This is a genomic window from Vibrio sp. Y29_XK_CS5 (genome assembly GCF_024181835.1).
GTDB lineage: Bacteria > Pseudomonadota > Gammaproteobacteria > Enterobacterales > Vibrionaceae > Vibrio > Vibrio harveyi.
On sequence record NZ_JAMZAM010000001.1, the window covers coordinates 1,494,910 to 1,552,580 of the forward strand.

A 57,671-nucleotide genomic window follows, 5' to 3' on the forward strand; every position below is an offset into this window, starting at 1 on the left:
GATAGTTTCTCATCGTCACCAAAGCTTCCGTATTAAAGCTAGAAAACAGAATCATGTCCGTATCCACATCCAAGCGCTCAATTACCTGTGCCACCTTTTCACACAACAAATCAATTTCATCGCCTGAGTAGATCTTCAATTCAATATTGAGCTTCACGCCAGCCTTTGCGGTGAGTTCAAGCGTCTCTTCTAAGCTCGGGATATGCTCGCCAGCGAAGTCATCACCGAACCATAAGCCAGCATCAAGTAACCTTAGCTCGTGCCAAGTCAGCTCTTTCACTTTACCGCGACCATTTGTGCAGCGGTTTACGGTTTTGTCATGGATAACCACAGGGATGTTGTCTGCGCAGAGTTGAACGTCAATTTCAATCCATTCACAGCCAAACTCAATAGCGCGTTGCATTGCCGATAAGGTGTTTTCTGGAGCCAAACTGGATAAGCCACGGTGTGCCGTTATTGTCATTTTTTATTCCGTCTTTTTCATTTGTTTTCAAATGAACTATCTCAGCCCTCAATGACGGTTTAATTACAAAATCGTGACGAAAATAATGCTCAAATAAGTTCATTTTTCTGTAACTAGAACGTCATTTGGCTCATTTAATGTTCATTTGAATTTTTTGAAGCGGATTCATTATCAAAATGAAAACCTGCAAGGGAACAACCTGTTCAAATCATCTATGAAAAGGAATCATTATGGCTATTAAACACCTCGCCGGACTTGCAATTGCAGCGGCATTCATCAGCACGCAAGCACAAGCAAAAACAGAGGTTGAGTGGTGGCACGCAATGGGTGGCGCACTAGGTAAAAAGGTCAACGAAATTGCCGCAGACTTTAACGCAAGCCAATCAGAATACGAGATCAAGCCAGTTTACAAAGGCAGCTACGCAGAAACCATGACCAGTGCAATCGCCGCATTCAGAGCGAAAGAGCAACCAGCTATCGTGCAAGTGTTCGAAGTGGGCACGGCGACCATGATGGGGGCAGATAAAGCGATTTATCCCGTTTATCAATTGATGAAAGACACCAAAGAGTCGTTTAATCCAGATGATTATCTTGCGGCAGTAACGGGTTACTACACCACCAATGAAGGCAACATGCTTTCACTGCCATTCAACAGCTCCACTCCTGTGCTTTATTACAACAAAGACATGTTTAAGAAGGCAGGCGTAGCAAATCCACCTAAGACGTGGAAAGAGATGGAAGAAGTGTCTCGTAAACTACTGGCGTCTGGTGCGAAATGTGGTTTCAGCACAACCTGGCAATCATGGACTCAAATCGAAAACTTTGGTGCGCGTAGCAACGTTCCTGTTGCCAATAACAACAACGGCTTTGCTGGCTTAGACACAAAATTCAAGTTCAATGACTCAGCGTTCGTACATCATATCGAACAGATGGGTAAATGGTCGAAAGAAGGCATCTTTAAGTACGGTGGTCGTCAGTCTGATGGTATGCCACTGTTTTACACCCAAGAGTGTGCAATGACCATGGGCTCTTCCGCAGGTCTGGCGGGCATCAAAGAGAACATGAAAGGCATTGATATCGGCGTAGCACAATTGCCATACAATTCAGAGCTAGTATCTAAGCCACAAAACACCATTATCGGAGGAGCCTCTCTTTGGGTGCTTCGTGGTCACTCAAGCGAAGAATACAAAGGCGTGGCGAAGTTTTTCTCTTACCTTTCAAGCCCTGAAGTTCAAGCAGATTGGCACCAATTCACTGGTTACTTACCAATCACTAAAGCGGCTTATGAGCTAACGAAAGAGCAAGGCTTCTACACTAAGAACCCAGGCACCGACACAGCCGTTCTGCAAATGACATCGACAAAGCCAACGGAAAACTCGAAAGGTATTCGCTTTGGTAACTTCCTGCAAACTCGCGGCATCATCAACGAAGAACTGGAAGCGGTTTGGGCAGGTAAAGCAACGGCACAAGCTGCGCTAAATAATGCGGTTCGTCGTGGTGACGAGCAGCTACGTCGCTTTGAGCGCACACAGAAATAACGAACCTTAATAACGAACAATGATGCACCGAGTCTTATTCCAGTAGGTACTCAGAGAAGCACTCTCCCCGCCCATCATGGGTGGGGAATTCGTTTACACACCTTGCCTGTTTTATTTTGGTATTTGTATGTCCTCACCTGTTGTTTTTAAACACAAATGGCTTCCGGTTGCGCTGATTGCGCCTCAGTTGGTGATCACCTTGGTGTTCTTCATCTGGCCGGCAGGACAAGCCATTTTCCAATCTTCACAACTTGAAGATGCTTTCGGTATGAGCCGTGAGTTTGTGGGTTTAGAGAACTTTGAAACGCTCTTCCATGATCCACTTTACCTAGATTCGTTAATGACCACGCTGCAATTTAGCATCAGTGTTGCGGTGCTTGCTCTGGTCAGTGCGCTGATCCTTTCCGCTTTTGCCGAGCAAATCATCCGTGGCGCGACCATGTATCGCACTTTCTTGATTTGGCCTTATGCGGTGGCTCCGGTTGCCGCAGGTTCACTATGGCTATTTCTATTCGATCCAACCATCGGTGTGATGACCGAACTGTTGAATCTGTTTGGCGTAGACTGGAATCCAACGCTCAATGGCACCCATGCTATGTGGATGGTGATCATCACCTCGACATGGAAGCAAATCAGCTACAACTTTCTGTTCTTCCTTGCGGCGCTTCAATCAGTACCCAAGTCTCTGCACGAAGCCGCGGCCATTGACGGCAGTGGTCCAATCAAACGCTTTATCACCATTAGCTTCCCGCTGATTTCACCAACCAGTTTCTTTTTGTTGGTCGTGAACTTCGTTTACGCGTTCTTCGATACCTTCGCCATCATCCATGCGATGACACAAGGCGGTCCGAGTAACAGCACTTCCACCTTGGTTTATAAAGTCTATAACGATGGTTTTATTGGTCTGGACTTAGGCTCATCAGCAGCGCAATCCGTCATCCTGATGATCTTGGTGGCTTCCCTAACCGTGATTCAATTTAAGTATGTTGAGAAGAAGGTGGCGTACTAATGGTAGAAAGAAGACCGTTTTTTAATCTGTTTTGTCATGTCATTTTAATTCTTGGCATTATTTCGATTGCGCTTCCCGTTTGGATTGCGATCGTAGCAACCACACATGAGAACAGCGCGTTCGCTACTGGTACACCGTTGTGGTTTGGCGATTTGGGCTTTAGCGTTTTCACTGACTTGTTGAGTAACGACACCCAATACAACAACAATACATTGCCGATTGGTAGCATGTTGCTGAACTCATTCATCATGGCAATGTGCATTACCATCGGCAAGTTAAGCATTTCCATCCTGTCAGCGTATGCAGTGGTGTTCTTCCGTTTTCCGGGACGAATGCTGGCGTTCTGGATGATCTTCTTCACGCTGATGTTACCAGTAGAAGTGCGCATCATGCCGACATTTGAGGTGATTACGAACCTCAACATGCTGAACTCATTTTACGGCTTAACCATTCCATTGATCGCCAGTGCAACGGCTACTTTCTTGTTCCGTCAGTTCTTCTTAACGGTGCCGAATGAGTTAGTGGAAGCAGCACGAATTGATGGCGCAGGACCAATCAAGTTCTTCTTCGATATCTTGTTGCCTCTATCGCGCACCAACATCGCTGCACTATTCGTCATCACCTTCATTTACGGCTGGAACCAATATTTGTGGCCGCTTTTGATCACCACAGACGTGCAGTACTACACCATCGTGATGGGCATTAAGCAGATGCTTGGAGTGGTTGATGGCGTGATCGAATGGAACAAAATTATGGCCACCACTATTATCGCCATGTTGCCACCCGTGATTGTGGTAATTGCAATGCAAAAAGCCTTTGTTAAAGGTCTGGTAGATTCGGAGAAATAAATGTCCACATTAACTCTTTCTAATATCGCTAAATGTTATCCGAACGGCTATCAGGCGATCCAAAAACTTAATCTCAATATCTGCGACGGCGAAATGGTCGTGTTGGTTGGCCCGAGTGGCTGCGGTAAATCCACCTTACTTCGTATGGTTGCAGGGCTAGAGGAAATCAGCTCAGGAGAGCTTAAGATCGACACCACAACCGTCAACGATCTCGAACCTGGCGAGCGAGACATTGCCATGGTATTCCAGAACTACGCCTTGTACCCACACATGACGGTGTACAACAACATGGCTTACGGTCTGCGCAACCGCAGAACACCGAAAGCGGAAATCGAACGATTGGTTCACGAAGCGGCAAAGATGCTGGAGTTGGATCACCTACTCGACCGCAAACCAGGGCAGCTTTCTGGAGGACAACGTCAACGTGTGGCGATGGGGCGCGCAATTGTACGTGAACCAAAGGTGTTTCTGTTCGACGAGCCACTGTCCAATCTAGACGCCAAACTGCGCGTTCAAATGCGTTTAGAAATCAAGAAGCTTCAGCGTCGCCTCGGGACGACATCGGTTTACGTTACCCACGACCAAGTTGAAGCAATGACGCTGGCGGACAAACTTGTTGTTTTGAACAAAGGTAACGTCGAACAAGTTGGCACACCGCTAGAGATATACGACAACCCTGCATCTTTGTTCGTCGCGACCTTTATTGGTTCACCATCCATGAACATCTTAGATGGCAATGTTAGCGTTGACGGCATCACTATCGGTGACGCGCTGCTTCCTGTCTCCACAACAAACTTGGATCTTGGCGAAATAAAGCTAGGACTTCGTCCAGAGCATTTACAAATCAGCCAAGATAACCCATGGTTGCAAGTAGAAGTCGAATTGATTGAATCGCTCGGTGCCGATCTGTTGCTTTACTGCCGCACAGAAGGTGGTGACTCACAAAAGCTTGTTGTTCGTGTTGAGGGACATACGCCAATTCAAATTGGCGACAAGCTTGGTCTAGACATAAAGCCAAAACATGTCCACCTATTTGATGCCAACACAGAAAAGCGTATCGAGAGTACACTGGCTTCCGCGGTATCACTGCAAGGCGTCAGTGACGAAGCACAAGCAATCAACCCTAGAGTAAACAAGCAAGGAGTGGTGAATGCCTAACCCGTTATCAGAGCTCAAGTTAAAGAGCCTGAAACAGATCGAATGGCTGCTAACCGACGTGGATGACACGTTGACTTGGCAAGGCAAACTGCCACCTGAAACACTCATTGCGTTAGCCGAGCTAGAGCGTGTGGGCGTAAAAGTGGTCGCAGTAACAGGCGCATGTGCCGGTTGGTGTGACCAAATGGCAAAGATGTGGTCACTGCATGGGGTGATTGGTGAAAATGGCGCGTTTTGGATGAGAAAAGACGCGGCAGGATTCCACACCACCTTTGCTCGCCCAGCCGAAGCAATGCGAAAAGAACAACGCGCATTACAAGAAAGTATTACCGGCATTTTGGCAGGCTATCCCAATGTCGAGTTCAGCCAAGATCAGAGTTTTCGCTACTGTGACGTTGCGGTGAACATAGCGCAAGATAGAGCGCCTGTTTCCCCTTCCACGACAATGGAAATTCTTAACCATATTATGAATTTGAATGTGGAGTCTAATCCCGTCAATGCAACATTGAGTTCGATTCACATCAATGCTTGGGTCGGTAGTCACAACAAGCGTACAAGTGGTGAAGCGTACATTAGGCAGTTCAATAACGGCGAATTACCGAGCTTAGAGCGCATCACGTATGTGGGAGATTCACTCAATGATGAAGGCATGTTTGAGTGGTTGCCAATGACCTTTGGCGTGAACAACATTCGCCCTTTATTGGCGAAACTGAACCATCAACCTAACTATGTCACACAAGAGAACGGCGGCTACGGGTTTGCTCAATTGGCAAGCTTGATCGTTCAAGCAAAAAGCCTGTAATTCAACAGCATGTCCATTCGCCCTTCCGCTTTTCTTAAGTCGGTGAATGGACATTATTTTTGTCTCTGATACATAAAATCTCTATTTATCATTCGCAATTATCGTTTTGTTATCTACCAAAAACGCTCAAAAAACTCTCGTTACTAATTTGCTCTCAATCCCTTGCTATATATGGCGTTTTTTCATTTCGTACTACTTACCATGCTCAGAACGAAGCAATCCGCAACAAAAATTGATTGTTGTCCTAACTAATTATTTTTGTTTGTCGCATTCAAAAGCAGCCCATATTATCCGCAGCACAAGGGATGACATTCCTTACGCTCTTTAACAATCAAATGCCGTACTTCTTCATCTGACAACTTTCCTACTGATGTAAAAATTCCCTTTTGATTCCCATTTTCAAATTTTTACAACCACTGCGCAGAGCATTTAAAGCTGTGTTCTGCATTACAGTCTATTCATGTAGGAAATCATCGTGGATAAATATCAAGCTGCATACGCTAAGCGCCTAGAAAAACTGAAGGGCAATCGTTCGCCAAAAACTATTGCACGTATTTCGGCGTGGGATGCATTTTTTAACAAAGAATACGAGATGCAAGATCTAGAGTCTCAAATGGCAGACTCTGCTCGTCATCACTATGAGCAATCTGACGTTAAAAATGAAATCAGCTTTGGTTCATTCAAACGCGCATTCTATAAAGAATCGATCGTGATTTATGACCTAACCGATGGCGCTTCAATTCAGAAAGTGTTCACACCGTTACTTGTGCTAACAACAGCATGGGTACTGTTCGTGTGTTTTACCCAGTAATTGAATAACCGAATTAAATAAGCAATAGATAAACTATTGGCAGAGTGTTTATTACCTTTGTTCAATACAAACAGTTGAGAGTTTAAGGATGAAAGGAAGAAACATTGCGGCATTTGCCATTGTGGTGGCAGCATTTGCGTTTGGTTATGGCTTTAAATCCTATCAAGAAGCAAATGGTGTCATTTACCCTACCTTTAAGAAGGAGTTTAATCTCTGATGCCTAAGATTACCCTTCTGCTACTCGCAACGACTGTCGGTATTGGCGTTACCGGTGCTGCATTCTGTGTTGGCATTACGTATGCGTTCACACAACTGCCAATCGAACAAATTCTATCGAGCTTATAAAAAAGTAGAGCATTTCGGTGCTCTACTTTTTTGCTGTTTGAGACTCAATATTTGAGTTGAGAAACGAAAAGCGTAATCAGAACTCTTTATTCATCTTCTGTAAGCAAGCAAACAAGATCGCTTGATGTTCAGGCTCGATATTGCGCGTTAAGTCTTGAACCAAATCTAAATGCAGCTGATTGTGATGACGGTGAATCTCTTCACCCGCTGGCGTAAGCTTTACTACGATAGCGCGACGATCTTCTGGATGCGGACAGCGCTCAATAAGCTCCGCTTTCACCAGTTTCTCAATTTGAACCGTTAACGTGCCTGTCGTAATCCCAAGCTTTTCCGCCAGTTCTTTCATACGCAACGCACCATGCCCACCCAGTACTTCAATCGTGTGGATTTGAGCTAGTGAGTAACCCGTGCCTTTTACTACAGATTGCTCCCAAGAAGACATTTTGTCATAGAACTCGGTAAGCGTTTGATTCAGCTTTTCTAATTCGCGCATCACTCAGTCGTTTGAACTTCCAAAGTTAGGTGGTGAATCTTATCAAATTTACTCAATAATTGCTTAAATTCATCCAGCGTTTTGTTGCTATGATTTTTAAGCGCGATAGCCGCAGAATAATGATGACCACTCACCTTCCAGATGTGTAAATCAACAATCTCGGCATAAGGAGTAAGTGTTTCAGTAATCTCATCTCGGTATGACTTGTTGATGCTCTCATCCAACAAGACTGGTGCGGTTTGTTTCATTAAACCCAAGGTCCACTTACCAATCACAACAGCACCAACAATCCCCATCATGGCATCTAACCAAACCCAGCCGTAAAACTTACCGACAATCAACGCGACAATCGCAAGTAGAGAGGTCAGCGTATCCGCTAACACGTGGAAGTACGCAGCAGTTAGGTTGTGGTCGTGATGATGTTCGTGCTCATGATCGTGAGAATGGTGATCATGATGGTCATGCCCATGATGATGGTGATCTTGCAGAAGCAGCATGCTCGCAAGGTTCACCACTAAACCAATCACCGCCACCATAATAGCTTCGTTAAACTGAATGCTTTCTGGGTTGAAGAGACGATGAATCGACTCGACCATCATCATCAATGCCACAATCCCCAACGCAATGGCACTGGTAAAACCGCCGAGCACACTCACCTTACCCGTACCAAATGAGAAGCGGTCATTATGGGCATTTTGTTTCGCGTAGCGGTAAGCAAACAAGGTGATACAAAATGCCGCTGCGTGTGTACCCATATGCCAACCATCCGCTAACAATGCCATTGAACCAAACATGGTCCCGGCAGCAATCTCCACCACCATGGTGGTCACGGTTAGGATCAATACGTAGAGCGTGCGTTTTTCACCCTTTTGGTTGTGAGAAACGAAATCATGTGAATGTTGCGATACAGCCATTGCGACACTTACCTTCCAATTTTAGTTTGATTATCAAATTATTTGATTTCAATTTAGTTTGACCATCAAACAATGTCAACCTAGGAAGGGAATTTGATCAAAGGGAAGTTTTAAAAAGAGTCTTACTCAGTATAAAAAACACAAACGAGCTAAAGCACTTAGGTTCACTAGAGAAGCCTAAGTGCTTTTGCTGAAAGTGATGTTTTTAAGTTGAGAAAGAGAACTAGCGTTCAGCTAATCGACGGGTATCTTCATCGATGATCGCTCGAAGCGCTTTGGTCAGATCATCAAAGTCCGTCTGCTTTTTGCCGTATTCCAGATTAAAGGCGTAATTGAAATCGGTAGGGTTATCGCCTTGAGTGTGCTGCAGAATGGTTTCCAATTTATCCAACGCTTTGGTGAGTCGAGCTTCTGCGGTAGTAGCACTGTCGTATTCCAACCATAGCTCCAGCAGATCCTTTTGCAGAGAAGCGTCTAACGGAGCGATGAGTTGCTTCAAATCCGCCAGTTCTAGTGCGCTTTTATCCAGCCCATCGTGTTGCGCCAACGCCGAAATGTCACCGCTGACCGCTTCTGCCAAGTCATGAACAACACAGAGTTTTAGCACTTTCAAGCTATCCAAATGTGGATAATGTTCTGCTACCAGCATGGCAAGTAAGCATAATCGCCACGTGTGCTCAGCAGTACTTTCATGGCGACCAGAAGACGTCCACGCGGTGCGTAAAGTGTTTTTGAGCTGCTCAGCCTCGCGCAAAAAAGTAAGAATGCCAGGTAGCTTGTCGATCATATCAGTGCTCATGTTTCAATGTTTTCAAGAAGAGTAACGGATCGGGCTGAATCGGAAAAGCACAAACGACAGGGAGAAAACAGGAAGTGATTAGAAACATAGAAGAAGACTCAGACACTCATATTGAGAATGCCTGAGCCTATAGATCACGCCAATTCGCAAGAAAGCAGTTTGGCTTCAAAGTGCTCATCAATGCAGTCTGCAATCAGTTCAATTCGGCTTTCAGCACAGTCATCCAACTCCACTTCCTGTAGCCCATCTGGCGTTAGGTTGTAGCCATAAATGCCATCACCAGTAATAAACACCGCTTTCATGCGCTCCACTTCCAGCTCAACCAACAGAGGAATCAGCTTGCGGCGATCGAACACTTTCTCAGGTGAAAAGCGCCAACCGACACTCTGGAAACCTTCGCCTGAATTGGTCGCTTTGAGCATACCACTCTCAGGCATTGGCATGTCTGAAGCCAAAGGCTTGTCACTCGCATGATGGTGGGGATGCGGGGGATGTTCATGAATGGTGGTCTCACCTTCAAATTCGGTAAACGGAATCACACCATGCTGAGCAAAAACCACTTTGGTATTTGGGCGCCCAACTTGCGCCACGTAAGCTTCTAGCTTCTGGGTGTCTCCCTCTTGATACAAATCGAGCTTGTTACCCACCACTGTATCGGCAATCGCAATTTGTTGGTTGAACGTGTCATGTTGTGTATAGCGCTCATCCGCAAGCTTACGCGCGTCGACCAAAGTGATGTTCTTTTGTAGCGAAAGCACTTGGCGATAATGATCTGTCGACAACACTTGCAGCACTTCTTTCGGGTGGCCAAGCCCAGTAGGCTCAATCAGCAGACGGTCTGGCTTTGCTTCATTAAGCAGTTGGTTTAAGGCGATTTGCATTGGCAACCCCGCCGCGCAGCACATGCAGCCGCCGGGTACTTCGCGAATAAACACTTGTTGCTCTTCGCTTTGTTGCCCCTGAACCAAGCTACCATCAACGCCGATTTCACCAAACTCATTCACTAATACCGCCCAGCGCTCGTTCTCTGGCTTATTCGCCATTAAATTCAAAATCGCTGAGGTCTTTCCTACACCAAGAAACCCCGTAATGATGTTGGTAGGAACACCAAGTATGGGTTGGCTCTCAGAGCTCATTGGCAATTCTCCTGTAACCTTGCACCAGTTCGTGGTTTGCTGAAACCACAGACTCTGAAAACGCCGAGTACTCAGGTGGCACTTTCGAGATGCTATTCAAATCAAAGTCAGCACCAATATTCGTCATTGGCGGAACATGGAAATTCTCTGGCAAGTCTAGACCATCTACCACACAGTTATGGCGAATAACACAACCCTTCCCAATCACAGCATTAAACACCACCGAGTTAAAACCAATGAACACATCATCGCTAACTTCACACGGACCATGAATAATTGATCGGTGTGCAATGGAAGAGCGCTCACCAATGGTCACGGCAGCGCCTGCCTTTGAGTGAATGACCACGCCATCTTGAATGTTGGTATCGCGCTTGATGACAATGGCTTCCATATCGCCTTGCTCGTTCACCTCATCAGCACGAATCACCGCGTAAGGACCAATAAAAACGTTATCTTCAATGATCACTTTGCCACAGATGATTGCTGTCGGGTCGATGAAGGCTGTTTCCGACACTTCGGGCATGTGACCTGTGGGATTTCTTCTTAACATATTGATTTCTCTTTATTTGGTGCCTCAAAGACACTCAAGCTACGACAACTATACTTCTACAAATAAAGCTCGAGGAAAGCGGATAAATGTAAGCTTTCGAAAATAAACTGAGCTTTCAAATAATCTAAGTTTTTGAAAAACGCGAGTCTTAGCGATCAAATACCAATCGCATAGCATGTGCTGCCTGCTCATTGACTTGTTGGTCGACATACACCAACCCACCGTTGACCCAAGTTTTCTTGATTTGTGAGGAGAACTGATGGCCAGCAAAAGGCGACCAACCACAGTGGTACAAGCTATTGTCATTGGTGACTAAGGTCGGCATTTTTGTATCCACCAGCACCAAATCAGCGAAATACCCTTCACGGATAAAGCCACGTTGCTCAATACCGTAGCGGATGGCTGGGTTATGTGCCGTCTTTTGAACCACTTGCTCCATCGTCATATGTCCGCGAGCGACTTGATCAAATAAAGACAATAGTGCGTGCTGTACCAAAGGTAACCCCGCTGGCGCTTGTTCGTAAGGCACCTGTTTTTCTTCCCATGTGTGGGGGGCGTGGTCTGTCGCGATAATGTCAATTTGACCTGTATTAAGTGCTTTTAGAATAGCCTCACGGTCACTTGGGTATTTCACCGCTGGGTTACATTTGATTTGGTTACCACGCTCTGCGTAATCTTCATTACTAAACCACAGGTGATGAACGCAAGCTTCAGCGGTAATGTTTTTGTTCTCGATTGGACCTGCATCAAACAGTGCTAACTCTTTTGCCGTTGTAATGTGCAGAACATGCAACTGACTGTTGTACTTCTTAGCCAGTTCTACCGCATAAGAAGAGGACGCATAGCACGCTTCGTCATCACGCAGTATCGGATGATCTTCAATGGTGAATTCCGACTTCTCTTTGAGTAGTCGCTGTTTGTTTTGCGCAATCACAGGTCCACTTTCACAGTGCGTTACGATGAGCACTGGTGAATCACGGAAAATTTCCTCCAAGGCTTGAGGTGCTTCCACCAACAAATCCCCCGTCGAAGCCCCCATAAACACTTTCACGCCACAATGTCTCTTTGGATCAAGCTGTTTGATTTGCTCAAGGTTGTCTTCGGTCGCACCAAGATAGAAAGAGTAGTTCGCGAGGGAACTCTGCTCGGCAATGGAGAATTTGCTTTCTAACGCTTCGATGGTCGTCGTGGCAGGGTTTACGTTCGGCATTTCCATATAGCTTGTGATACCACCTGCAACCGCTGCACGGGATTCTGTTGCAATCGAACCTTTGTGCGTTAAACCCGGCTCACGAAAGTGTACTTGGTCGTCTATCATACCGGGGATTAGATAACACCCTTTAGCATCAATCACCGTGTCTTCCGGTTTTGAGGCGATATCGGTCGAGATAGCTTCAATTCGCTGATCGACAATTCGTAAATCGGTCTCGGTAATGGTTCCTTCGTTGACGACAAGGGCGTTTTTAATCAGTGTTGCAGGCATAGCGGTTCAGAACTCCTTGCTGATGATGCTAATAATGGGAAAGGATAAACGTCGTAAAGTGGCAGTGATAAAGACGACAATAAGTGGACATTCAAAAACACTTACTGGGATTTCGCACAGTCATCACAAACACAATTGATCTCTAGTTGAGGGCTGACAACGGTGAAGCCTTCTTCTTTTGCATGGGATTGCAGACCGTGAATCAAGCTTGGGTCGATGGCTTGCTCGCTAATTTTGTTGCATTTGGAGCAGATGAGAAATTGAGGAACGCCATGTTCGTGCTCGCAGAGGATATGGGAGCAGACGATGTATTTATTAGAAACTTTAAGCTTGTGAGCCAAGTGCTCACCTTCAAGAAAATCCAAGATTCGATACACCGACATTGCCTGAATATTTTGTTCAAAATGGGCTTTGCAATAATCCACCAACTCATAAGCTGACAAGGCTCTATCGGCATGGACCAACGCTTTCAACACCAGTTTTCTCTTGGAAGTTAATTGCTTTCCTTGAGCGTTAAAGCTCACCTCTACATGCTTAATAATGGCGTCAATATCGCTCATTTTCACCTCACACAAGACACACGCTACCTTATAATAATTTTGATTATTGTTATGTTATAACATAAAAAACAGATTCATCAAGGTAAGGTCAAAGTGAACGCGACTTGGGTATACGCATTAGATCCGTTACTCTAATTAGTTCGTATCCAAATCAGAATAATCGAAACGGATGGCTAGGATGGAACATGTTGGTTCTCGAGCGTTGATTGTAGAAGGCGGCGCGATGCGTGGGGTGTTCTCCTGCGGCATACTCGATCACTTTATGGCACAAGATTTCTCCCCTTTTGACAGCTTTTGGGGTGTCTCGGCGGGCGCAAGTAACTTAGCGGCTTACCTTGCTAAAATGCCGGGCAGAAACCTCAAAATCTATCTCGACTACAGTCTACGAAAAGAATTTATCTCCCCCACTCAACTCGTACGTGGTGGCGATATGATGGATTTAGATTGGATGTGGGACGTCACGCTTAAAGAGTTGGGCATTGATCGAGCCGTACTTTCTGCCGATCCTCGACCATTCTTTTTAGGTGTCACACGACAAGACAACGGACAACCAGAATACCTAACACCTTCCGTAGAAATGTTGGCGGAAACCATGAAAGCCAGCAGCGCCTTACCAATCATGTACCGCAATGGTGTGCCATTAGATGGCGTAAGGTATGTGGATGGTGGTGTAGCGGATGCAATCCCTATTGCCGAAGCCATCAAACGCGGTGCAACCAAAATCATGGTGCTACGAAGCCGCCCTGCCAGCTATCGCAAATCCAAGCCTAAGTTTGAGAAGCTAACTTCACGTTTACTGAAAGATCATCCAGCGTTAATCGAGCCAATGCTCACGCGCCATATTCGTTACAACCAGAGTCTGGAACTGATAGAGAACCCGCCAGTTGGCGTTGAGATCATCCAAATCTGTCCACCAGAAGGCTTTAAGTTAAAGCGTTTAAGCCGCTCGCCAGAACCTTTACGTCAAGCTTATGAGCTGGGTGTGGAATGTGGTCCACAAGCCATTGAACGCTGGGAGCAAAGCTAAACAGAGCACAAAAAAGCTCACTGCCCTCGTGAAAGACAAAAAAAGCCACACCCAGTTGGTGTGGCTGATGCAAATTCGATGGCAGTGGATATCGTCTTTGCTTGCGTATGAGCCCAATAAACGGACTCCAAATCACTTAGTGTTTTTCTCTCGAACTGTAACTCCAAGAGTTGGCGTCAAGACTTGGTGCCAAGCAACGGTATTGGGTGCCTTAATAAGTTTCAAATACACCAGAATTGTAGTCTTGAATCGCTTGTTCAATTTCGTCGATGCTGTTCATCACAAATGGACCATAATGCACAACAGGTTCATTAATCGGTTCGCCAATAAAGAGCAGTACTCCGCTAGCGTCATTGGCTTGCAGCTCTACCCACTCACCTTGCGAAAGCAGTGCCATCTCACCTTGCATGACCACGCGCTCGCCCACCTTAATACTTCCTTTATAAGCATAGGTCATCATATTGTGATGTTTCGGTGTCATTAATGTCATTGTCGCACCTGGATGCGATTGCCAATCAGCAACCGTCACTGGTACACCCGTTTTACTTAGCGGTCCTTTGACAACCTCATCGCCGATGCTTAACTCGCCAGAAATAACACGAACCAAACCATGGGACTCTGCGCGATGTTCGGTAATAGTTTCCGGTTGGAAGTCGTGATATTGCGCCGGAGACATCTTGTCTCGTGCAGGTTGGTTAATCCAAATTTGGAAACCGTGCAGCTCGCCGTCTTCCATGATTGGCATTTCACTGTGAATCACACCACGACCAGCAGCCATCCATTGCGCACCGCCAGAACGAAGCTCACCAATGTTGTCCATATGGTCCCGATGTTGGAAATGACCGGTGAGCATATAAGTTAGTGTTTCAATGCCCCGATGTGGATGTGGAGGGAAACCACCCACATAATCTGCACGTTGGTCTGATTTAAGCTCATCGACCATCAAGAATGGTGAAAAGCTTGTGTTATTGAATCCGGCTACGCGACGAATTTTAACCCCATCACCATCTGCGGTTGCATGCGATGGAATGATCTGACGAATCTCTCTCACTGTGCTCATAATATTGCCTCCCTTATTGGTATGGACTCATTGTAGGAAGGGGGATGCCAAATCATGAGGGGATGAAATTGTTCTACTCCATCAGTTTTTTCGAACGAAAAGAATTTGAAAAATAAATGTAGCTATTTTTTAAACACCCTGTATAGTGGCGGCTGGCTCTAGAAAAGAGCTGTTAATGCTACATTTAGTTTAAGTTCCCTCTCAGTAACACCCTGAATCCTTGATTCAGACTCCTGCGTAAAACTTCCTCTTGATTGCACATTCAATAGCTTAAAAAAGATCCATCACAATTCGTATATTATTGTTTAATTTCAGAGGTTTTTATGTCTGGTAAAGTAACTGGTTCAGTAAAATGGTTTAACGAAACTAAAGGCTTTGGTTTCCTAACTCAAGACAACGGCGGTCAAGATGTATTCGTACACTTCAACGCAATCGTTGCTGACGGTTTCAAAACTTTGACTGAAGGTCAGAAAGTAAGCTTCAATGTAGAAGAAGGTAAAAAAGGTCCTCAAGCGACTGAAGTTACTCCTCTATAAGATAGCTTTTCTTGGTGCAGCATTTCCTCGCTGCACCAAACTCTCTCCCCCTTCAAAAAATTCCTCAAACTTAATATTTAGCAATTAAATTTTGCTTGGTTTTCTGCTGCCTAAAATATACCCAAGTAACCTCGAGATGCTAAGTTCAGCGAGAATGACTTGGTTTGTAGACGCGGCGGATACGATAGCCATCGTTGGTATTTCACTTACTTAAAATTAGGAAAAATTATGTCTAGAAGAACAGGTCGTCAAAGACACTGGTACCAATTATTGAATAAAGAAAAGATCACCAAAAAACAGGAGAATAAATGATAGAGATTGAATTCCGTTTAAAACAACCCGACATCTCTTGGAACGCCAAAATTCATCAACTCAATAGTGATATTTTAAGGCGCCATATATTACCAAAACTCCAATCTGCTTGTTATCTCATTGATTTTAAATACTGTGAGAAAACCTACTCCGGAGACATTCTGTGTGACTCAGGTTCAAAGCTAGGAAGTTTTATTATTAAATAAATCAATTTTCGTGCATTAATGAATAATGCGGATATTTAGGAAGAATTTCCAAAGGAAAAATCATGGCAAAGAAAAGCAAGAAGCAAATTGAGCAAGAAAAGAAAGAGTCCGAACAAAACGCCGCAGCGATTAAACAACAAACGCGCCGCCGAATTGAGGACATCATGGAGCAAAGAGAATTTGATAAAATGTTCGAACTATAAATACATTCCATTTCCTTTTCTCTACTCTTCTCAATCTAAAATATCGACGTGCAAGGTATCGCCACCCCTCTTCTCAGTTCACAATGAGCAACGCACATTAAACTCGATATGACTCCCAATGTTTCTCGCATGGTGTGGTTCAGTATTAGCCACTGAATATTCGACGCTCAGCAAGGTGTGTGCTGACAACGAAGCCATCATGCGATGAATCACAGCCTCGATACAGATCTCCATCGCTCAATTAAACCAACACTTTTTTGCCTTTCCGTTCTCCGTTCTCCGTTCTCCGTTCTCCACAAATAACAATTTCATCAACGACTCTAGCCAAGCTTCAATTTTTGCGTATAATCGCAACCGTTTGCTTCGTATAACCCCAATGATATGGTTTGGGGGTCTCTACCAGCTCCCGCAAAGTGCTGATTACGAAGAGTCGAGATCACTGTGGATCTTACTCTTTGTAATGGCGTTCGATTTTTCTCAATCTATACCTATCCTTAGAGTAATTGCATCCACAACAACCATAAGAAAAAGTGGGAGTTTATTATGAACGCATTTATTCAAGGTCTTCCAAAGGTAGAGTTACACTTACATATCGAAGGTTCGCTAGAGCCAGAACTGTTGTTTGAACTGGCACAACGTAACAACATAGACATTCCATACGAATCGCCACAGGCACTGCGCAAAGCGTACGAATTCGAAGATTTACAGTCTTTCCTAGATATCTATTATCAAGGTGCTAACGCGCTGCGTACAGAACAAGATTTCTATGATTTGACTTGGGCATACTTAGAGCGCTGCAAAACCGACAACGTCATCCATACTGAGATCTTCTTTGACCCACAAACCCACACCGACCGTGGCATTGAGTTTGAAACGGTCATCAACGGTATTCACCGAGCAATGCAAGATGGTAACGAGCAGCTAGGTATTACGTCTCAAATTATCGCATGCTTCTTGCGTCACCTATCGGAAGAAAGCGCCATTGAAACGCTGCAATCAATCATCAAACATCAAGACAAAATCATCGGTGTAGGTTTGGACTCTTCAGAACTCGGTCACCCGCCAGAGAAATTCAAACGCGCTTTCCAACAAGCAAAAGCAGCAGGTTTACTCACCGTGGCACACGCAGGAGAGGAAGGTCCAGCACAAAACATCATCGATTCTGTCGAGATGCTGGGCGTTAGCCGCGTTGACCATGGTGTTCGCTGTGTTGAAGATGCTTCATTGGTAGACGCGCTTATCGAAAGTAAAATGCCACTCACGGTGTGCCCGCTGTCGAACATTAAGCTTTGCGTGTTTGATGAAATGGAGCAGCACAACATTGTCGATTTGCTGCGTAAAGGTGTCGCGGTAACCATTAACTCGGATGATCCGGCGTACTTTGGTGGTTACATGACGGATAACTTTATGGCGGTCAGTAATGCACACCCGATGACGAAGGCAGAGTTGGCTCAGTTTACGATCAATGCGATTAATGCGAGCTTCATCAGCGAAGCACTTAAAGCCAAATACCGTGCTCAAGTCGCTGATTACTTAGCGAATCACTGATTATAAATACAAACCAATAAGGGCTAGATTGCTAGCCCTTATTTTGTTGTTTGCTATACCTATTTCGCTACGCACCTCATGATGCGTCTCGCTCGGTTTTAATACAGTTTCTTCCCGCATTTTTCGCAACATAGAGCGCCTTGTCTGCTCTTGCGACCAGTTCATCAAAACTGTCTTCTAACTCTAATGTCGCAATACCTGCACTGAAAGTCACTTTCGAAACGGGGCTGAAATCCTCATCCTTAAGCGCCTCTAACCGGCTTTGCGCCCATTGCTGTGCCTTCTCTAAAGATACCTTTGAAGCGACGATGACAAACTCCTCCCCACCCCAGCGTGCCAACATCCCTTCTTCCAAAGGGTCTTGAGCGAGAAAGTCAGCAATATGCTTTAGTACATCATCTCCAACATCATGTCCAAAGGTGTCGTTGACCTCTTTAAAATGGTCGAGGTCGAGTAAAATCAATGACACAGGCCAACTGTGCGCTCTGGCCTTCTGAAGCTGCTCGTGGACTTTGGTGATCAGTGCACGGCGGTTAAATAAGTTGGTGAGCGGATCATGCATCGCCAACCATGTAAGCTTGTGGTTGTTTGCATTGAGCAGATTGACCGAATACGCCAACTCTTGGTTCGCTGTGTTGAGCTCTTGCGTTCTGAGTGCGACCACTTCTTCTAGCTTTCTATTGTGCTGATGGATTTCATCAAAGGTGTTTTTAAAGACATTGGAAAGCTGGCCGATTTCATCTTTCGAATCGTAGCCAGAAAACGTGGTGTAATGGTTGTTGACCGCGTTTTCAACGTCGTACGTCAACTCCAAAATCGGTCTTGTGATGGAATTGGTGAGATAAAACACGATCGGCATAAAGACAACAATCACCACCGATGAAGTAATCGCAACGTCTTCCAGTAGCTCATTGATATCGAGGAAAATATCGGACTCTTCCGTAGTCACGAAGAGCGTCCAATTAGGTAAGGTGTCGATTTTAGCAAAGGTCACGATCTTGGCTTCATTCACCTTTCTGTCGTAGTAGTGGCCGTGTCCGACATTTTCCCAATTGGTTTGCACTGCAATGTCCGCAAAACCTTCAAACCCAACTCGCTCACCTTCAAATATATTGGCGTGCAAAATCAGAGAGCTGTCGGGGTGAGAAACCACCGTTCCACTGCTATCAGAGATCCAAGCATAACTGCTGTTGCCTAACTTCACTTTCGACAAACGCTGTGCGAGGTAGTCTACGGAGATAGAAACACCGACAATCCCTTTCCAGTTATCCGCTTCGTCATACACGGGCACACCAAGGGCCACAACGGGCGTTTTGACCAGTAAGCCAACGTGCGGTGCCGTGATGTGATAGTCCGCGCTCTTCCATCGAGCGTCTTCTACAAATTCTGGCCACTCAATTTTGATGGTTCTGCTTTTGTGATCAATTAGATTCCAATGCTCATCGACGAAAAGCGTATTAATCACGGACTTCTTAGACATGCTTTTGAGCCATTTAAGCTCTTCGACAATAAAGTCGATATCCCCTTCTTGCACACGTTGATGGCCACTGATGGTTTGCAATGACGCCACATGTCGTTGCAGTTCTTGACTGATGACGTCTGAATGAAGGTTGGATAATTGGATGGAGTTTTCTAGGGCGACACTAAAGATCCGTTGCCGCTCTTTAAAGTACAACACGGCGAAAAGAATCAGGACGAAACAAATCGTCATTACTGAGTACGTAACGACAAACTTGGTTCTCACACTTCGGAAAGCAAACCCCGCGATATACACAAATGTCCTTATCAAGTGTATGGATATGCATATAGTCTAGTTTGTTAATAAAGAGTCTGCTATGTGGTTTAGCGCAAAAATTGGCTTAAATTGAATGATTTATTACGAATTTCTCAGCAGCTAATAAACACTGCTCACGTAACCATTGATGGCTTGGGTCATTAGTGCGAGAGGGGTGCCAATACATCGCTACATCGATCGGATCTTTCATGAACTCAGCTTCAAGTTCTCTGAGGTGATACAAATCTCGATATTGCTCCAGTAAGGTTTGTGGCATCAAAGCAAGATAATCACAGCGTTGTACCACTGGCAGTATCTCGATAATACTTCCCGCCTGCCATGCCACTTGGCGCTTCCCTAGGATCTGCTCATTCTTGATGCCACGGCCAATCAAATAACCGTTTTGTTGGTCAAACTGAGAAAGCGTCACATGCTTCTCGTTAAGGTACTCTTCTACGCTGATGGTGTTGCCTTGTAACCGAGGATGATCCTCTCGGCACACCACAGTGAGTTTATCGGACATCAAAATCTGTGAACGCAAATGTGGGTGTAAGTTCGTCTGAGCTTCAATCACCAAATCGCACTGCTGTGACCTCAGCAAGCTAGTTAAGTCCATAGTGAAAAGCGGCTCAATCCGCGTGTTTGCTTTCGGTGCTTTTTCGTTAAGTAAGGCTGAAAGCTCTGGCAGCAAAGTAAAACTGAACACACTAAGGGAAGAGATCACAAAACGCTTATCGCACTCAGCAGGATCAAACCGAGTATGTTCTGGCAGCATATATGCGATGCTCTCTACTGCACTCGCTAATGTCGGGTAGATATCAACTGCAAACGCCGTTGGTGCAACGCCGTGGCTTTCACGAATGAATAACGCATCCTTAAACACCTCACGAAGCCTGACTACCGCTTGGCTGACCGCAGATTGACTCACACCCAGACGTTGCGCCGCTTTGGTGTAACTCTTCTCTTCCACAATCGCCACAAAGGTCGGGATAAGACTGTAATCTGAGTGCTTCATAGATTATGTGTTCTCTAATATTTTCATGCTGACATGAGCTCAACTTATATCATATATCACTCAACTTATGGCGTTTTTTCATACAATTCCGCGCATGTGATTACAAAAGACAAAACAATAATCACGCGCTCAACGTTTTACCCTCACACATTGACAAAAGGTATAACTATGAACGTCATAAAAGCCATAGGTCGTGTCATTTTTGCGATTTTTATGGTGCTATTAAAGTTCTCACTTTTCATGGCTCTAATGCTCGGTGGAGCTTACTTGCTTGCGCCTATGGGTACGATCAATTCGAAAGATATTGATATGAGCTTGTTTACCAATACCCCTAACGACACCATGATGGTGATCTTCAACTCCGAGTACTTCAGCGGTTATCTATTTTCCGTCACCATAGCGCTTGCCCTTTTTGTCATCTATTTGCTATGGCAGATCCACGAAGTTGCGGTACATCGAGCTCAAGAGAAGAAAAGCTCTCATATCCAATTGGTATTTGCGCTTTCTCTATGCGGTTTGTTCATCCATAAAGCGTGGTGGGTGCTGGCGTTAATCATTGCGTTCGCCAACTGGGAACACATCGGCAGCTCACTGAGCAACATCATTCGCAATAGTCGATTGGCTTCACAGCAACAAACAACGACCAAAACAGCAGGGGAATAATCCATGAAAGAGGTAATGATTCCGTACATTCTGATCATGTGGATTTTGGTTTCGACAGGTGCGATAAAATGGACGTTCAAAAGCGCATTTTGGATTATCTCTGGTGGTGCATTTATTCTGGTGGTATTAGGGATACTCTCACGCCTTTGGGCTCCGGTTGATTTGACCTACTCATCCACCGTAAAAGCACCTCATTCGGTTCTTTCTCCCCTATTTAGAGAACAGATTGACCACATCTATGTCGACCACAACCAAGAAGTGAAGAAAGGCGATGTGATTTATACCCTTGTCGATACCACCTCCTTGGCAGATGTAGAAAAAATTAAAGCAGGCATTGTTCAGCAAGAAGAAAATGTGGCGCAGTTGAAGCGCGACATCATTCGCGGCAAAACATCACCAGAGATCTTTAAAGGTCGAGACATCGAATACTACGAGTCTCAACTGCGCGTTGCAGAAGCCTCGTTAAAATCCCTGCATGCCGACCTGCAAAAGACCCAATTTGAGCAAGAGCGTAAGACAGTTCGAGCGCCTTATGATGGGCAAGTTGCGGTAGTGAATGTCGCGGATGGGAGTCGTGTCGGCAATATGCACATCTACGATACGTCACGTAAGTTCTTAGAAATGCGTATTCCAGACCAAACCTACCGCTATGTTGAAAAAGGACAGTTTGCCGAATTTTACGTCGATGCTTACCCAGGCGAAGTATTCCGCGCTCGCGTACACAGCATTACGGCAGGCACTGGGGAATCCTCTGTCTCACCATTGCAAGGACCACAAAGCGTCCGTCAGCATGTCGGCGCAAATACCAGTAGCCATGGTCGTACCGTGATTCTAGAGATCTTCGAACCGGAAGGCAAAACCATCCCGATCGGAGCCACTGGTTCAGCATGGATTGCAGCGAATAAGCCACACAGTTTGTTCGGTTTCATTGACGTTATCGGCGCAGCAACCGTCCGACTTCATTCTTACAAGTCTTATCTAAACGCAATGTAAAAATAAACAAACCGTCCACTGAGGCGGTTTGTTTTTATGATGCCAATTAAGACCTTACATTTCTTCCGTGGTTAGCCCGTGGTTTTAGCGCTAGACTGAGTGGGCTAAATAAAGCTACCCAAAAGGAAGAAAATCATGATTCAACAAGGTCAAGCACTGCCAGCGGCAACGCTAAGCGAACTGACTGCCGATGGTATGGTTAACCACCAAGTGACAGAACTGTTTGCGGATAAGAAAGTGGTTCTGTTTGCGGTTCCTGGAGCATTTACGCCAACGTGTTCAGAAGCGCACTTGCCAGGTTATGTCGTATTGGCTGACCAACTTAAAGCGAAAGGTGTGGACCTGATTGCTTGTGTTTCTGTTAACGATGCATTCGTGATGCAAGCTTGGGGTGAAGCGCAAAACGCGTCTGAGTTATTAATGCTTGGCGATGGCGACGCAAGCTTTACCAAAACACTGGGCCTAGAAATGGACACCGGCGCTTTTGGTGGCGTTCGTTCACAGCGTTACGCGATGATCATCGACAATGGTGTGATCACCACATTAAACGTTGAAGAGCCAAAAACATTTGAAGCAAGCAAAGCGGAAACCATTCTCGCAGCACTTTAAGCTCAGCGCTAAGATCACAAAACGGAAGCCTCTGCGCTTCCGTTTTTTCTATCTTAACTCACTGATTTTACTAGCTCAGCGCCACACATTTAATGAAGATGAAGTTCGGGAATGTCGCCAAGCGTTGGTAATGTTCTTCTGAGATTTCACGAATCTTCTCATTCACCTTACCTTCTGAGATCGCCAACATCGCCATGCCAGCCCCACTGATCGCATCGGTAATGTCTTGCAAAGAGCGACGATAGAATGCCACAGGAACTGGCTCACCAACGGTGTTCCACATATCTTCTACGAGCTCTTTGTCGTAATAATTGCCTGAAGCAGAACACTCAAAATCCGCAAATGGATGATGAGTCGAAAATACGAACTGACCACCTGCTGTTAACACACGTTGGATATCATTAAACAAAGGGCGAAGATCTTCGATGTAATGAACCATGAGCGGACAAATAACAAGATCATATTGCGCATCTCGCTCTTCTGGTAAGCCTAACGCCAAGTTTTGCGTATAAGCTGTAACTGAATCACCCAACTTACCCTTAACGATATCAATCATCTCTTGCGCAGCATCAATACAAGTCACAGAGCTTGCGCCTCGCGCCAATAGAAGCTGTGCGTAAATACCCGAACCGCAGCCTAAATCCAGCACCCTTTTACCTGTAACATCACCGATAAGTTCAAAGGTATTTGGACGCTCAAAGTGCGCGTTGTACAGGTTATCTTGTGCTGCCACATCGTATTGCTTTGCGTAGGTGGTGTACATTTCTTGCTTCATGGTGACTCCAACAGAAAAAGTGGGATGCGAAGACTAAAAAATACCCGATAACAAGTAAAGTCAAAAGCGCGTTAGAAGCGTGATCTTGCGTGTACATTGGAGAAGATCGGTGACTGATGGTTCTATTGAGCCTTTCCAACCAATTGCAAAGGCTCTATATGTAACAACAAAGCGCTTATTGGGATGACGAGAACAGTACTAGCGCATACGTACTACACTGGTTTCTTGCTTGCGTTGCATTTCAGCAAACGTCATGACGAAAGGAGAAGATTGCTTAACTCGGCTTGGTAAAGAAGAGAGTGCACTGTAGGCATCTTGCTTGGTCTTGAAGTCACCCACCGTCACTGTGTACCAACGAGTGCCGCGGCTGTTTTTCCAGTTCACCCATACCGGATGTTTCGGGTCAATGTAACGAATGTACTCTTTGACATCTTTTTCTTTCTTCAATGCCAACACTTGCATGGTGTAATGGTTTGGGTTGAGGTAGCCGTAAGCATCTTGTGATGACATTACCCCCACACATTGCCCCGTTTCTACAGGTTGATGCTGAGGCATAACACAGCCAGTAAGTGACATAGCCAAGGTCAAAGATAGAATCTTGCGCACGCGTAACTCCGTTTTTGTTCTGAATGGTTCTCTTTAAGAGTGCTCTACGCTGAGTAGGCGACCGCAACGACAGAAAAATGAAGCACAAAACAAAAACGGCAGATTGAACGCTTCAATCTGCCGATTCGTTTACAAGCAATGTTGCCAATCTTCTTTATCGTCCGTCAGGAAATACCACCTGATTCTTACCGTTTTGCTTCGCTTCATAGAGGCTTTTATCTGCGCGGCGGAAATATTCGTCGTTGTACGTGAAGGTATCAATCTGCCCACCATGACTTACCCCAACTGAGGTAGTGATGTGCAAACTTCCCTCTTCGGTTTCGAACAACGCGTCATCAATGTGCTGACGAATTTCTTCGAGACGTTTCGCTAGGTCATCGGTTGCTCTTAATAGCATCAAGAACTCTTCACCGCCCCAACGAATCAACAACTCTTGGGCATGAACATGAAGCCTCAATCGTTCTGCAAAACCCTCCAAAACGCGGTCGCCCGCCTCATGTCCGTGAATATCGTTAACGTCTTTGAAATTATCAATATCAAACAACACAACGCGATACTCTGTTTTTGCATCTAACTGCGCAGGGTGATCAATCTGATCATAGTAAAAGCGTCGGTTATGCAATTGAGTCAGTGGGTCAAGCAAAGAAAGCTGATGAAGCTCTTGGTTTTTGCGCTGCGTCGCTAAGACTTTAGACACCGTAAGCGCCAGTACGACAGCACAAACCGCTATCCAGATAATCGCAATCTGAAAGCGCAGCTTCTCTTGATCCAGCTCCGATTCCGCCAAACGTTTTTCTACTTCCAATACGTCTCTTTCACGCTGGATGTGCTCTGTCGCAAACGCCTGTTCTAAATCATACACTTTGCCGAGTAACTGCTTCTTACTGTTAGCAGAAAAATGCTTAAAGGAATTCAAAGCGTTCTCATACTCGCCAAGTTGTTCGAAGATCTTTGCCTTCTGTTCTTCAACTCGAATCAGCCAACGTTGATGCTCTATCGAACGAAACGCAGCCGCACTCAATGCCGCACTTTGCATCGCCTTATCTAAGTCTCCGAGCGCCAATTGAGACTTCGACATAATCAAATAACACTGTCCATATTCAATTGGAAAATCAGCAGCAGAAGGCAACATAACACACTGCTGCGTAGTTTCGAGCGCTTTAGTAAACTGCTTTTCCAACAACAGCATGTCAGCTTTGCCTTTCAGCTGGATTAGATGATGGCGAAGGTTCGTTGAGGTTGCCTTATAGAACTCTTGAGATTTCTCATAAGCAGCACGAGCGAGCTCAACGTTACCCTGTCGGTTATAAACATGCGCTTCGTTGAGATACAGAATCTGTAGCCCTCGCGCTTTATGCCCTTGAGCGTGACGCTTTAGATAAATCTGCTGCGCTTTTTGGATGAACTCTAACGCCCTATCCCAGCTTTCAATATGCAGATAAAGCAGCCCTAGGTTGTTATAGATTGTCCCTTTGTACGCCTCTTGCCCCACTTTATTGGCGATATCTATTGCATCAAGGAAATAGCGCTGGGCATCGACTAATTGATTGGTCGCATTATTTAGCGCCCCCGCGATATTGTAGAACCGTGGCAATAGAGAGTTAATTTGCTCTTTTTTAGCGATATCAATGGCAAGTTTTATCTCAGTCAATCCAACATCATTACGCCCGTGCAAGGTGTGCTGCATGGCACTGTCTGCCAAAAGTACTGCATCAAGCCAAGGTTGTTCAGTTTCACGAGCGATGGTCTGGAGCTGCCCACGATACTCTGCCGCCAGTTGTGGCTCATCGTTCGCACGAGCAACACGATATTGCTGATACAAGGCGTAGGATTTTTCAAGCTCAGTCGAAAAGGTGTTGCCGATTGCAGCCAGTGCTTGTTGTGCGCGTTCCGGATCACTGTACGCCAATGCACTGACATCCAGCAATGCCTCACCTTGAGCTGATTTAGCAAGCAAAACCTGAGGATCTTGGCTGATGATTTGTTGAATATTTTCACTTGGCGAATCCTTACGCCAGTAATCGTGTAAAGCAAAAGCGACCACTACCCAAAGCAGTGCCGCTAGCAAAGTGACAACATAGCTTTTTCTCACGAAGTATTACGTTCCATCTCGATTGTATTAAGAATTTTCTTTTTAGAAGCATCTGATTTATAAGCGAACAATAACATCAATCCGATACATTCCCAAGTGCGCATAAGAATCGATTTTTATATAAATGTCACGGTCATATAAATGTTGCTCTAATGGCAAGATTTCCTGTCATCCTTGTATTGGCGTTGTGGGAAACCATTGGGAGAAAAAACTGAGCTTTAAATAAACAAAAAGCCGCAACTTAAAACTAAGATGCGGCTTCAAATAAAATCAGAGAAAAAAGAAGGTTAGAACCAGCTTGCAACCAAACGCTTGAACCAATCCACTAGGCGCTTAAAGATACCGCCTTCTTCTACTGGCTCAAGTGCGACGAGATCCGCTTCTTTCACTACATCACCATCCACTTTATATAGGACTTTGCCAACAATTTGATCTTGTTGAATCGGAGCCATTAGGTCGCCGTTGTATTCCACTTCTGCTTCCAACTTGTTCACGTCACCTTTCGGTAGCGTTAGGTAAATATCGCGTTCAACGCCAACTTTAAGTTCGTCTTGGTTACCCATCCAAACACGTGCTGTTGCGACTTCTTTACCCGCTTGCGTTGGCACAACAGTATCGAAGAAACGGAAACCGTAACTCAGAAGCTGTTTGCTCTCTGATTCACGTACACTTGGGCTTTTTGCTCCCATAACAACCGCGACTAAGCGCATGTCGCCATTGGTAGCAGACGTTGCAAGGCTGTAACCGGCACCGCTGGTGTAACCCGTCTTCATACCGTCAACGCTCATACTACGGTCACGCAGCAAGCCATTACGGTTGTATTGAGTAATGCCGTTGTAGGTAAACGACGTTTCACTGTACAGCGGGTAGATATCAGGAAGATCACGGATGATGGCACGACCCAGCGTTGCGATATCACGCGGGGTTGAGTACAAACCGTCACTGTCTAGACCATGTGGGTTGGTAAAGGCAGAGTTCGATAAACCAAGCTGGTTCGCCCAGCTATTCATCAAACCAACAAAGCCAGCTTCACTTCCGGCGACGTGCTCAGCAATCGCGACACTGGCGTCGTTACCTGATTGCACAATCAAACCGCGGTAAAGATCGGAAAGCGAAACCGAGGTACCAACTTCGATAAACATTTTTGAAGAATCAGGGAAGTTCTTCGCCCACGCATTGCGGCTGATCACCACTTCATCGTCTAGGCTAATGTTGCCTGACTTCACCTCTTGCCCCGCGACATAAGCGGTCATCAGCTTAGTCAAACTCGCCGGGTTTAGGCGTTTGTCGGCATCACGTTCCACCAGCACAGTGCCAGTGTGGTAATCCATTAAAACATAGCCTCGAGAGCTTAACTCTGGGGCATTAGGAACAACGGTAGGAGCAGCAAAACTAAACGCAGAAACAGCGGTCAAGGTGGTCGCTAACGTAGCATTGATTAAAGTGTTTTTTCTCATAGCAGCATTCTGTGGCTTACAAATTAAGTCGAGTATATGGAAACGCTGTTCAGTTACAGCAGCTCTGTTACGATTGGTTACGTTTACTCGATATTTGTCGAAAAGAATGCGAAGTCGGTTGGAGTTTGTGCTTATAAGTTAGCCAAACGTGTCTATCGAGAATCACGCGAATTTGTTACCACTCACGTGCTTTGCCCCTCCCTTTTGAACAAACCTTCCTCTACAACAAAAAGCAAATATTTACACATCAAAACATTACACCTCATTGCATTTTCAACCAAATATCACATTAAAACGTAGTTAATGCCTTTAAATAAACCATCAATTTGCATTGTTTTACACAAAACATTATGATTGCGTCGCATTTTTTAATTTGAACTCAAAACAATTGGAGGGCGGTTTTAGTGTTTTTCTTACTCAAGAAGGGCACATTTAATAAAGCGTACATGTTGTATTTATGGATAATGCACTAAAAAAATATAGTATCGACACTACCGACTATCAGGTTGGTCAAGATAACGTTCAAAAATGGGGATTTGATATCCACAATCCAGTATTTGGGATTAGTGCTGGTCTTGTTCTTCTCTGTCTTGCTTCTCTATTAATCGTTGATCCTTCAACAGCCCGTGATGCCTTAAATGGCGTAAAGAACAGCATCATTTCTGACTTCGATGTGTTCTTCATGTGGTCAACAAACTTCTTCATCGTATTTGCTATCGCAGTCTTACTGTCACCACTAGGTAAAATCCGCATTGGTGGTAAAGATGCACAAGCAGAACACTCAACCGTTTCTTGGTTATCAATGCTCTTTGCCGCAGGTATGGGTATCGGTCTTCTGTTTTGGAGTGTCTCTGAGCCAACGGCTTATTTCACTGACTGGTATGGCACGCCCCTGAATGTTGAGCCTTACACAGAGGAAGCGAAATCCCTGGCTATGGGTGCAACCATGTTCCACTGGGGTATTCACGGTTGGGCAATTTACGCCATCGTGGCACTTTCGCTGGCTTTCTTCGCCTTCAACAAAGGCTTACCACTTTCATTACGCTCTGCGTTCTACCCGCTATTTGGTGATAGAGCTTGGGGCTGGTTAGGTCATGTCATTGATATTCTTGCGGTACTTTCAACCCTGTTTGGTCTTGCGACTTCGCTTGGTCTGGGTGCACAGCAAGCAACGAGCGGCATCAACCATGTATTTGGTCTGGATGGCGGCATTGGCATGCAAATGATCGTTATCGCATTCGTAACCTTTATTGCCGTACTTTCTGTTGTTCGAGGCATCGACGGTGGCGTTAAGCTACTGAGTAACATCAACATGGCGGTGGCATTTGCTCTACTGGCTTTTGTGCTATTCATCAGCTTTGATGTAGCAACAACGTCGATCTGGGATACCACAGTCGCATACGCAAAAGACATCTTCGCGCTGAGTAACCCTCACGGTCGAGATGATACCGAATGGATGCATGGTTGGACGGTCTTCTACTGGGCGTGGTGGGTATCTTGGTCACCATTCGTCGGTATGTTTATCGCTCGAGTTTCGAAAGGTCGTACGGTTCGCGAATTCCTATTCGCTGTTATCGTTATTCCAACCACAGTAACACTGATTTGGATGGCAGTATTCGGCGGTATCGCACTTGATCAAGTGGTCAACAAAGTCGGCGAGCTGGGTGCGAATGGTCTTACAGATATCTCACTAACCCTTTTCCACGTTTACGATGCAATGCCGTTTAGCTCGGTCATCTCGGTATTATCTATTGTTCTGATTTTAGTGTTCTTTATCACTTCTTCAGACTCTGGTTCACTGGTTATCGATAGCATCACTGCTGGTGGTAAAATTGATGCGCCGGTACCACAACGCATTTTCTGGGCATGTATCGAAGGCTCTATCGCTGCGGTAATGCTGTGGATTGGTGGTAAAGAGGCCTTGCAAGCGCTTCAATCCGGGGTGGTGGCAACAGGTTTACCTTTCACTTTTGTTCTATTGCTGATGTGTGTCAGCTTGATCAAAGGCTTGAGATCGGAACTACCTGCCTATCAGAACACCGCGCGGGAACAATCTGTTGCTTAATTTAAGCCGCACATAATCTAGAGAAAACGAGCGTCAATATGGCGCTCGTTTTTTAGATATTAAACAAATAAAAAAAAGCCCTAAGCATCTGGGCTTAGGGCGAAAGCAATGAATTGCTAGCTAAGGGCCGTTAACTCACCACTGGAACAACGCTGTATTCATGAATGATGACTCGTCCACTCTCATCAATCGACACTTGCCATGTCTCATTAACGTTTAAGTTGACTGCTTCACCTTTCATCATCGAATCATCATAACTGTCTGCTGTTAATCGAATACGCAGTTCCACTTGAAAACGATCACCATTAGGTTTCACTTCGATCTGCTGAACGTCGTGGTCACAGTTTGGTTTAAAAGTCGAACGGGCAATCGCATACCAATCACGAAAGCCATCATGACCTAAAAATTCACCTTCTGGCATCGACCATTTCACGTCTTGCGCTAACTTGTCTGTGAAGAACTCCGTCCCTTCTTCTAAAACATCAAATTTGGCGAACCACTCAGCAACAAATGTCTGCATACGGCTCTCTGGTGAAGCGGTGATTTCTTCAATCTGTGCAGCTAAGCGGCTCGCATGATCTTTTGCACGTGCTTGCACTTCTTCCAACTTGTTATACACATTTGGAATGTACACCATACGATGGGTATAAACTGGCTTACGATAGTTCATACCCGCCAAATAAGCCGTTTGTTGGAATGGGTAAACAAACTGCTCGATAGTAAAGTGGTTGTAACCAAGTGGATCGTAAGACTCTGCAGGTCCACCAATCGTAAATGACAGAATGAAGTCTTTGCCTTTTAGCTTGTCGCCTTCAGGACCGTAAGCGAAGTTAAAACTGAATACATCATCTACCCACTTTTTCAACAACGCCGGTGCTGAGTACCAGTAAAATGGGAATTGCAACACAACCACATCAGCACTCATAAGCGCAGTTTGCTCTGCCTCAACATCAATTTGGTAGTTCGGATACAGAGTGTCTAAACGACGAACTTCAATATCACTAAGCCCTGCTTTTAGCTCGTCTAGGATAACTGTGTTGGTGTATGACTCATCTAGGTTTGGGTGACCTGAAATTACCAGTACTTTGCTCATCGTGATTCCTCTGTTTCGAAGCGTTAACCGATGGAGAGAATACGCTGGAGTAACCTTTAGTTTTAGATGCTCTTTACTTAAATTATTATTAGGTAGAAACTAACAATAAACGCAACACTAGGATGAAACATGAACGGCACCACCTACAATCAATTAATGATGTTCCATACTATTGCACAAGAAGGCAGCATCACCGCCGCAGCGCGTAAGTTAGAAATCGCACCACCATCGGTGAGTCAGGCACTAAAAATGCTGGAAGAACAACTCGGCTTGCCATTATTTACCCGCACCACTCGTCGCATTGAGCTGACAGAAGCAGGGCAACGCTTATACGATCGAACACTGACTACCATGTCTGATCTTAACCTCGCAGTCGAGAGTGTAAGTGATTTGAGCCGAGTGCCATCGGGCAAAGTTCGTATCACGGTGCCACGCTTTGTTTATCAATCTTTGCTCAAACCTATCTACATTGAGTTTTGCCAACGTTATCCCGATATCCAGTTGGAAATTTCTGTTTCCGATAAAACTGTCGATATCATTCGTGAAGGGTTTGATATGGGTATCCGCTTTGGCGATAAAGTGGAAGAAGGAATGATTGCACGTCAGCTCACTCACCCAGTGAAAGAAGCGTTATTTGCATCACCAAGCTATGTCGCGCAGTTCGGCTTACCCAATACGCCAGAAGACTTAAAAAAGCATAAGTTGATTCAATACCGCTTTATCTCTTCTAATCAAATCGCACCGCTGAAGTTGAACAACAAAGGGGAAGCCATCACCATCGACATGCCAAGCGCGCTGATCGTCAACGACACCGATCTCATGGTTGACGCTGCCATCAACGGGTTAGGCATTGGTCGTATTGTGACGCCTATCGTACAAGAGGGCTTTCGCACTGGAGAGTTGGTGCCTGTGCTTGAAGAATATTGGCAGCCCTATTCTGGCTTATATGTTTACTTTCACAAGAACACCCAAAAAGCTAAGCGGGTTCGTGTGCTTATCGACTTCTTAATCGAGAAAACACACCACTAGGGATCAAAAAAAGGAATGCACAAGCATTCCTTTTTCGTTTAGTACGATGAAGCGATTACGCAGACTTTTTCGCTAGTGCGGAATCAATGTCTGCAGCGCTGTGACGCTCAGGTACCTGTTCCCACTCTTCACCCCATGAACGGTTAACAATACGACCACGTTGTACTGCTTCGCGTTCATCAATCGCTTTCGCCCAACGCACAACATTCTTGTAGCTCTCCACATCTAGGAACTCTGCCGCATCATACGCACGACCCAGAACAAGGTTGCCGTACCATGGCCATGTTGCGATATCGGCAATACTGTACTCGTCACCACCTAGGAATTCGTTGTTCGCAAGGCGCTTATCCAGCACGTCTAGCTGACGCTTAGCTTCCATAGTGAAGCGGTTAATTGGGTACTCGAACTTCTCTGGTGCATACGCGTAGAAATGACCAAAACCCCCGCCTAGGTATGGCGCAGAACCTTGCAACCAGAACAACCAGTTCATTACCTCAGCGCGCTTCGCGCCTTCTGTTGGTAGGAAGTGACCAAACTTCTCTGCTAGGTAAAACAAGATGTTGCCAGACTCAAAAACATTCACCGGTTCAGCACCTGAACGGTCAACCAAAGCCGGAATCTTCGAGTTCGGGTTTACTGACACAAAGCCTGAACCAAATTGGTCACCATCGCCGATCTTGATCAGGTATGCGTCGTATTCAGCTGCTGTTACGCCTGCCGCCAAAAGCTCCTCAAACATGATCGTCACTTTCTGACCATTTGGCGTACCCATTGAGTAAAGCTGAAATGGGTGCTCACCAACTGGAAGCTCTTGCTCATGACGCGCGCCAGAATCCGGACGGTTAATGCTCGCCCACTGACCGCCATTTTCATTATCGTTTGTCCAAACTTTTGGTGGAATGTATTCGTTAGCCATTGTTATCCCTTATTGTGTTTGAATGCATCTTCAAACTGACGGCTCTAGCACGCCAGCAAGCATTATTGAAAGTATCCCTTCGCCTTTCGCTTCGGGCATAACCAAGATATTAGGTCTAATTAACCAAATAAAAGTCCTGTAATCTCTTTTAGTTAGAACCTTTGGTTATGGGAATTTCTTTCAGGGTATATACCCAAACACCGCGTGAATGTGAGCTAGGTTCGAGATACCAACAATGATGAGCAGATCAGACTTAACGGTCCATCCAACATATCAGTCTTAATCAAGCTCGCATCATGGCAACAGCTAATCGACAGCGCAAAACCGTGTAAGTAATCCGCCAGCAGATCCAAACTGTCTTTCTCTACTTGCTGGGATAAACCCAAGGGTTGAACAATCAATTGATAGCGCTCAGTAAACACTTGAGCCGGTCCGTGGGATGTCATGCTCAACATGGTTTGCAACAGCCCGTTATACTCACGCAACAGCTCAATATAACTAACGCACAGGTGTTTGAGTTCGCTTTGCCAATCTTCATTTGCTTGCGGTTGATAAATGTCTTCCACCAACGATGTTGTTAACGCTTCAAGCAAAGCATTTTTGTTTTTGAAGTAGTAATAGATCGCCATAGGATCCACATTCAATTGGGTCGCTAGCAGGCGAATACTTGGTACCTTTCCTTCCTTTTTCATCAATAACTTAGCCGACTCCAAAATGCTTTCTGCACTCAGTTGTGACTGCTTTGCGGTCGGTCTTCCACGTTTCTTTTCGTTGACAGACATTTGATCTTCTCGATAAACTCAGCATTATTCTACATTGTAGAATTAATTTTAACCCATACTTTAGCTTGGCTCAAGCATCACTACTTTGATGAGGTACTCATGGCAAATATCGTATTTATTGCAACCAGTCTGGACGGTTACATCGCAGATAAACAAGGCAAACTCGACTGGCTACAATCCGTACCAAATCCCGACAATATTGATACTGGCTTCTTCCCATTAATGGAACGTATTGACGGCTTAGTCATGGGGCGTAATACCTTAGATGTTGTGCTGAGTTTTGATTGTGATTGGCCGTACAGTAAACCCGTGTTCGTACTCAGCAATACCATGACAGAAGTCCCACAGGGCTACGAAGACAAAGTCTTTTTAGTAAAAGGCGTGCTAAAAGATGTGCTTACTGACCTGAATGCAAAAGGCTTTAACGAGCTATACATCGACGGCGGTGTGACGATTCAGAGCTTTTTAAAAGAAGATCTTATCGATGAAATGGTGATCACGCGCTTCCCTATTCTACTTGGCGGCGGCGCACCTTTGTTTGGTGATTTGCAACAGCCTCTCAACTTTAAAGTGACCAATTGCGAAGTTGTTTTGGATACCTTAGTACAAACCACTTACGTGCGTGAAAGGTAATCTACCTAGATAATTTAAACAAAAGAAAAACGCCCTTCCTAGAGATAAGAAGGGCGTTTTTTATTTGTATTGTTCTAGCTTGGCGGAGCTCGTTTTTGGACGAGGTCAACGCCACAAAGTCATCCCGTGCATTGAGCCTAATGTCTATTCATGATGTAGTCGGCAGTAGAATTGCGTAAGAATAAAGCTCGTACTTACTCTCTAGGTTTTGTTTCTCTATGAAATTCTTTTCTTTCTGCGAGTAAGGTTTTTTCGCCTCCAAATCAAGGAAAATACCTTGATAACTCCACCCTTTACGACGCAACTTACTCACTGATTGCTCTCCACTTTGTAGCTTTCTTCCATACCTATCTCTGACTGTCACAATAACTTTTGTATTTTCCGGCTGCTCATCATATCCGTACCATATTAATGCTTGGGATTTTTCACCCAGTATAAATGGGTCATCGTTTGGGATATCTGAGCATTGAACAACGGTAAACGTTTGGTTTTCTCTGTCTTTCTTGTCGTGTTGGTGAGATAAGTATTTCAAGCCTGCAACCGGTTTGAGCTTATAGTTGTAGTTGGCAGAATCATATTCAAAGTACGAGTCATCGTAATGTGGATACATAGCCTTTTCAAACCAATCCCCACTTGGATTATCGACAAATTTAATCTCTGGTGCAGCGTGACTTTCGACAAAAGAAGGCGTGTATTGATAGGTCACTTCAAAAAGATGCTCTTCCATGTCTGGGTTGGTCAGTGAATCAAACGCTCGTCCCACGGATTTCTTGATTTTGCTAATCGAGTCAGGATGAGTTAGATAGATTTCAATTAAACCGTGCCCTGCAATATCTGCCGTACTCGGTGCTATAACGGTATTTGGTACAGGGACAGAGCCGATTCCTGTTAGTTGCAAGCCATTAATAACAAGGTCAGACGTTGATAAAATATAGTCACTATCGGGGGTTAATGTTGGCGAGGCCGGCGCAATATGAACCACGTGAATATTATCTGCGTCGTATCCTAATTGAGAAACGACATACTCGTAAGATTGATTCACCCATAAGTTTCCTTGCGAGTGAGCAATATAAATTAGCTTTTTGCCTTTCCATGTATTGGAATCATTGATGAGTTTATGCTGCATCTGAGTTTTTTCAGTATCAGGTGAATCAATCGAAGCACTCAAGAGTTGTAAAAACTCACGAATCATCGTATTCATACCTTGGCTGACAAGATCAGAAACAAACCCTTTAAACCATGAAAAAGTCGCGCTAATTTTTTGGATAATGGAACTGTCCTGACGTCCGCTAACAATTTCCCAAAACGCTTCCCATCGGTCAAACTGCTTTTGACCCAACTCTTCTGTTCTTTGGTCAAAAGTTTCAGCAAAATCAGCTAAAACATTCAACCCGTTACTTTCAATGTAAGAGTCATTATAGAACAGTTGGTATTCAACGGGCTCACCGTTGAACTGTTCGATACCAAGAGTCGACTCTATTTTGTACTTCCCCTCCTTAGCCGAGTCTCGCGATGTAGCGACACCATTAAAAAAACTTATTGTGTATCCTTCTATATCACAGGAGTTCGCACTAACATGCACGGGAAGCACCATGCAAAGTAAAAAAGCATTTGTTAGCTTATTCACAGTACTTTTCCTCAGCTGGAAGCGATGTACTGACTGCACCATCTTGCAAATGATTGTAAGCCAGATAAGCCATAGTTCTGGCTTTTGTATTGTATGTTAATGCTCTGATTGTTTTTGACGTATCGATTAAATCATCTACTGGGATACCGACAAAATCTTTGCAAGCGATGACTTTATCGTATTCGTCACCAATCGCCATGGCTTTGTCAATATTAGCCTCAGTCTTCTCACTCCAATCATGATATAGATTCTTTTGAGAGTAACGCGCGTTTTGCTTAAGCGCACTGCGCACCGGCTCTGACACTTCTAACGCATTGATGAATGCCTCAATATCGTCGCGTATTCCGTCCTTGTTTTCATCACGACCAGTCAGGGAGTCGCTTCTGTCTAGTGTGTAATCAAATTTTCGATATAGCAGAGCAAATTGGTCATCAATTGTAGGCTGAGCTTTAAGTTCTTCAGCAAGCTCCGGTGTTTTTTTAAAACTCTGATATTGGCTATTGTGATTTGGCGCTGAAGGCGTGGTGTTTTGCTGGTTACAGCCAGAGAGAACAAGCAGAGCAAGTAGCGATAATTTTTTCATATGCATAATCCATGTTTTTTATGGATATTACATCTGTGCTTTACGGATAGACCAATTGCGTTTTGTTATACCGAGTAAACAACTGGCAACTTAATTCTCCAAATATTTATGCCTTTATCTTGAAACCAAAACGCCCTTAACCTAAGCGAAGGACATTTTTTTAATTTTTTAAGCTTAACTAAACTCATTGTTAGGCATAAAAATTGAGGATGCTAACCACAAATAACTTCTGTCCAGAGGCTGTCACATAACGCATCTAAGGAAATTTCAGTCTAATATACTATTGAAAAAATGAAGGTTCCTGTTAACGGAAAATATAATAGAAAGCCGCTCCAATGAACTGACGTCTCATTTTTGACAACAAATTCAAATTGATCACTATCTTGCCTTAGACAATATTGTCAGTTCTGTTTTTGGCATATAGCATGCCAGAGATAAACTATATGCATATCAATGATTTGGATATGCTTAGAGGTTTACTATCGTTAACACACCTCAGTTTTCTGTTAGTTTTTACACTTTCAGCTTTTGGCTTGGAGAACAAAATGTTTAGAAAGAAAACGGTTCAGCTGTTCCCTCCAGTGACTGGAAAACTTACCAACAATGGCTCTCCCTTACATGGTGTTAAAGTAAAAAGAAGCTATGAATTTATCGATGTTACCGATGGTGAAATACATGACTACACGACAACTGACAGTGAGGGACGCTTTAGTTTTCCTGAGTTAACCATGCAATCACGCCATGCCGACAATCCCTTTGCTACCAATGTTATCTGGCAAGGTATTCGTATTGAAAGTGATGATCCAAGCAATGCTGAAGATGATGAAATCTACCTATGGGATGCGAACTCTCGAGGGGTTACACATAATGCTTACTTTGTAGAGATGTTATCTGCTCTAAATTGCGATCTATCGAATAGTGAAGAAGTGATTTATGTGTATAACTCAAAATACCCCAGTGGCGTAATTGTATACCCTATAGTCAGCATTTGTAGATGGCCTAAACGATCTGAAATTGAAAAAAGAAAAGCCGCAGACATTGAAGAGTTTGATGAGCTTAAAAATTTGGATAAGTACGGAAATATTAATGGATTAATTTAGGGGATAAAAGTGACAATACTTCCTCCAAGGTTGACCTCTGAGCTAACTAATTTTTTCTATTCTATTCTTGAATAAAAAACGAAGAATTGATCTCTTACTTCACATACAAAAACATTTCTAAACTCATTGTTGGATATAATCATTTGAGGACATTAACAACAAATAACTTCTGTCCAGAGGCTGTCGCATAACGCATCTAAGGAGGTTTCAGTCTAATAAACGATTGAAAAAATGAAGGTTCCTGTTAACGGTAAATATAATAGAAAGCCGCTCCAATGAACTGACGTCTCATTTTTGACAACAAATCCAAATTGATCACTATCTTGTCTTAGACAATATTGCCAGTTCTGTTTTCGGCATATAGCATGCCAGAGGCAAACCATATGCATATCAATAGTTTGGCTATGCTTAGAGGTTTACTATCGTTAACACACCTCAGTTTTCTGTTAGTTTTTACACTTTCAGATTTTGGCTTGGAGAACAAAATGTTTAGAAAGAAAACGGTTCAGCTGTTCCCTCCAGTGACTGGAAAACTTACCAACAATGGTTCCCCCTTACCTGGTGTTAAATTAAAAAGAAGCTATGAATTTATCGATGTTACCGATGATGAAATACATGATTACACGACAACTGACAATGAGGGACGCTTTAGTTTTCCAGAGTTAACCATGCAATCACGCCATGCCGACAATCCTTTTGCTACCAATGTTATTTGGCAAGGTATTCGTATTGAAAGTGATGATCCAAGTAATGCTGAAGGTGATGAAGTCTACCTTTGGAGTGCGAACTCTCGAGGGGTTACACATAATGCTTACTTTGTAGAGATGTTATCTGCTCTAAATTGCGATCTATCGAATAGTGAAGAAGTGATTTATGTGTATAACTCAAATTACCCCAGTGGCGTAATTGAATACCCTATAAGTAGTATTTGCAGATGGCCTAAGCGAGCTGAGATTGAAAAAAGAAAAGCCGCAGACATTGAAGAGTTTGGTGAGCTTAAAAATTGGATAAGTACGGAAATATTAATGGATTAATTTAGGGAATAAAAGTGATAATACTTCCTCCAAGGTTAACCTCTGATCCAACTAATTTTTTCCATTCTATTATTGAATAAGAAACGAAGAATTGCGCTCTTACTTCACATACAAAAACATTTCTAAACTCAAAATAGCGAAATTAGAAAAGTCTTGGCTATAACTTCAATAAAACGCTCAATCGTTTATATCGAGGCGCCAATGAGGCTGTTAAGCGTTTTTATGATTAACAGCTTCAACCTGTTTTTATGGAAAACGGGTTCCAATAACTAAGTTGACTCTATCCAACAAAAACGCCCTTCACTCAGATGAAGGGCGTTTGTTATTTGAGGTTTAGTTCGTTGGTTAAAGCACTAAACCACCGTCAATCTTGAGCACTTGTCCTGTAATGTAAGCGCTCTTGTCGGAGGTGAGGAAGGACACACCATTAGCGATGTCTTGTACTGACCCCATTCGACCTAATGGGGTTTTGCCTTCCATCATTTCAATGACTTTTTCTGGTAGGTTTTTGGTCATGTCGGTGGCGATAAAACCTGGCGCGACACAATTGACGCGGATCTGTGCCCCCTTTCTCGATAGCTCTTTCGCCCAGCCTTTGCTCATTGAAATAACGCCGCCTTTACTTGCGCCATAGTTGCTCTGACCGATATTGCCATCCGTTCCCACGATAGAAGAAATGCTTACAATACTGCCCTCCCCCTGCTCTAGCATGACAGGGGCAACACGTTGAGTTAGTAAGAATACGGCTTTTAAGTTCACGTCGATAACGCTGTCCCAATCTTGCTCTAGCATGTCTGGCAGCAATGCATCACGAGTAATGCCGGCGTTATTAACCAGCGCATCAATTCTGCCATGCTGTTTTACGATACTATCTACCACTTCGCTAACGGTTGCGGCATCGCACAAATTGACTTGATAATTGCTTAACTGCGCTGACTGGCTCCATTCCACAGGCGATATATCCAGCCCGACTACGTGGAATCCATCCTCCAGTAATTGCTCACAAATAGCTTGGCCAATACCACGAGCCGCACCAGTGACTACTGCTACTTTTTCCGGTTTCATCTTGGTCTTCCTTAAATGTTGAGATTACAAATTCGCTGTTATCCCTAGCGTTTGTTGTTTTTATGCTTAGTCGCATTACAGCTGCGCTTCTCGTACGCAGGGTCTTTCATAAACTATAGAAACAGTCTGGGAGTCGGATGTGAACTAATCAAGACATCTTGATGATGATTTGCCAAATAATGCGTTTCCGTCACTGTTCTATCGATGTTGCTGCGTAACAAATGCGCTTTTTGTTGAATAAGCAGCCTTTCACTTAAAGCTCACCCATTTAATTCTTAGATTATGCAGCAAAGTCACAATAAACCTGTGGGTATTACATTCTTGTTATCAAAAATCTGGATTACGATTTTAAAGATACAGCGTGCTTTTAAACATGGATGCGAGAAAGACGCCTCACCTGACAAAGATAACAATACCTACGGGAGATAAAATGAATCAGGCTTACATAGATGCAGCAAGAACGCTGCAACAGTGCACATTTGGGCCATCCCAACGTGACATTAATGACCTCGTTCAATCAGGAAGCATTGAAAACTGGGTCGCTCAACAAACACTTATCCCTTCTTCATCTTGGCTTACTCACTTTGAACAAGATGAGTTGAATGTTCCCGACTTAGGACAGGGCTTGTATTACGCCAGCAGTTGGACGCGCATGACGGTGGAAGGCAACGATATTCTGCGTCAACGCATCGGTTATACCCTTTCTCAACTGTTTGTCGTGAGCGTAAAAGACCCAGCATTTAGTGCGGCGTCTAAGCGTCGTTACATGTGTAATTACTTCGATGGGCTGCTCGATAACGCTTTTGCGAACTTCCGTGATGTGATTCGCTTTGTATCGAAATCGCCAATCATGGGCGAATACCTAACCTTCGTAAACAACGTTTCTAATGAGCTCACTGCACCAGATGAAAACTACGCGCGAGAGCTGTTGCAGTTATTCACTCTTGGTCCTGTCAAGCTTCGTAATAACGGTGAAGTCCGTTTGGATGCCGAAGGTAACGAAATGGCATCTTACACCCAAGAAGATATTGAACAACTGGCCCGCGTGTTTACCGGCTGGAAGTTCATTGATATCCGCGGTAATGACAAATACAGCCAACCGATGTTGCCACGCGGCGAGCATGACATGGGCGAAAAACGTATTCTTGGTAAAACCTTCCCCGCCGGTGTGGGTGCAGAGGATGAGCTGGAAGCAGTGATTGAGCATTTGATGAAGCAGAACACACTCTACACTTTTGTAACCAAGTTCTTCATCAATAAGCTTGTGACCAGTAACCCGAGAGCGGGCTACATTCGCCGTGTCCGCCGGGCATTTAAACGCTCTGATGGCGACATGCAAACTCTAGTAGTTGCGATTTTAACTGACAAAGACGCCCTGCGTTCTGGTAACTCAGTGGGCAAATTGCGTGACCCGCTATCTGTCTTTACTCATGCGATGCGCACTCTGCAAGTGAAGCGTCGTGACGGTGTGATGATGTGGCCAAAACAATTCAATTGGTATAGTCGAACGTTGCCTTTATCTGCCCCATCTGTGTTTTATTACTATCAACCTGATGACGCGCCAAATCATCCTGATTTTAATGGTTTGGTGGCCCCCGAGTTTAATGTGTATCAATGGCATGACATATACCAATACGGGATTCAGTTCCGTGAGTTGATTGCTCGCTTCGAACAGGAAAACAAAGATTGGTACATGGATGAAACCTTGTTCATCCGTTACCTTGCGTTTGATGATGAAGGGGTTGTTGATTACCTCAACGAGCATTTGTTCGCTTTTCAAATGAGTGAGCAAGCGCGCCAATGCTATCTCGATTACCTCGCTCAGTGTCCGGGACGCAAACCGGAATGGCGCAAAGAGATTAAGAATCTCGTCATGAACGCACTGCTTTCACCAGAATTCATCACACAGGGGTAAACATCATGAACTTAACTCGACGTCGATTTTTACAAGCAAGTTCCGCTGGTGTGGGTATTTCTGCGCTGAACCTAGCGGCATTTCCTACCTTTGCTGACTCGTTTAGTCAATGCCAAAACGGATATCGCGCTGTTGTCGGCATTGACCTTGCAGGCGGTAATGATGGCTACAACATGCTTATTCCAACGGCAGCCAATGCCAACGCTCAATATCGCGCCCTACGTGGCAATTTGGCTTTGGATGAAACTACGTGTATTTACCTAGATGCCGTGAACGACACCGCAAAGCTGGCGCTCAACCCTGCCATGGCGGCGCTCAAACCTTACTGGGACAGCGCGAACCTTGTACCTGTGATTAACCTAGGACCACTGACTCAACGCGTAAACAACGTGATATATGGCGAAAGTACGCGACCAGCGCATCTGTTCAGCCACTCGCATCAATCCACCATGGTTCAGTCTCATGCGACCAAGTCTTTATCGAAAGAAGGCTTTGGTGCAAAGACATCCACCGAGCTAGGTACCATGCTGCGCAATCTAAACGAACTATCGCCAATGTTTGATATTGGCGGTACACAGGTGTGGACAAATTGTATTGAAGCACAATCCAACTCGGTGGGATCTCAACCTCCAAGCGATATTTTTAATGATCAACGTTCACGCGACTTGTTCGATCAACTGCAAAGTACCGGCAGTTACAACAATATTTTTCAATCGCATTACGCAGGTGTCGCGGTAGATTCCACCAGAATGTATGAGCAGTTTAGTTCGATTCTGAATTCCGAGATCACCGATGTTTTCCCTGAAACACGAATCGGTAAGCAATTGAAAGCGGTGTTCAAGCTGATTCTGCATAAAGATCAATTCCAACATCCTGCTCAGTACTTCAGTTGTAAGTTGGGAGGATTTGATACTCACTCAGCACAAATCAATCGTCAAACTGGTTTGTTGCAAGAGTTGGCAGAAGCAATGGCAGCGTTCCAATTAGCATTACAAAACAATGGGTTGTTTGAGCAAGTGGCGACATTTACTCACTCTGAGTTTGGTCGAACTCTGATTCCAAACGGCACCGATGGCACGGATCACGGCTGGGCAAGTCACGCCTTAGTCATGGGCGGTGGTGTAGCAGGAAAAGCAATTGTGGGTGAGTACCCGGATTTATCTGAACATAGTCCGTATTTGCTTTCTCGTGGGCGTGTTATTCCCACCATTTCTTCAGATCAATTGCATGCAAGTTTGATGGCGTGGTTGGGCTTATCGGAAACCGGAATCAATCAATTATTCCCTGCGTTGGATAACACTTTGACAGATTCGATTCAGCCTCAAATTCTCCCTATTTTCAAATCTTGCTAAAATAGAAACAGAGAGAGTGGCTAATTGGTCTATAAACGAAGACTGATCAGGCGTTACTAATAAGAAAAAGCAGTGCTAAACAAAAGGCTCCGTGAATGCGGAGCCTTTTTATCATTGCGCGATATGCTCTTGACCTTTGCAAGCAGATTGCGATTTGAGCAACCAAGGTTGCAGCAAAAGATTGAACAACATACCTGCGATAAACAAGGTGATGACAATACTCGCCCCGCTTGGTAAATCGTAACGAGCCGAAACAGCAATGCCCGATAGTATTCCGACAATACCAATGCTGATACTCGCAATAAAGAACCGAATCCCTTTCAATGCTGCGGCGCACAAAGCCGGAATCACCAACAACGCAAATTCTAAGTAAATCCCCGTGAGCTTGACCGTAATCGGCATCAAGATAGCAAAGATAAGATAGAAGCCACTGCCCAGCATAAACTCAGGCTTGAACCATACCAACAGCAGCATCGCCGCGGTTATCAAAGCCAAAGGCCAAACGTCCGCCCACGTTGCCCACAACAACTGACCATTAAGGATGCCTTGAATGAAGTCACCGCCATGTGGGTCTTTGCTCACGAGCAAAATCGCCAGCGATGCGGATACTACAAACAGGCTGCCGATCATCGGCTCTAAATGCTGTTGGTATCGCTTCTCCATTACAGCGATCAGACCACAAAGCAATAACGACATCACCCAAGGACCAACCATCTCACCAAAGAAGGAGCCTGAAAACAGTGCGTATTGGTTCAACCAATAATGGCTGAGCGCAGCTCCCAAAGCGGCAACTTGTGCCACCGCCAAATCAATAAAGATGATCTGTCGATTGAGAACTTGTTGCCCAAGAACCACATTGCCAACCAGAGCAATTAAGCCGCACAACACCGCTGGCAATAACCATGCATACTCAGCCATGGTTTAGATCTTCACCGGAATGGGTTGCACGAGCACGTCCAATAAATCGTCGATAACTTGATCGTACATTTCATCCAAGCTTTCACCTTTAGAAACCGTCAGTGGCAGTTGAATCACAGGTTTGTTTGTATGCTGCTGTAACCAATTTGCTGGACGCTGGTCTTGGTGAGATGAGTAAACAATCGCATCAAAACTATTGGCATCTAACTTGGTGAGTGATTGCAGGTGAGATGTGGTTGGCGAGATACCCGGTTTTGGTTCTAAGTCAGCAATTTGCTCCATGCCAAGCCAATCGTACAAATAACGATAAGTCGCATGATATCCCACCACTTGCTTCCCTTTTAATGGCGCGGCTTTTTCATTCCATTCATTGAGTTTTTTACGCCAATGCGCACGAAACTTCATGCCATTAAACTGGTACGTTTGCGCATTATCTGGATCGATGGTTTTCAAACGCTCGGTGATCGCATGCGAGAGTGGAATCATATCGTTGGCAGCAAACTGCACGTGCGGATTGCCATGGGCGTGAATGTCCCCCATGCTACGGTCGACGTGGTCATGAATATCTAACATTCGAACGAAATCCGTTGCGTAAATCATACTCGGTGCGCCGTTTTGTACCGCTGCATTGCTACTGCGTACTTGCAACATGGGTAGCCACCCTACTTCCAACTCGGCGCCGGAACACATTGCCATATCAGCTTGGCGCATCTTAGCAATTAGAGAAGGGCGAGCTTGGACGTAATGCGGATCTTGCTTTGCTGTGGTCGCAGAATAGATGGTGGCTTCTGGTGCGTGGCTTTCGAACAAGGCTTTCCATTCTGGCTCACAAACGAAGATGTTGAGAGCCAAAGCAGGCGAAGAGATGATGGCAGCCCCCGCCGCCATCATCGCTAAACTGCATTGAGTCAGTGTCAGCTTAGAACGCATGTGCACCGTGCGCTCCAAATGTCATAACGTATTGCAGAGTAAATACGTTATCTGTTTCGCTGTCTTGGTTATCGATACGAGTGTATTGCGCACGGATAGTACCAAAGTGAGAAGAATCCCACGCGATCATCGCATCTATCTCTTTATCATTCAGTGCAGTGAAGTGCATATGGTCGCCGTGAGCATGACCATCGTAGCTTTCTGCTTCACCGTAACGTAGACCTGCTGACCAGCTTGGGTTAAATCGGTAAACACCTGATACGTAGTATGCGCTTAGGTTATCTGGCGACTCCGCATCATCTTTAAACTTGCTGTCTACCACGCCGTCCAACAACATGTATTCCGCTGATAGCGTCAAGTTGCTGTATTTGTAATTACCATCTGGAGCCCATTTCCATACGAAATCTGCACCGTAAAGGTTTGCACCAGTGACTGCTGCACTATGATTATGGTCGTGACCATGCTCCTCTTCGTGACCATGACCGTGGTCGTGATCTTCGAACTCTTTCACTTTCCCGTTTTCGTTACGCAGGTAGCTTAAACCAAACTGCCAGCTAGACGACTCAGAGAAATCATTACCTAGTTTCAGCGTAGAAGTATAAACGCCTACTTTGGAGCCTTCTTCAACAGAAGACATCTTGCTACCACTTAATGCTTCAACGCCAAATTTCACGTACAGATCCGTTGGCAACACAATGTTTGCGCGTACACCATCATCGTAGTAGTGCGAGCCTAGGAATGTGCGGTAAGCAATCGGACGCTCCACAAAGCTGTCAGTGTGCATGTGTTGATTGTTCAGGTAACCAAAATCAGACAGGAATCGACCAGCACGAACATTGAGACCGTATGGAAGTGCCAGTGTCTCGACAAAAGCTTCTTCAAGCATCAATTCTGTTTCATCGCCATGGCTTTCTAATACTGCTGTTAGCGCACCGTGGAATTTGTCATCAATGTTTGCAGACATGTTCAACTCAGTGTGACCAAGACCAAAACCTTCTTCACGCTCTGAGTTATGACGTTGGCCATCTTGATAGTAACCGTCTAGCACTACGCCAATCTGAGGGTTCGAAAGCGTATCGGCAAAAACTGGGGAAACAAACAAGCTACCAACCGCTAAAGAGACCAATTTCTTATTCACTACGTTTTTCCTTATTTTGTTATGTTATAACATAACAAAGAGTAAAAAAAGCGAAGCATGTAACAATTTGTAAAATTAACTTATGTGTAAATTATCAATAATAATCATAAGGTTAACCGGCAAGCCCTCCGTATCACTCGAAAAATCCATACCTAACCTTGTGAAAACTCCTGGTTGGCAAACACGCGAAAGCGACTAGAATCGCTCTATTACCCAGATGACGCCAAGATGCTTGGATATACGTACTAGACATAAACAAATACTGGAAGCAACTATGTTAAACATGGATTTTTCACAACGCTTGGTGATTAAAACCGCAGAACAGGAATGGATCGCTAGCCCTGCTGTTGGCGTGTGGCGTAAACCGTTAGAGCGTGAAGCTAAAGAGTCAGGACATACCACCAGCATAGTGAAGTACGAGCCAAACTCAGCGTTTGCTACCCACCCTCATCCGTATGGGGAAGAAATCCTAGTGCTTGAGGGGGTGTTTTCCGATGAACATGGCGACTACCCTGCCGGAACTTATATACGCAACCCTCCGGGCAGCCAACACGCGCCTTTTAGTCGTGAAGGCTGTGTAATCTTGGTAAAACTCAACCAGTTTGATCCAAGCGATATTGAAACGGTACGAATTCATACTCATCAAGCAGATTGGCTGCCGGGTATTGGCGGATTGCAGGTGATGCCATTGCACGATTTCGAACACGAACATGTGGCGCTGGTAAAGTGGCCAAAAGGCGAAAGATTCCAGCCACACCGTCACTTTGGTGGCGAAGAGATCTTTGTATTATCGGGCGAGTTTAGAGACGAATTTGGTGAGTATCCAACTCACACATGGTTGCGCAGTCCGCACATGAGTGAGCACTTTCCTTTTGTGGAACAAGAAACGGTGATCTGGGTGAAGACTGGGCATCTACCCGTTAAATAGCGTGCTTAAGCTAACAACCCATCTTGCAGATACGAAAACGGCTCGAAGATTCGAGCCGCCATTGATGAAGCACTTGAAGGGTTATGCGCTCATTATTTTTGAGTAAAGCCAGTCTTTTAGTTCTGCACGGTTGTGTTTTAAAGTGTTCATTTCATGGTCGTCGATTGGGTTTCCTCGCAATTCGAGTTCACGGATTTCTTTGTCGAGCGTGTTGTAGTTTTTAGCGTTTTCAGCAAACGCGGAGTCGTTAGCTGTCAGTTGAGTGATGGTATCCAAATGTTCTGGGAATTCATGAGTTAATGAGTGATTTTCACCTAACATAGAGACCTCTTTGGCTGAGTATATTTTAAGTTAAACAAGCTGCTCAAATCTTAAGCAACGCTTAAAATAACCATAGCATTTCAAAGGGGGTGAATTCGTCGATTCGCCCACAAAAACACCAATAGATTGATTTTCAATTTTTCCTATAAAGTGTTTCCCCAACGCCCTCAATAGTCTAATGCGGAAGATGCCACTATGATTGTTTCATATCGAATTCATAAGGAATCTCAGCTATGCAAAAAATCATCCTGATCACAGGCTCTACAGACGGCATTGGTTTAGAAACAGCGAAAATGTTAGTGGCTGACGGACATCATGTGATCGTGCACGGTCGTAACCAAGAAAAAGTCCAAAACGTAGAACAGAGCTTGATTGAGATAAACGCAGGTAAAGTCGAAAGTATTGTTGCGGATTTGTCTTCTCCACGCGCCGTGAAACAGATGGTTGCAGAAATAGCAGAGCGCTTTGGCAAGCTGGACGTCATCATCAATAACGCTGGCGTATACGCAACACCAAACGCAAGAACTCAAGATAACCTAGATGTGCGTTTTGCAGTCAACACCATTGCGCCTTACCTACTGACAAAAGAGTTACTTCCGTTGCTTGGCAATACAGGGCGTGTAGTGAACTTGTCTTCTGCTGCGCAAGCTCCTGTTAGCATTGAGGCATTAATGGGTGACAAACCGTTGTCAGACGGTGAAGCTTATGCACAAAGCAAACTGGCACTTACCATGTGGTCACGCGTGATGGGATTACAGTTGAAAAACGTCGGTCCTATGGTTGTATCAGTCAATCCAAAGTCTCTACTTGGTAGCAAGATGGTAAAAGACGCTTACGGCATTGCTGGCGGCGATATTCGCTTGGGTGCTGACATTTTAATTCGTGCCGCACTATCGGATGAGTTTGCACAAGCACATGGCGCTTACTTCGATAACGACATTGAAGCTTTTGCGGCACCTCATCGTGACGCCTTAAACGAGCCAAAGTCACAGCAAGTGATTGATGCCATTGAAACTGTGATTGCGAAGCTTGTCTAACTCAAGCCAAAATAAATATTGCTATTTTTGTTCAAGCACCTAGCTTCGGCTGGGTGTTTTTTATCTGCATTCCAACAAAATCCCTGCCCCTAATTATCAATAAAATCTAAAAACTCATTCGATAGAAACACCAATTATCAACAATTACCAACATTGTTAATCTTCGGTCATCGGGAATAAGGCGACGTTATATTGCGCTTATCCCCTCTGTCTTTAGCGAGCGATGGCACTGAATCATCCCGCCTTTAACTGGAGATCCATTTATGAACTATGAGGGCAAAGTTTACCGACCATGGCCGGAATACCGCAGCATTCTTATCCAAACTACGCTGGGCTGTAGCATCAATACGTGCACGTTCTGTAGCATGTTTGATGATAAGCGCTTTAAAGTGCGTCCCATTGAGGATGTGTTTAAAGATATTGAGGAAGCGCGCCTTATCTACCCACACGTAGAGTCGATCTTTCTAATCGACGGTAACGTTATGGCAGCACGCACGGATTACTTGCTCAAGATCTTCGACAAACTGCGCTCCACGTTCCCTGAGTGCAAAAAGACTTCACTTTACAGTGGCATGAACGATTTCCGCCGTAAAACCATTGCAGAGCTAAAAGAGCTCAAAGATGCTGGACTTGATATGGCGTATTCCGGTCTTGAATCGGGTGATCGAATTGTTCTAGAGCGCATCAAAAAGCGCATGTCACCAGAACAAGCCATTGAAGGCATGGCAATGGCGAAAGAAGCTGGCATCGAAGTATTGCTCTCTTTCATCTTTGGACTTGGTGGGCGTGAGCGTTCAAAAGAGCACATCATCGCCACAACCGATATTTTGAACCAAATGAATCCTGAGCAAATTGCCCCAATGGCACTTGCGATTCAACCGGGAACGGTGATGGAGCAGGAAGTGAAGAATGGTGAGTTCATTATGCCGACACAACTGCAGGTGTTGGAAGAGGAAAAATACCTGCTTGAAAACCTGAACATTGATACTTTTTACTGGGGCGACCATGGCAACAACATCGTTCCTCAAAAAGGTTGGCTGTTGGATTCTCGCGACGATTTTCTAAGAAACATCAATCACGCGATTGCGTCTAACCCAATGGCAAAAGACAACATCATCCAAACCTTTTCGTGGTAATGATGACGGGTTCAGATAAAACACCAAATCCCTAATAGGAACTAAGGAGTGACGCACAATGTCACTCCTTTTTTCAAGCTCGATATTAAAGAAGAACCGACTTGGCGTTAGGGTTAACTCACCGAAGCCGCTGTATGTTGGTCAAAAACATCGCCAGCTTGTTTCTTTTGCCAACGGTCGATGACAAGCGTCGCAATCAAATCTCCTTCCACATTGACGGCGGTGCGGAACGTATCCAACGGCCTTTCTATCACTAATAAAATGGCTATCGCTTCCAATGGAATGCCCGCAGCTAGTAGTACTAACTGCATACCCGACATGGAGCCCGAAGGCATGCCTGGCGCACCAACGGAAGAAACCATGGCCATGATAAAGATCATCACCAACCCTGTGGTACTCAAATCCACCCCGAACAACTGTGCTAGGAAAATTGCAGCGACACCCTCAAATAACGCGGTGCCGTCCATATTCATTACAGAGCCGAGCGGCAGCACCATACTGCTGACTTCGGGTGCGACATCTAAATTATCTTCCGCACTTTGTTTTGCCAAAGGCAGCGCCGCCGCACTTGATGACGTTGCGAACGCCATGGCTAATGGGGCTGAAATCGCTTTAAACAGTGCAACTGGAGAAATCCCGGTCATTACCTTAGCAATCGTCGGTAATACCACTAGCCCGTGCACCATCGTGAGCACAAACACCAGTAACGCAAACAACGCAAGTTGCTGAATCAGATTCCCACTTGAGGTCAGCGTAATATCAAACACGATCGCAAAAATAGCAATCGGAGACAGCTTAACGATGCCTCGAATCATGGTGTTAACACTTTTGTTCAGCCCCGAGATCACCGCTAGCAACGGATGACCCGATGGAACAGAAAGCAAAATCGCAACGCCTGCCATAAAGGAGAAAACCACGATCGCCAGCAAGTTACCATTCGCCAGTGCAGCAAATGGATTCACCATCGCCATCTTGACAAGGTTGGTGAGTATGGCGGCACCACCAGCACCTTGCTCGTCAATCAAATGAACATCACTACCCACAGAAACGCTTTGATTAAGTGGCTCCCATGCAGGCAAAGCTAACGACGCACCAAGCCCTAAACTAATGGCAATTAAGGTGGTGAAACTGTAGAAAAGTAGTGTTCGCCCCCCCAGAGCTTTAAGACGAACGGTTGAACCAATATTGGTGATGCCTTCGACAAGAGAAAACAGCACCATCAAACCCACTACCATTTTCAGTAAGCCGAGATAGACCGTTTTGCCCAACATTAAAATTTGGTAGTAATCACCCGACAGTAAAAGCGATTTGTCGACCAGTCCATGGTCCATAAGAAGAAGGATGGCTTGAGCCCCACTCCACGCAAGTAGGGCAGAAATAAGAAGTTGAACGGGCAAAGAGAGTTGCAAATGACGCATAAAAAACACCTAGCGCCACAAATCCTGATGATTTGGGCGCTCGATAAAAATGAAAAAATGGAATCGAAGAGTCACGGCTTGGATTAAGACCAAGAGCCTTTGTAATATGGGTTCAATAAACCTTTTACGCGTTTAAGCACTACCAAAGCCGACACGCGGAACCAACCGAAAATAACGCGCTGATGCAGCCTAAAGATCGTGTCGTACAAGCGGCGAACGTAGCGTCCACGCAATACGACTTTGTCATTCATCAATGCGCCAACCGCGTAGTCATGCCCAAGCGCGACGACCATCCCACCGTCTTTGAACACAAACGGTTTTAACTCTTTGCCTTTCACTAAGCGTTTAAATTGCTTCGCCAAATGTGTTGCAGCTTGATTGGCAGCTTGCGCTCGTGGCGGCACAATGTTTCCATCTTCTTGTGGGCATTCAGCACTATCACCAATAACAAACACGCTATCATCGAGAGTAGTTTGCAGTGTTGGCAGCACTTTAAGTTGGTTAATGCGGTTACTTTCTAGACCATCGAGATTCGCTATCCAATCTGGACATCGAATCCCTGCTGCCCAAATTTGTAGATCGGCAAGAATGACTTCATTTTCCGTCACGATACGGTCTGCTTCTGCACGTTGAACTTTGGTGTTTAAGCGAACATTAACGCCTTGCTTTTGTAGTTTCTTCAGTACCTTGGCAGACATGCACTCAGCACTTGCAGGTAGCACACGATCCGCCGCTTCGATGAGCGTAATGGAAAGTTGAGTATCATTTTGGTAGCGGTTTAATTGCTTGCTGACTTTCGCCCATTCAGCCGCTAACTCAACACCAGTTGCGCCGGCACCCACGATAGAAACACGATGTGAACCACCATTTGCTAGCATTTGCTTCATCTGTTCCCACGCTTTTTCTGCTTGAGAAGCGGAATCTAAGAATAAGCAATGATCGCTCACGCCCGGAATTTTGAAATCGTTACTGATCGCACCAACGGCAATCACGAGGTAATCGTAATCCAGTGTTAACTGCTGCGATAGCCCGGTCTGCTCTGGTGAAAACTCAGTACTCACAGTGATGGTTTTGTTCGCACGGTCTAAGCCTGACATGCGCGCTTGAACATATTGGTAACCGTGGCAAGCAGCATGAAGACGAAACGCAACCGAATCGAGCTCATTATCAAACGTGCCCGCCGCAATCTCATGCAGCCTTGGTTTCCATAAGTGATGAGAAGATGGCTCAACCAAAGTAACGGTATGGTCAGATTTGCCTGCAAAACTGCTCGCTAAACGCGTGACCATTTCTAGACCCGCAGCACCACCACCGACAACAACAAAATTCGACATACTCCCCTCCCGGATACCATCCATCGAAAGATAAAAATCAAAAACGCAGCAAATACGTTTGGAATGGCGGGCATTATATTTGGTTGAAAATAAATGATAATAAGCGGAAAAAGAAAATGACTATTACGAATTAGTAATAATAAAAACTAAGCATCTGAGCCAAATGCTAAAAACAAAAAAGCCACCACTTTTCGGTGATGGCTTTTCTTCATTGATGTTGCTTTGTCTTAATTAGCGAGGATCAAGACCTAGCTTTTGTAGTACCAGTTTGAAGTTCTCGCGGCGCTCTTTCACATTGTGAACATCACCTGTCGAACACGTCAGGTCCGGACAACCACGGTTAACGATGCCTGAAACGTCATCGATAAATTGAGAACCTTGCAGACCACTATCTACATACTTCTTCAGCTCATTGTGGTAGTTCCAATCCGCGTACTGACCGCCTTCATCGTTGTATGCCTGAACTGACGTTACCCAGTAGAACAGACCTGCGATCCACTTGATCTCTTTGTTCTCTTCCGAGCTACAAATCAGACCTGGGTTAGAACAGAAGTCTAGCTCAGCATAAAGTGGGTTCGCCGGTGGCGCTTCTACCGTTACGCCATCAATTGTCTTACCAATGGTTGATGGATCAACGTGCGAACGACCTAGGTAGTGGTTAAGCGTACCAAAGTTCTGACGACCTGTGGTTTGGATTACACCACGACCCCACCAGCCACAGCCTTCAACGCTTTCTTGGCTGCTGCCGTCCCAAATGAACTTACCTGCTTTCTGACCAACGTACGTCTTACACTCGTCGCGTTCCCAAACTTGCTTAGACGTATCTACGCTTTCTGGAACATCGTTACAGTGACCGTTGTTTGTCCAACGACCTGCTGCACCGTTCACCAATAGACCGCGCTCTTCAAGTACTGCATCAGGTGCTGCAAAGACTGGAGCTGGAGCACCATACCATTTCGCATGAGTCAACGCACTGACTTCCATCTTGTCATCACGAGGACAAGAGTACGCATGATCTAAACCTGAAACTGGATTTACACCGTAATCTGCGTATTTCTGACCCAGTTGACCACAACTTGCTGTCATTGGGTAATCCGCAGGCGCGCCGTATTTCACTTCAGACCAGTTGTTTTCATCACACGCGTTGTAGCGAATGGTCTCTTGCATACTTTGTGCAAGGAACGCAGCAATCGCGACTTTCGCGTATTTGATGTTGGTTGCATCATCAACTTCATCGTTCATCAACCAGAACTTGTTGCCCGCCACACCAATGTTGTGCATTGCGTTCAAGCCATCTAGGAAGTCGTTCCACTTGTAAACCGTTGACGGAACCCACTGAGACTGTGGCGTTTCGTATAGGAAGGCTTCGTTATCCATTACGCTTTCAGCATTTGCTAACTCTTGGTTTAGCGCTTCAATGCGAGTCAATGAACCTTTCTCTAACTCTTCACCTACGTAGTACAGTGGCACTTTCGCCGTTTGGTAAAGCTCAATTTTGCTGGTTAGGGCTTGATAGTCTTGATCAAACATCAATGCAAATACGTTGCTGTACGCAGCTTTACGGATTTGCTGATCGGTTTGAGTATTGCCCATGAAGTAATTTGCGGTTTGCTCTGTCGGCATGTTCGCTAGCATCGCAGGCGCATCAACGTAATCTGTTACCTGTTTTACGTATTCAAGTGCGTGATGCCACTGCTCGCTGGTTAGTGCCGTGGTTGCATTCGATTTAGTAAACACCACAAAGTCAGCTTTGTTCGCAGCATCTGCTTTGTAAAGCTCGAAACTATCAAGTAGATCTGCCGTGAAAACGGACGCTTCATCCCATACAGACTGACGACCAGAGTGGGTATCGTAAGCAAACTCGCCAATGCTTAATGACCAACCAAATGTCGCTTGTGGCGCAAGGGTTGTGAAGATCAAGTTGTAAGCATGTGCCCAGCCTTTCACGTCATCGCTCAGTGCGTTGATCGCATCAATATCAATACGGCTACCCGTGATATCAATGGCATTCGTCAGTGCTTGTTTAACCGCAACGGCACCAAACGATGCACCTTTGTCTTGCGTAGCGAGATCCAGAACATCCGATCGAATCACGACAGATGCAGTACCCGCGTTCTCTGCTTGTTCGATAGCCGACACAAACGAACGTGTCAGTTGCTCTAGGTCTGTGAGCGCATCACTGCTGCTTGCTGCAATAGTCAGTGTGCTTGGTGCTTGAGTGGATGGGCTCGCCACTACGAATGTGTTTGGCCAACCTGCCACTTCTAGACGCACTGGGTCCATTGGGTTACGCAATGATAGCGCTGGCGCTGTACCCGGCTCAGTACCATCACAGTTTAGATGTAATGACCATGAGCTATCGCTGCCAGGAACAGATTGAGTCCAGTACACCGCTGAGTAGGCAATGTTCTTATGAACCATAATGTCGCCGCCTGCTGCGTGATCACCACGAGTCCAGTCTGGGTACACATTAAAATCAACACATAGTCCACCTGTTGGCGGAGGCGTCGGTGTTTCTACTTTTTCAACTGTGATGTTTACACGTGCTGTCGCCGTTAGATTCTCAGCATCTGTTGCGATCGCTTCTAGCTTAACTGCACCGACTTCTGACACCGTCCAGTTACAAGAGAACTGGTTTGTAGTTGATGCGTTGAAATCACAGATTTGCTTGTTGTTTGCTTTCACGATAACGCGAGACAAATCGTCATCAGCATCCGTTGCACGAACAGAAATGGATACCGCTTCACCTTTTTCAAACTTAGAACCGTTCGAAGGCGAAGAGAAGCTCACTTCTGGCTTAACAAAGCTTGGGGCTGCTTCAACTGCAACTGCGATGCTGCGTTGCTCGACCATTTGGTTGTTCTGATCGAGAACCACCACTTTAAGTGTCGCATTGCCCACTTCATTTGGCGTCCAAGATTGAGAATACGTCGTTTGACCTGCAGCGATGTTACGTTGACCTAACTTGCGGTCATTCGCCCAAAACTCCAGTTTAGAGATCAATTCACCATCAACACGGGCTTTAATCGTCGTTGCCTGACCCACCATCAATGCTTGACCCTCTGTAGGCGCGACGAATGTTAGCTCATGGACTTCAGGTACCACTGGTGGCTCAACTGGCTTCTCTTTTACCGAAATGCTGACCGCTTGTTGTTGGGTTAAACCAGAGGTGTCTTCTACTACAGCTTTGATCGTGTGAGTGCCTGCGCCAACAGAAGTCCAAGTTGCTTGGAATGGGGCTTGCGTTACACGAGCAACTTGTTTGTTGTCGACAAAGAAAGTCACAGCTTTAACGCTGGTGTTGGTTGCCGTAACGTTCGCTAGCATGGCAACCGCTTGACCTTCTTCAAACTCAGCACCGTTCACTGGCGAAGCTAATTGAAGAGAAATTTCTGGTTCACCTACTTCACCTTCGTCATCAGCGATCAGACGAATGGTATTTTGAAGAAGAGTCAGATCCAATACACCACTCACACCCAGAGTTAGCTCAATACGCTCACCTGCCGGAAGTTGTGATTTCACCCAGCTACCGCTATCAAAAGCCAACGCGAGCGTGTTCTTGAAGACGTTGCCTTGTGCGTCGCTGGTGAATTTCATGCCCGGGTAGCTGATGCCAGTCGCAGACCAAGAGGGGGTCGACATTGATAGGTTTGAATCAAACGTCACTTTCGCATCACGAAGTTCAACTGGCTTTGAACCGTCGTTAGTTAGGATCACTTTGTAAGTGTTCCACCACTGGCTTTCTGAGCCGACGATAGTTGCGTCTGTGATCACTCCTGCGTGTGCAGCAGGCAACCCCATACCGATCGCCAGTGCTAAAACACTTGGCATGATCGCTAGCGTATTCTTTCTCATAATTAAGGACTTATACAAACAACAATAAAAAGGAAAGGCATTATAGAGGGGGACTTTTTTCGCGTCGCAGCGGACAGATGTAACTAAATGTAACCCAACTTACAGGTGTAAAAGTGCCAAAAATAAAGCGTCTTTTCGCGTCAATTTGACGACATTTCGTACGCAATCGGTAAGCAAACAAAAAACTGGGACTCTAGTTCAAAATTCAGAAAGTGTGCACTGGATAAAACAAATCTATTTTCTGGTGACAATCGAGATAAGAATTTGTCTTTACTTTGCTTTTATGCATCTGAAAATCAATAAGTTACAGAATAAAAACACTTGAAACACTTAGTTACATGTTAGCGAAAAAAGCGCCAAAATCAGGGCGTTCTGAAGACACAAATAGGCATCTGAGGTGGTTATAAAGATCGTCTTCACACTTCTTAAATGAAGCGTTCAAAATAAGGCGTATGAATGATCATCCAGTGAAAACAATAAGTATAACTTTGCAACAAAACGTCAATATCCGGATTGAAGCACGGTTTCAATTGGAATATTCGATGATAATGAGATGCATTGGATCGGTTTGAATCCAAGTCAGCCCAAAAATAAAATATGGAGAGTGTTATATGTCTTTACGTTTAGTAGCAGCAACCTTTGCACTAGTTGGATTAAGCTTTGGCGCGCAAGCAAGCGCAGAGTGTGAAGTGTCCATCGATGCTAACGATATGATGCAGTTTTCGACCAAAACACTGAGCGTGCCAGCGACGTGTAAAGAAGTGAAACTGACGCTGAACCACACTGGTAAAATGCCTGCGCAATCAATGGGTCATAACGTGGTGATTACTGATACGGCAAACCTTCAAGCAGTGGGTACAGAAGGCATGTCTGCTGGTCTAGAAAACAACTACGTGAAACCAAACGATGACCGTGTTTATGCCTTCACTAAAGTGGTTGGCGGTGGTGAAAGCACTTCTATCACGTTCAGCACTGAGAAGATGACTCCGGGAGGCGATTACTCGTTCTTCTGTTCTTTCCCAGGTCACTGGGCAATCATGCAGGGTAAATTCGAGTTCAAATAATCACGCCTTCATCTAAGTATTCTAGTTTGAGATTCTTAGAGCGACATAAATTGAACCTAAAAGAAAAGGGAAGCTGAGCGCTTCCCTTTTTTGTATCTGCTCACCTCGGCCTTAAAATGCAAAGTGATCGTAATCCAGACTCTCTTCTCGCTGACTGTATTCAAGCTTTACAACATCGTCGAAGGGCATTGGTTGATAGAAATAGAAGCCTTGGATCAGATCGATACCGAGCTCTGCCATAAACTCCAGTTCGCTTTCTGTCTCTATGCCTTCTGCCACCGTAACAGCACCAGTAATTTTTACGAGTTTCGCCGTTAACCTAAACAGCTCACGACCATTTTTGTTGTTGAGATTAAGCACCAACGAACGATCTATTTTCACTTTATCAAAATCGTATTTCGACAAGTACCCAATTGACGAATAACCTGAACCAAAATCGTCCAAGGCAATCCTCACCCCCGCTTCTCGCAGTGTGCTCAACACACGGTGTGTACGATGCTCATCTTGAATCAACATGTCTTCAGTAATTTCAAACTCAACTTGCGAGCAAGACAACGCGCTTTCGTTAATCATCGTCAATACTTTTTCGGTGAAGTCTGGCACCAAGCAAGTT

General features: G+C 45.0%; 56 protein-coding genes and 1 riboswitch (2 of these 57 only partly in view). Of the genes, 27 read left to right on the forward strand and 29 right to left on the reverse strand.

Annotated features, from left to right (window positions below):
• Window positions 1-463, reverse strand: partial view of a glycerophosphoryl diester phosphodiesterase gene (locus NL647_RS06720; protein ID WP_009697071.1) — the 5' portion only. The gene continues 290 nt to the left of window position 1, outside the view; 463 of the gene's 753 nt are visible here — the first part of the coding sequence; it begins with the start codon at window positions 461-463; its stop codon lies beyond the left edge, outside the window.
• 230 nt (window positions 464-693) lie between these two features.
• Here NL647_RS06720 and ugpB point away from each other — a divergent pair, with 230 nt between their 5' ends.
• The 8 genes from ugpB to NL647_RS27120 all read left to right on the forward strand — a co-directional run bounded on the left by ugpB (window position 694) and on the right by NL647_RS27120 (window position 6,974).
• The gene (ugpB, locus tag NL647_RS06725; protein WP_253649869.1) at window positions 694-2,001 is read left to right on the forward strand and encodes a sn-glycerol-3-phosphate ABC transporter substrate-binding protein UgpB; all 1,308 of its coding nucleotides are present in this window, start codon (window positions 694-696) and stop codon (window positions 1,999-2,001) included.
• A 127-nt stretch (window positions 2,002-2,128) separates the two neighbouring features.
• Complete coding sequence (gene ugpA, locus NL647_RS06730; protein WP_253649870.1) at window positions 2,129-3,010, forward strand: sn-glycerol-3-phosphate ABC transporter permease UgpA; 882 nt, start codon at window positions 2,129-2,131, stop codon at window positions 3,008-3,010.
• The gene (ugpE, locus tag NL647_RS06735) at window positions 3,010-3,858 is read left to right on the forward strand and encodes a sn-glycerol-3-phosphate ABC transporter permease UgpE (RefSeq protein ID WP_038897840.1); all 849 of its coding nucleotides are present in this window, start codon (window positions 3,010-3,012) and stop codon (window positions 3,856-3,858) included. Before ugpA ends, ugpE begins: the two co-directional genes overlap by 1 nt.
• On the forward strand, window positions 3,859-5,016 hold the full coding sequence (locus tag NL647_RS06740) for a sn-glycerol-3-phosphate import ATP-binding protein UgpC (RefSeq protein WP_253649871.1): 1,158 nt from the start codon (window positions 3,859-3,861) through the stop codon (window positions 5,014-5,016).
• Window positions 5,009-5,818, forward strand: a complete 810-nt coding sequence (locus tag NL647_RS06745) for an HAD-IIB family hydrolase (RefSeq protein ID WP_253649872.1) — start codon at window positions 5,009-5,011, stop codon at window positions 5,816-5,818. Before NL647_RS06740 ends, NL647_RS06745 begins: the two co-directional genes overlap by 8 nt.
• Window positions 5,819-6,293: 475 nt before the next feature.
• Window positions 6,294-6,629: a hypothetical protein gene (locus NL647_RS06750; protein WP_005452650.1), complete on the forward strand. Its 336-nt coding sequence runs from the start codon at window positions 6,294-6,296 to the stop codon at window positions 6,627-6,629.
• A gap of 88 nt (window positions 6,630-6,717) precedes the next feature.
• Window positions 6,718-6,846 carry a hypothetical protein gene (locus NL647_RS27115; RefSeq protein WP_005426337.1) on the forward strand — a complete coding sequence of 43 codons (129 nt, stop codon included), beginning with the start codon at window positions 6,718-6,720 and terminating at the stop codon, window positions 6,844-6,846.
• Window positions 6,846-6,974 (forward strand): hypothetical protein, encoded by a 129-nt coding sequence (locus NL647_RS27120; protein WP_005452653.1) that lies wholly within the window; start codon window positions 6,846-6,848, stop codon window positions 6,972-6,974. The genes NL647_RS27115 and NL647_RS27120 overlap by 1 nt, the downstream gene beginning before the upstream one ends.
• A gap of 76 nt (window positions 6,975-7,050) precedes the next feature.
• Here NL647_RS27120 and NL647_RS06755 read toward each other — a convergent pair whose 3' ends face one another.
• From NL647_RS06755 to NL647_RS06785, 7 genes are all read right to left on the reverse strand, one after another.
• Window positions 7,051-7,467 carry a MarR family winged helix-turn-helix transcriptional regulator gene (locus NL647_RS06755; protein WP_009697065.1) on the reverse strand — a complete coding sequence of 139 codons (417 nt, stop codon included), beginning with the start codon at window positions 7,465-7,467 and terminating at the stop codon, window positions 7,051-7,053.
• A complete protein-coding gene (gene dmeF, locus NL647_RS06760) occupies window positions 7,467-8,381 on the reverse strand; it encodes a CDF family Co(II)/Ni(II) efflux transporter DmeF (RefSeq protein ID WP_005452657.1) in 915 nt (304 codons plus the stop codon). Before dmeF ends, NL647_RS06755 begins: the two co-directional genes overlap by 1 nt.
• Window positions 8,382-8,604: 223 nt before the next feature.
• Window positions 8,605-9,168: an HD domain-containing protein gene (locus NL647_RS06765; RefSeq protein ID WP_283314236.1), complete on the reverse strand. Its 564-nt coding sequence runs from the start codon at window positions 9,166-9,168 to the stop codon at window positions 8,605-8,607.
• A 146-nt stretch (window positions 9,169-9,314) separates the two neighbouring features.
• The gene (locus NL647_RS06770; RefSeq protein WP_253649874.1) at window positions 9,315-10,316 is read right to left on the reverse strand and encodes a GTP-binding protein; all 1,002 of its coding nucleotides are present in this window, start codon (window positions 10,314-10,316) and stop codon (window positions 9,315-9,317) included.
• Complete coding sequence (locus NL647_RS06775; RefSeq protein ID WP_005426373.1) at window positions 10,306-10,866, reverse strand: carbonate dehydratase; 561 nt, start codon at window positions 10,864-10,866, stop codon at window positions 10,306-10,308. Before NL647_RS06775 ends, NL647_RS06770 begins: the two co-directional genes overlap by 11 nt.
• 148 nt (window positions 10,867-11,014) lie before the next feature.
• Window positions 11,015-12,349: a dihydroorotase gene (locus NL647_RS06780; RefSeq protein ID WP_253649875.1), complete on the reverse strand. Its 1,335-nt coding sequence runs from the start codon at window positions 12,347-12,349 to the stop codon at window positions 11,015-11,017.
• A 101-nt stretch (window positions 12,350-12,450) separates the two neighbouring features.
• Window positions 12,451-12,909 (reverse strand): Fur family transcriptional regulator, encoded by a 459-nt coding sequence (locus tag NL647_RS06785; protein ID WP_253649876.1) that lies wholly within the window; start codon window positions 12,907-12,909, stop codon window positions 12,451-12,453.
• Between the two features lie 178 nt (window positions 12,910-13,087).
• On the opposite strand from NL647_RS06785, the gene NL647_RS06790 reads away from it, so the two are divergent.
• Window positions 13,088-13,936, forward strand: a complete 849-nt coding sequence (locus tag NL647_RS06790; RefSeq protein WP_005452674.1) for a patatin family protein — start codon at window positions 13,088-13,090, stop codon at window positions 13,934-13,936.
• A gap of 211 nt (window positions 13,937-14,147) precedes the next feature.
• Here NL647_RS06790 and NL647_RS06795 read toward each other — a convergent pair whose 3' ends face one another.
• Window positions 14,148-14,996, reverse strand: coding sequence for a pirin family protein (locus NL647_RS06795; protein WP_005452677.1), 849 nt, complete (start codon window positions 14,994-14,996; stop codon window positions 14,148-14,150).
• A gap of 323 nt (window positions 14,997-15,319) precedes the next feature.
• On the opposite strand from NL647_RS06795, the gene NL647_RS06800 reads away from it, so the two are divergent.
• The 4 genes from NL647_RS06800 (at window position 15,320) to NL647_RS06815 (ending at window position 17,801) form a co-directional block, all read left to right on the forward strand.
• Window positions 15,320-15,532 (forward strand): cold-shock protein, encoded by a 213-nt coding sequence (locus NL647_RS06800; protein ID WP_005452678.1) that lies wholly within the window; start codon window positions 15,320-15,322, stop codon window positions 15,530-15,532.
• Window positions 15,533-15,840: 308 nt separating this feature from the next.
• Window positions 15,841-16,050, forward strand: coding sequence for a hypothetical protein (locus tag NL647_RS06805; protein WP_005452681.1), 210 nt, complete (start codon window positions 15,841-15,843; stop codon window positions 16,048-16,050).
• 62 nt (window positions 16,051-16,112) lie between these two features.
• Window positions 16,113-16,253, forward strand: coding sequence for a hypothetical protein (locus NL647_RS06810; RefSeq protein WP_005452683.1), 141 nt, complete (start codon window positions 16,113-16,115; stop codon window positions 16,251-16,253).
• A gap of 343 nt (window positions 16,254-16,596) precedes the next feature.
• Window positions 16,597-16,696: riboswitch (purine riboswitch) on the forward strand.
• Window positions 16,697-16,796: 100 nt separating this feature from the next.
• Entirely contained in the window at window positions 16,797-17,801 is a 1,005-nt protein-coding gene (locus NL647_RS06815; protein ID WP_253649877.1) for an adenosine deaminase, read from the forward strand.
• Between the two features lie 76 nt (window positions 17,802-17,877).
• On the opposite strand, the gene NL647_RS06820 is transcribed toward NL647_RS06815, so the two are convergent.
• Together NL647_RS06820 and NL647_RS06825 are read right to left on the reverse strand one after the other, a co-directional pair.
• Complete coding sequence (locus NL647_RS06820; protein ID WP_114321629.1) at window positions 17,878-19,512, reverse strand: diguanylate cyclase; 1,635 nt, start codon at window positions 19,510-19,512, stop codon at window positions 17,878-17,880.
• A 148-nt stretch (window positions 19,513-19,660) separates the two neighbouring features.
• Window positions 19,661-20,590, reverse strand: a complete 930-nt coding sequence (locus NL647_RS06825; protein WP_050921329.1) for a LysR family transcriptional regulator — start codon at window positions 20,588-20,590, stop codon at window positions 19,661-19,663.
• Between the two features lie 168 nt (window positions 20,591-20,758).
• Between NL647_RS06825 and NL647_RS06830 the strand changes: the two genes are divergently transcribed.
• From NL647_RS06830 to NL647_RS06840, 3 genes are all read left to right on the forward strand, one after another.
• The gene (locus NL647_RS06830; protein WP_017189544.1) at window positions 20,759-21,253 is read left to right on the forward strand and encodes a hypothetical protein; all 495 of its coding nucleotides are present in this window, start codon (window positions 20,759-20,761) and stop codon (window positions 21,251-21,253) included.
• Window positions 21,254-21,256: 3 nt separating this feature from the next.
• Entirely contained in the window at window positions 21,257-22,246 is a 990-nt protein-coding gene (locus NL647_RS06835; RefSeq protein ID WP_005452689.1) for an efflux RND transporter periplasmic adaptor subunit, read from the forward strand.
• 135 nt (window positions 22,247-22,381) lie between these two features.
• Window positions 22,382-22,855: a peroxiredoxin gene (locus NL647_RS06840; RefSeq protein ID WP_253649878.1), complete on the forward strand. Its 474-nt coding sequence runs from the start codon at window positions 22,382-22,384 to the stop codon at window positions 22,853-22,855.
• A gap of 70 nt (window positions 22,856-22,925) precedes the next feature.
• On the opposite strand, the gene NL647_RS06845 is transcribed toward NL647_RS06840, so the two are convergent.
• The 4 genes from NL647_RS06845 to NL647_RS06860 all read right to left on the reverse strand — a co-directional run bounded on the left by NL647_RS06845 (window position 22,926) and on the right by NL647_RS06860 (window position 27,785).
• Window positions 22,926-23,630, reverse strand: coding sequence for a class I SAM-dependent methyltransferase (locus tag NL647_RS06845; RefSeq protein ID WP_253649879.1), 705 nt, complete (start codon window positions 23,628-23,630; stop codon window positions 22,926-22,928).
• A gap of 198 nt (window positions 23,631-23,828) precedes the next feature.
• Complete coding sequence (locus tag NL647_RS06850) at window positions 23,829-24,236, reverse strand: SPOR domain-containing protein (RefSeq protein WP_005452696.1); 408 nt, start codon at window positions 24,234-24,236, stop codon at window positions 23,829-23,831.
• A 154-nt stretch (window positions 24,237-24,390) separates the two neighbouring features.
• Window positions 24,391-26,328, reverse strand: coding sequence for a tetratricopeptide repeat-containing diguanylate cyclase (locus NL647_RS06855; protein WP_038897827.1), 1,938 nt, complete (start codon window positions 26,326-26,328; stop codon window positions 24,391-24,393).
• Between the two features lie 287 nt (window positions 26,329-26,615).
• A complete protein-coding gene (locus NL647_RS06860; protein WP_017818550.1) occupies window positions 26,616-27,785 on the reverse strand; it encodes a D-alanyl-D-alanine carboxypeptidase family protein in 1,170 nt (389 codons plus the stop codon).
• A 457-nt stretch (window positions 27,786-28,242) separates the two neighbouring features.
• Here NL647_RS06860 and NL647_RS06865 point away from each other — a divergent pair, with 457 nt between their 5' ends.
• On the forward strand, window positions 28,243-29,850 hold the full coding sequence (locus NL647_RS06865) for a BCCT family transporter (RefSeq protein ID WP_005452704.1): 1,608 nt from the start codon (window positions 28,243-28,245) through the stop codon (window positions 29,848-29,850).
• 130 nt (window positions 29,851-29,980) lie between these two features.
• Here the strand turns inward: NL647_RS06865 and NL647_RS06870 are convergent, their stop codons facing one another.
• Window positions 29,981-30,943 carry an NAD(P)H-dependent oxidoreductase gene (locus NL647_RS06870; protein ID WP_009697049.1) on the reverse strand — a complete coding sequence of 321 codons (963 nt, stop codon included), beginning with the start codon at window positions 30,941-30,943 and terminating at the stop codon, window positions 29,981-29,983.
• 129 nt (window positions 30,944-31,072) lie between these two features.
• Here NL647_RS06870 and NL647_RS06875 point away from each other — a divergent pair, with 129 nt between their 5' ends.
• Window positions 31,073-31,972: a LysR family transcriptional regulator gene (locus tag NL647_RS06875; protein ID WP_038897824.1), complete on the forward strand. Its 900-nt coding sequence runs from the start codon at window positions 31,073-31,075 to the stop codon at window positions 31,970-31,972.
• Between the two features lie 55 nt (window positions 31,973-32,027).
• Here NL647_RS06875 and yghU read toward each other — a convergent pair whose 3' ends face one another.
• Complete coding sequence (gene yghU / locus NL647_RS06880; RefSeq protein ID WP_038897823.1) at window positions 32,028-32,888, reverse strand: glutathione-dependent disulfide-bond oxidoreductase; 861 nt, start codon at window positions 32,886-32,888, stop codon at window positions 32,028-32,030.
• A 215-nt stretch (window positions 32,889-33,103) separates the two neighbouring features.
• Window positions 33,104-33,670 (reverse strand): TetR/AcrR family transcriptional regulator, encoded by a 567-nt coding sequence (locus tag NL647_RS06885; RefSeq protein ID WP_005452711.1) that lies wholly within the window; start codon window positions 33,668-33,670, stop codon window positions 33,104-33,106.
• A gap of 99 nt (window positions 33,671-33,769) precedes the next feature.
• Here NL647_RS06885 and NL647_RS06890 point away from each other — a divergent pair, with 99 nt between their 5' ends.
• Window positions 33,770-34,303 carry a dihydrofolate reductase family protein gene (locus NL647_RS06890; protein ID WP_253649880.1) on the forward strand — a complete coding sequence of 178 codons (534 nt, stop codon included), beginning with the start codon at window positions 33,770-33,772 and terminating at the stop codon, window positions 34,301-34,303.
• A gap of 148 nt (window positions 34,304-34,451) precedes the next feature.
• Here the strand turns inward: NL647_RS06890 and NL647_RS06895 are convergent, their stop codons facing one another.
• Together NL647_RS06895 and NL647_RS06900 are read right to left on the reverse strand one after the other, a co-directional pair.
• Window positions 34,452-35,930, reverse strand: coding sequence for a hypothetical protein (locus NL647_RS06895; protein ID WP_253649881.1), 1,479 nt, complete (start codon window positions 35,928-35,930; stop codon window positions 34,452-34,454).
• Complete coding sequence (locus NL647_RS06900; RefSeq protein ID WP_253649882.1) at window positions 35,923-36,513, reverse strand: chromosome partitioning protein ParA; 591 nt, start codon at window positions 36,511-36,513, stop codon at window positions 35,923-35,925. Before NL647_RS06900 ends, NL647_RS06895 begins: the two co-directional genes overlap by 8 nt.
• 425 nt (window positions 36,514-36,938) lie before the next feature.
• Here NL647_RS06900 and NL647_RS06905 point away from each other — a divergent pair, with 425 nt between their 5' ends.
• Both NL647_RS06905 and NL647_RS06910 read left to right on the forward strand, forming a co-directional pair.
• Window positions 36,939-37,613, forward strand: coding sequence for a carboxypeptidase-like regulatory domain-containing protein (locus NL647_RS06905; RefSeq protein WP_238929522.1), 675 nt, complete (start codon window positions 36,939-36,941; stop codon window positions 37,611-37,613).
• 365 nt (window positions 37,614-37,978) lie between these two features.
• Window positions 37,979-38,647 carry a carboxypeptidase-like regulatory domain-containing protein gene (locus NL647_RS06910; RefSeq protein WP_253649883.1) on the forward strand — a complete coding sequence of 223 codons (669 nt, stop codon included), beginning with the start codon at window positions 37,979-37,981 and terminating at the stop codon, window positions 38,645-38,647.
• Between the two features lie 345 nt (window positions 38,648-38,992).
• Here the strand turns inward: NL647_RS06910 and NL647_RS06915 are convergent, their stop codons facing one another.
• Complete coding sequence (locus tag NL647_RS06915) at window positions 38,993-39,712, reverse strand: beta-ketoacyl-ACP reductase (protein WP_188014569.1); 720 nt, start codon at window positions 39,710-39,712, stop codon at window positions 38,993-38,995.
• Window positions 39,713-40,142: 430 nt separating this feature from the next.
• On the opposite strand from NL647_RS06915, the gene NL647_RS06920 reads away from it, so the two are divergent.
• Entirely contained in the window at window positions 40,143-41,627 is a 1,485-nt protein-coding gene (locus NL647_RS06920; protein WP_253649884.1) for a DUF1800 family protein, read from the forward strand.
• 5 nt (window positions 41,628-41,632) lie between these two features.
• A complete protein-coding gene (locus NL647_RS06925) occupies window positions 41,633-42,979 on the forward strand; it encodes a DUF1501 domain-containing protein (protein ID WP_199450999.1) in 1,347 nt (448 codons plus the stop codon).
• A 111-nt stretch (window positions 42,980-43,090) separates the two neighbouring features.
• Here the strand turns inward: NL647_RS06925 and NL647_RS06930 are convergent, their stop codons facing one another.
• Genes NL647_RS06930 through NL647_RS06940 form a run of 3 tightly spaced genes read right to left on the reverse strand, consistent with a single transcriptional unit; the run spans window position 43,091 to window position 45,965 of the window.
• Entirely contained in the window at window positions 43,091-43,897 is an 807-nt protein-coding gene (locus NL647_RS06930; RefSeq protein WP_017189559.1) for a metal ABC transporter permease, read from the reverse strand.
• Between the two features lie 3 nt (window positions 43,898-43,900).
• Window positions 43,901-44,827, reverse strand: coding sequence for a zinc ABC transporter substrate-binding protein (locus NL647_RS06935; protein WP_253650111.1), 927 nt, complete (start codon window positions 44,825-44,827; stop codon window positions 43,901-43,903).
• Window positions 44,817-45,965, reverse strand: coding sequence for a hypothetical protein (locus tag NL647_RS06940; RefSeq protein WP_253649885.1), 1,149 nt, complete (start codon window positions 45,963-45,965; stop codon window positions 44,817-44,819). Before NL647_RS06940 ends, NL647_RS06935 begins: the two co-directional genes overlap by 11 nt.
• Before the next feature lie 274 nt (window positions 45,966-46,239).
• Here NL647_RS06940 and NL647_RS06945 point away from each other — a divergent pair, with 274 nt between their 5' ends.
• On the forward strand, window positions 46,240-46,893 hold the full coding sequence (locus tag NL647_RS06945) for a cupin domain-containing protein (protein WP_005452759.1): 654 nt from the start codon (window positions 46,240-46,242) through the stop codon (window positions 46,891-46,893).
• 81 nt (window positions 46,894-46,974) lie between these two features.
• Here the strand turns inward: NL647_RS06945 and NL647_RS06950 are convergent, their stop codons facing one another.
• On the reverse strand, window positions 46,975-47,214 hold the full coding sequence (locus NL647_RS06950) for a YdcH family protein (protein ID WP_005452761.1): 240 nt from the start codon (window positions 47,212-47,214) through the stop codon (window positions 46,975-46,977).
• Window positions 47,215-47,447: 233 nt separating this feature from the next.
• On the opposite strand from NL647_RS06950, the gene NL647_RS06955 reads away from it, so the two are divergent.
• Entirely contained in the window at window positions 47,448-48,251 is an 804-nt protein-coding gene (locus NL647_RS06955; RefSeq protein WP_253649886.1) for an SDR family NAD(P)-dependent oxidoreductase, read from the forward strand.
• Window positions 48,252-48,514: 263 nt separating this feature from the next.
• A complete protein-coding gene (locus NL647_RS06960) occupies window positions 48,515-49,387 on the forward strand; it encodes a radical SAM protein (protein WP_114092774.1) in 873 nt (290 codons plus the stop codon).
• Between the two features lie 113 nt (window positions 49,388-49,500).
• Here the strand turns inward: NL647_RS06960 and NL647_RS06965 are convergent, their stop codons facing one another.
• The 3 genes from NL647_RS06965 to NL647_RS06975 form a co-directional block, all read right to left on the reverse strand.
• Window positions 49,501-50,805, reverse strand: coding sequence for a dicarboxylate/amino acid:cation symporter (locus NL647_RS06965; RefSeq protein ID WP_047514057.1), 1,305 nt, complete (start codon window positions 50,803-50,805; stop codon window positions 49,501-49,503).
• Between the two features lie 83 nt (window positions 50,806-50,888).
• Window positions 50,889-52,139, reverse strand: coding sequence for an NAD(P)/FAD-dependent oxidoreductase (locus NL647_RS06970; RefSeq protein ID WP_045486460.1), 1,251 nt, complete (start codon window positions 52,137-52,139; stop codon window positions 50,889-50,891).
• A 231-nt stretch (window positions 52,140-52,370) separates the two neighbouring features.
• Entirely contained in the window at window positions 52,371-55,994 is a 3,624-nt protein-coding gene (locus NL647_RS06975; protein ID WP_253649887.1) for an Ig-like domain-containing protein, read from the reverse strand.
• 611 nt (window positions 55,995-56,605) lie between these two features.
• On the opposite strand from NL647_RS06975, the gene azu reads away from it, so the two are divergent.
• Entirely contained in the window at window positions 56,606-57,058 is a 453-nt protein-coding gene (azu, locus tag NL647_RS06980) for an azurin (protein ID WP_005452777.1), read from the forward strand.
• A 111-nt stretch (window positions 57,059-57,169) separates the two neighbouring features.
• Here azu and NL647_RS06985 read toward each other — a convergent pair whose 3' ends face one another.
• Window positions 57,170-57,671, reverse strand: partial view of an EAL domain-containing protein gene (locus tag NL647_RS06985; protein WP_017818530.1) — the final stretch only. 1,565 nt of this gene lie beyond the right edge of the window; the window shows 502 of its 2,067 coding nt (coding positions 1,566-2,067); its start codon lies off the right edge, out of view; it ends in the stop codon at window positions 57,170-57,172.

Bases quoted from the DNA above. Each gene is read 5' to 3' on its own strand.
- ugpB (WP_253649869.1), top strand. From the start codon at position 694: ATGGCTATTAAACACCTCGCCGGACTTGCAATTGCAGCGGCATTCATC.
- ugpA (WP_253649870.1), top strand. From the start codon at position 2,129: ATGTCCTCACCTGTTGTTTTTAAACACAAATGGCTTCCGGTTGCGCTG.
- ugpE (WP_038897840.1), top strand. From the start codon at position 3,010: ATGGTAGAAAGAAGACCGTTTTTTAATCTGTTTTGTCATGTCATTTTA.
- NL647_RS06740 (WP_253649871.1), top strand. From the start codon at position 3,859: ATGTCCACATTAACTCTTTCTAATATCGCTAAATGTTATCCGAACGGC.
- NL647_RS06745 (WP_253649872.1), top strand. From the start codon at position 5,009: ATGCCTAACCCGTTATCAGAGCTCAAGTTAAAGAGCCTGAAACAGATC.
- NL647_RS27115 (WP_005426337.1), top strand. From the start codon at position 6,718: ATGAAAGGAAGAAACATTGCGGCATTTGCCATTGTGGTGGCAGCATTT.
- NL647_RS27120 (WP_005452653.1), top strand. From the start codon at position 6,846: ATGCCTAAGATTACCCTTCTGCTACTCGCAACGACTGTCGGTATTGGC.
- NL647_RS06755 (WP_009697065.1), bottom strand. From the start codon at position 7,467: ATGCGCGAATTAGAAAAGCTGAATCAAACGCTTACCGAGTTCTATGAC.
- dmeF (WP_005452657.1), bottom strand. From the start codon at position 8,381: ATGGCTGTATCGCAACATTCACATGATTTCGTTTCTCACAACCAAAAG.
- NL647_RS06765 (WP_283314236.1), bottom strand. From the start codon at position 9,168: ATGATCGACAAGCTACCTGGCATTCTTACTTTTTTGCGCGAGGCTGAG.
- NL647_RS06770 (WP_253649874.1), bottom strand. From the start codon at position 10,316: ATGAGCTCTGAGAGCCAACCCATACTTGGTGTTCCTACCAACATCATT.
- NL647_RS06775 (WP_005426373.1), bottom strand. From the start codon at position 10,866: ATGTTAAGAAGAAATCCCACAGGTCACATGCCCGAAGTGTCGGAAACA.
- NL647_RS06780 (WP_253649875.1), bottom strand. From the start codon at position 12,349: ATGCCTGCAACACTGATTAAAAACGCCCTTGTCGTCAACGAAGGAACC.
- NL647_RS06785 (WP_253649876.1), bottom strand. From the start codon at position 12,909: ATGAGCGATATTGACGCCATTATTAAGCATGTAGAGGTGAGCTTTAAC.
- NL647_RS06790 (WP_005452674.1), top strand. From the start codon at position 13,088: ATGGAACATGTTGGTTCTCGAGCGTTGATTGTAGAAGGCGGCGCGATG.
- NL647_RS06795 (WP_005452677.1), bottom strand. From the start codon at position 14,996: ATGAGCACAGTGAGAGAGATTCGTCAGATCATTCCATCGCATGCAACC.
- NL647_RS06800 (WP_005452678.1), top strand. From the start codon at position 15,320: ATGTCTGGTAAAGTAACTGGTTCAGTAAAATGGTTTAACGAAACTAAA.
- NL647_RS06805 (WP_005452681.1), top strand. From the start codon at position 15,841: ATGATAGAGATTGAATTCCGTTTAAAACAACCCGACATCTCTTGGAAC.
- NL647_RS06810 (WP_005452683.1), top strand. From the start codon at position 16,113: ATGGCAAAGAAAAGCAAGAAGCAAATTGAGCAAGAAAAGAAAGAGTCC.
- NL647_RS06815 (WP_253649877.1), top strand. From the start codon at position 16,797: ATGAACGCATTTATTCAAGGTCTTCCAAAGGTAGAGTTACACTTACAT.
- NL647_RS06820 (WP_114321629.1), bottom strand. From the start codon at position 19,512: ATGACGATTTGTTTCGTCCTGATTCTTTTCGCCGTGTTGTACTTTAAA.
- NL647_RS06825 (WP_050921329.1), bottom strand. From the start codon at position 20,590: ATGAAGCACTCAGATTACAGTCTTATCCCGACCTTTGTGGCGATTGTG.
- NL647_RS06830 (WP_017189544.1), top strand. From the start codon at position 20,759: ATGAACGTCATAAAAGCCATAGGTCGTGTCATTTTTGCGATTTTTATG.
- NL647_RS06835 (WP_005452689.1), top strand. From the start codon at position 21,257: ATGAAAGAGGTAATGATTCCGTACATTCTGATCATGTGGATTTTGGTT.
- NL647_RS06840 (WP_253649878.1), top strand. From the start codon at position 22,382: ATGATTCAACAAGGTCAAGCACTGCCAGCGGCAACGCTAAGCGAACTG.
- NL647_RS06845 (WP_253649879.1), bottom strand. From the start codon at position 23,630: ATGAAGCAAGAAATGTACACCACCTACGCAAAGCAATACGATGTGGCA.
- NL647_RS06860 (WP_017818550.1), bottom strand. From the start codon at position 27,785: ATGAGAAAAAACACTTTAATCAATGCTACGTTAGCGACCACCTTGACC.
- NL647_RS06865 (WP_005452704.1), top strand. From the start codon at position 28,243: ATGGATAATGCACTAAAAAAATATAGTATCGACACTACCGACTATCAG.
- NL647_RS06870 (WP_009697049.1), bottom strand. From the start codon at position 30,943: ATGAGCAAAGTACTGGTAATTTCAGGTCACCCAAACCTAGATGAGTCA.
- NL647_RS06875 (WP_038897824.1), top strand. From the start codon at position 31,073: ATGAACGGCACCACCTACAATCAATTAATGATGTTCCATACTATTGCA.
- yghU (WP_038897823.1), bottom strand. From the start codon at position 32,888: ATGGCTAACGAATACATTCCACCAAAAGTTTGGACAAACGATAATGAA.
- NL647_RS06885 (WP_005452711.1), bottom strand. From the start codon at position 33,670: ATGTCTGTCAACGAAAAGAAACGTGGAAGACCGACCGCAAAGCAGTCA.
- NL647_RS06890 (WP_253649880.1), top strand. From the start codon at position 33,770: ATGGCAAATATCGTATTTATTGCAACCAGTCTGGACGGTTACATCGCA.
- NL647_RS06900 (WP_253649882.1), bottom strand. From the start codon at position 36,513: ATGAAAAAATTATCGCTACTTGCTCTGCTTGTTCTCTCTGGCTGTAAC.
- NL647_RS06905 (WP_238929522.1), top strand. From the start codon at position 36,939: ATGCCAGAGATAAACTATATGCATATCAATGATTTGGATATGCTTAGA.
- NL647_RS06910 (WP_253649883.1), top strand. From the start codon at position 37,979: ATGCCAGAGGCAAACCATATGCATATCAATAGTTTGGCTATGCTTAGA.
- NL647_RS06915 (WP_188014569.1), bottom strand. From the start codon at position 39,712: ATGAAACCGGAAAAAGTAGCAGTAGTCACTGGTGCGGCTCGTGGTATT.
- NL647_RS06920 (WP_253649884.1), top strand. From the start codon at position 40,143: ATGAATCAGGCTTACATAGATGCAGCAAGAACGCTGCAACAGTGCACA.
- NL647_RS06925 (WP_199450999.1), top strand. From the start codon at position 41,633: ATGAACTTAACTCGACGTCGATTTTTACAAGCAAGTTCCGCTGGTGTG.
- NL647_RS06930 (WP_017189559.1), bottom strand. From the start codon at position 43,897: ATGGCTGAGTATGCATGGTTATTGCCAGCGGTGTTGTGCGGCTTAATT.
- NL647_RS06935 (WP_253650111.1), bottom strand. From the start codon at position 44,827: ATGCGTTCTAAGCTGACACTGACTCAATGCAGTTTAGCGATGATGGCG.
- NL647_RS06945 (WP_005452759.1), top strand. From the start codon at position 46,240: ATGTTAAACATGGATTTTTCACAACGCTTGGTGATTAAAACCGCAGAA.
- NL647_RS06950 (WP_005452761.1), bottom strand. From the start codon at position 47,214: ATGTTAGGTGAAAATCACTCATTAACTCATGAATTCCCAGAACATTTG.
- NL647_RS06955 (WP_253649886.1), top strand. From the start codon at position 47,448: ATGCAAAAAATCATCCTGATCACAGGCTCTACAGACGGCATTGGTTTA.
- NL647_RS06960 (WP_114092774.1), top strand. From the start codon at position 48,515: ATGAACTATGAGGGCAAAGTTTACCGACCATGGCCGGAATACCGCAGC.
- NL647_RS06965 (WP_047514057.1), bottom strand. From the start codon at position 50,805: ATGCGTCATTTGCAACTCTCTTTGCCCGTTCAACTTCTTATTTCTGCC.
- NL647_RS06970 (WP_045486460.1), bottom strand. From the start codon at position 52,139: ATGTCGAATTTTGTTGTTGTCGGTGGTGGTGCTGCGGGTCTAGAAATG.
- NL647_RS06975 (WP_253649887.1), bottom strand. From the start codon at position 55,994: ATGAGAAAGAATACGCTAGCGATCATGCCAAGTGTTTTAGCACTGGCG.
- azu (WP_005452777.1), top strand. From the start codon at position 56,606: ATGTCTTTACGTTTAGTAGCAGCAACCTTTGCACTAGTTGGATTAAGC.